Here is a 56629-nt window from a genome sequence, read left to right as displayed (position 1 = left end):
TGGTGGATGTCCTTCAGCCGCATTGCCTCGTCATAAGCATGGCCATCCCAAGGCAACATGCGATGGCTGAAGCCCTGAAAAGCGGGATGGTTCAGCAGGTCGCCGAGGCGATCTTCCGTGCGCAGATGAGGGAGTTGGTGCTGAGTACTGCCTCCCTGGGAGGCATGATCCGCTGTCGCTTCGACTGCCGCGGAATTCACTTCACTGGCGTCGCCGCATGACGATGCGAGGAGCACGGGAAAAACTCCTCCGGCCAGTTTCCGTGCATGAGAAAGCCAATGTACTGTATTCATGGAGCTACGTTGGCGGTGCGTCTGCTTTCCATCGCTTGAGATTATCCGCTTTAAAGGTCGAGCTGACGCTCGCTCATCCACTTGACCATGGCCGGGTCTCGATGCGAGAAAAAGCTGCTTTGGCCGGTTTGCAGGGTCGCGATCCGCTCCATATCGGATGGGTCAAGATCGAAGTCGAAGATGTGCAGGTTCTCTTCCATCCGCTCCTTGCGGACCGACTTGGCGAGGGCGACGATGCCGCGATGCACCAGCCAGCGAAGTACGATCTGACCAACGGAGCGGCCGTGCTTGCGGCCGATGTCAACCAGTACCTCGTTCTGGAAAAGATTGTTGCGTCCCTCCGCAAAGGGGGCCCAGGCCTCCGCCTGCACGCCGTTGTCGCGCATGAAGGTGACGCTCTCGTGCTGCTGATGGAATGGATTGACTTCCACCTGATTGACTGCCGGGACGACTTCATTGAAGGCGATGATGTCCATTAGCCGGTCCGGGAAGAAGTTGCTGACGCCAATCGCACGCACCTTGCCCGCCTTCAGCGCGTCCTCCATCGCGCGCCATGACCCATGCACGTCACTGAAGGGTTGATGGATCAAGTACAGGTCCACATAGTCCAGTTGCATACGGCGCAGCGATTTTTCGATGGCTTGCTGAGTACGCTCGTAGCCGGCATCTTGCACCCACAGTTTCGTTGTCACGAAGAGCTCGGAACGCGGTACGCCGGCGTTCTTGATTCCCCTGCCAACTGCGTCCTCGTTAAGGTAAGAGGCCGCTGTGTCGATCAGCCGGTAGCCGGAGCCAATGGCCTCAACAACGCAGCGTTCGCATTCCTGTGCATCGGGAATCTGGAAAACGCCGTAGCCGAGGATCGGCATCACGACGCCGTTGTTCAGGGTGACGTGTTGCATAGTAAGTTCCTGCTTGGGGTAGTAAATGGATTCGGAGAAACCGGTCATGGGCGAATGAAAAGAACGCACCCAATTACCGTGCGCCGAGTCGAAGCATGAACAGAAGCCATTGAGATATCCCTGGGTTATCGTCCTACGCGCGCCTGCAACGCGGCGGGATAGCGGTCACCTTTAATTCTGACTTCCGCCAAGGCCTGCGCGATTTCGCCCAGATCTGTCGGGGAAAGCTCCACCGAGACCGCGCCAAGGTTCTCTTCCAGCCTGTGCAGTTTGGTCGTTCCGGGGATCGGCACGATCCACGGCTTTTGCGCCAGCAGCCATGCGAGTGCGATCTGCGCGGAAGTCGCACTCTTGCCCTTGGCGATTTCGCTTAGCAGATCTACCAAGGCTTGATTGGCTTGCAGGGCTTCCGGTGAAAAGCGCGGCACGATGCTGCGGAAGTCATCGCTGCCGAACGTGGCTTCCGTACCGATGGTTCCGGTGAGGAAGCCTTTTCCGAGGGGGCTGAAGGGGACAAAGCCAATGCCGAGTTCTTCGAGCGTCGGCAAGACCTCCTTCTCTGGTTCACGCCACCACAGCGAATATTCGCTCTGCAAAGCAGTGACAGGCTGCACCGCATGCGCACGGCGGATAGTCTGAACACCTGCCTCGGATAGACCGAAGTGCTTGACCTTGCCTTCGGCGATCAAGTCCTTGACTGTTCCTGCGACGTCCTCGATCGGCACCTCGGGATCGACCCGGTGCTGGTAAAGCAAGTCGATCACGTCCGTCTTCAAGCGTTTGAGTGAGCCTTCGACCGCCCAGCGGATGTGCGCCGGCCGGCTGTTGAGGATCTGCTGCTTGTTGTCGTTGCCGAAAGTGAAGCCGAATTTGGTGGCGATCACCACTTGGTCGCGCACCGGAGCAAGCGCCTCGCCGACGATTTCCTCGTTGAGATTGGGGCCATATACCTCTGCCGTATCGAAGAAGGTTACGCCGCTGTCCACAGCAGCCCGGATCAGCGAGATCGCCTGCCTGGTGCCCGTGGCCGGGCCGTAGCCGTGGCTCAAGCCCATGCAGCCGAGACCTATGGCCGAGACCTCCAGATGGCTATTTCCAAGTTTGCGCTTTTGCATTTTTCGTTTCTCCTGTGAAGCCGATCCCCTGCATCGCCAGCGAGGGCGTGCAGCAAGTGCTCGATGACGGCCGGGTCGAATGCCCGGCCGGACCGCCTGGCATATTGCCGCGACAGGCGATGTCCAAGCATCTGCAGGACCTTCCGGGCCTTGCGGAATCGTCGTGGGACCACTGCATTGAGCAATGTAGCGGTCCCACTTCTGAACAACTAGATAGTAAAATCGACATATTCTTGTGAGTTGAACTCATCAATGCCCAAAGACAGCTACAACGACTTGTTGGCGTTTATAGCGGTGGCGCGAGAGCAGAGCTTCACGCGTGCAGCCGCGCAGCTCGGCGTGTCTCAATCAGCGCTGAGTCACCTGATTCGTGCGCTTGAGACCAAGATGGGGGTTCGGCTGCTGACCCGGACCACCCGCAGTGTTTCGCCGACAGAGGCGGGCGAGCGCTTGATGCGGAACATCGCCCCTCGTTTCCAGGAGATCGAGGCGGAACTGACGGCGGTGGGAGAACTGCGTGATAAGCCTGCGGGCACCATCCGCATCAGCGCCACGGAGAATGCAGCGGAAACGGTGCTTTGGCCAAGGCTTGCAAAGTTGCTCCACAGGTATCCGCAGATCAAAGTCGAGGTCACTGCAGAGTCGCGTTTTACTGACATCGTGACGGAGCGATACGACTTTGGCGTGCGCCTCGGTGACGACCTGGCTCGGGACATGACTACGGTGCGCATCAGCCCCGACATGCGCATCGCGATCGTCGGCTCACCCGCCTATCTGGCGAAGCGCCCACCGCCCCTGAAGCCGCAGGATCTGGCCAATCACGATTGCATCAATCTGCGGCTGATGAGCCATGGGGATATCTACGCCTGGGAATTCAAGAAGGGAAGGCACCAAGTCAAAGTGCGGGTCCAAGGGCAGCTCGTCTTCAATGGCACAAGGCAAATCCTTCATGCGGCGCTAGATGGCTTTGGTCTTGGTTACGTTCCGGAGGAGATGGCACGGCCTTATGTCGCCAAGGGCCGGCTTCAGCAGGTCCTTCAGGATTGGTGCCCTGCATTGCCGGGGTATCACCTCTATTACCCCAGTCGCCGGCAGTTGTCTCGCGCGATGACCGTGCTGATTGATGCGCTGCGCTATCCTCCGAAGGAGAAGTGAGTCATGGCATTGGAGACTTTCAATGACGTCCTTGCCTTCGTCCATGTGGTGCGCGAAGGCAGCTTTACCAGGGCATCTGCGCTGCTTGGAGTCTCCCCTTCAGCGTTGAGCCACGCCGTTCGGGGTCTGGAGACCCGCCTGGGCGTCCGGCTGTTGGCGCGCACCACGCGCAGCATTGCGACCACGGAGGCGGGCGAACGCCTGTTCAACACTGTAGCGCCGCAGTTCGACGAGATCGATGCCGAAGTGGCCGCTGTAAAGGAGCTGCGCGCCAAGCCTGCCGGAACCATTCGCATTACATCGGCGGAGCACGCAGCAAACAGCGTGCTATGGCCCAAGCTGTCCAAGGTCATGCGGGACTACCCTGACATCAACGTCGAGATCAACATCGACTACACGATGTCGGACATCGTATCCCAGCGCTTTGACGCAGGCGTGCGCTTGGGCAATCGGGTGGACAAGGACATGATCGCCGTGCGTATCAGCCCGGACCTGCGTATCGCTGTCGTGGGCTCACCCGGATACTTCGCCTGCCGAGGCATGCCCAAGACGCCTCATGATTTGACGCAGCACAATTGCATCAACCTGCGACTTCCGACACATGGCGGATTGTTGCCGTGGGACTTCGACCAGGGCGGGCAAGAGGTCAAATTCCGCGTGAACGGACAATGGGTGTTCAACAACAGTTCGTCCATCGTCAGAACGGCGCTGGCCGACTATGGTCTTGCCTATGTCCCTGAAGACATGGTGCTAGAGCACATCGCCGAGGGGCGCTTGATCCGCATACTCGATGATTGGTGTACTCCTTATCAGGGCTACTACCTCTACTATCCCAGCCGTCGGCAATCGTCGCGCGCCTTGATGGTCGTTGCTGACGCCTTGCGGCATCGGGAGTAGTTCTCGCTGAAGGGCACGACCGGCGGGATCAATAGCCGCCTTCCCATTTGGCCCTTGGGTTGACCGCCATGTGGATCCGTCTACGCATAGATGGAGGCGGACCATTCATGAGATCAGCTCAGTAGTCTATGCGGAATATCGGCCTTAATCGAAACGGCCAACTTCCGTACGATGGCAATCGCCAGATATGGGATGGCGTAAGGTTACGCGGCATCTCGGTTGGATGCTCCGCAGTTCGACGAGATCCATGCGATCCCGCATCGAGGTTTTCCGCTGCGTTCTCTTCGCGATGAGTCAGTCCCAGGACGTGGACAGCAACGAGCCCTGTTTCGACCCACGAAGGAGGATATGTGCGCACGCCCGGCATCAAAGGATCAACTTTCATGAACAAGTCTCTCTTCTTTGGAGTCGCCATCTGTGCCGTCGCCTCCGTTGGCAGTGCAGTCAATGCGCAAAGTCAAGGTGGCACGCCTGCTGCAGCGCTTACCCAGCAGGTCATCAGGGCAGGCGAGCAAACCTCCACATTCGGCTCGGGCGAATACTTTACTGGACGCGCGCGCGTCGATCCTTTGTTTGCCCCCAACGAAAACATCAACGCATCGCTCGCCTACGTGACGTTCGACCCTGGCGCGCGCTCCGCCTGGCATACGCATCCTGCAGGGCAGCGGCTGGTTGTGACGTCAGGCGTGGGCATCACGCAGGAATGGGGAAAGCCCGTGCAGATCATCCGCCCTGGCGACGTGGTGTGGTGCCCGCCCGGCGTCAAGCACTGGCACGGCGCCGCGCCGAACACCGCAATGACCCATTTGGCCATGAGCGGCTACAGGGATGGCAAGAGCGTTATCTGGATGGAGAAAGTGACCGATGATCAATACAACGCTCGCTAAGTATCGCAAGGCGCGAACTGTCTCTGCCATCTTGGCTTTAGGCTTCGCTCTGACTGTTGAAGCCGGTCACGCCGCCCAGAACACTGTGGAGACGCATGCCATGCCTCAAGCCTCCTCCGAAACACTTTCCGCCAAGCAGCGGGCCATTCCGCTGATCGCCTCGTTCATGGCCGCCAGCGACATGCCCAAACTCAACGCTGCGTTAAACCAAGGGCTAGACGCGGGCCTGACCACCAGCGAGGCCAAGGAAATCCTGGTGCAGCTCTATGCCTACGCCGGTTTCCCCAGAAGCCTCAACGCGCTGGGGGAGTTGTTGAAGGTGTTGGAAGCGCGCAGAGAGCGCGGCATTCAGGACGCGCCGGGGCGAGAACCCAGTCGAGCCATTGCTACCGGAGGTGAACTGGTTGCGGTGGGTAAAGCGAATCAGACCAAGATTTCCGGCGGGCCAGTTCAAGGCCCGGTGTTCGACTTCGCGCCCGTCATCAACCAGTTCCTCCAGGCGCATTTGTTCGGCGACATCTTCGAGCGCGACAACCTCGACTGGCAGAGCCGCGAACTGGCCACCGTCGGAGCGCTGGCCGCGACGCCGGGCGTGGAGGCGCAATTGCGCTCGCACATGCGGGCCAGCATGCGGGTGGGGCTGACGGCTGGGCAGTTGCGGCAGTTGGCAACGGTGCTGGCCGAGAGCGGCGATGCCGAGTCCGCCAAGCGTGCGAACGAAGCGCTGAACCGGGCGCTTGCGGCTGCATCTGGAGGCTAAGCATGAAAGTTACCAAAACCCTGCTGACTCTCGCCATGGTGGCTCTGCTCACTGGGTGCGCAACCCGCCCCGGTGGCTCCAGCAATTCCACAGGCCCGCTGCAGGTCCAAGAGCAAGGGAGCTTCGCCGCAGGTGGTTCGATAACCACAGCGCCAGGCACATTCAATCCGCGAAAGCCGCTGGAGCCTGCGGGCCAGACCTACCGTGGCGACCACGCCTACACCTTTTACCAGATCCCGGTCCATGCCCGAAAGTTGCCCATTGTCATGTGGCACGGCGCGGGCCAGTTCTCCAAGACCTGGGAAACGACGGCCGATGGCCGCGAGGGGTTCCAGACCATCTTCCTACGGCGCGGGTTCGGCGTGTACTTGATCGACCAACCGCGACGTGGCGATGCGGGGCGCAGCATGGCCGAGGCTAGCCTCAAGCCGACCCCGGATGAGCAACTCTGGTTCAACCAGTTTCGGGTTGGCCTGTGGCCGAACTACTTCCAGGGCGTGCAGTTCGACCGCAAGCCGGAGACGCTCAACCAGTTCTTCCGCGCAATGACGCCGAACACCGGCCCATTTGACATGAACGTCGTATCGGACGGGGTATCGGCCATTTTCGATCGCACCGGCCCTGGCATCCTGTTCACCCATTCTCAAGGTGGCGGGCCAGGCTGGCTGACCGCGATCAAAAACGGCAAGGTCAAGGCCATTGTCTCGTTCGAGCCGGGGAGCAGTTTCATTTTCCCGCAGGGCGAAGTGCCCGCGCCCATCCCGAGCGCGTTCGACACCGTGAAAGGCGAGGCCGTGGCTTTGCCGCAGTTCACGGCACTGACGCGGATACCGATCCTGATCCTCTATGGCGACAACATTCCCGAGCAGCGCATGGACCTGCCGGCCCAGGACAGTTGGCGTGCTCGGTTGCAAATGGCCCGCCTGTGGCGTGATGCGGTCAACCGCCATGGCGGCGACGTGACGGTGGTGCATCTGCCCGAGATCGGCATCAAGGGCAACACACACTTCCCGATGTCGGACTTGAACAATGTCCAGATTGCCGACGTGGTATCGAAGTTTCTCGCAGAAAAGAACCTGGACTGACGGAGTGCGGGCGCCAACCTCAGCGAAGACGCGAAGGTTACGCATCAATCGCTGATAGTCATGACGGCCTGTGAGCATCCTTCTATGGTGCGCTTTGTTTTGGCTTTAAGGAGTATTTTCATGAAAAGAACAGTTTTGAAGGCCACGCTCTTGGCCGCAACCGTCGGCATCGTGGGCGGCGAAGCGTGGTCGGCCGACTACAGGAAGAATCCATTCACATTGGCCTACGAAGGGGCGATTTCGAAGAATGAGCCAAAGAAGGTCAATATCCATCCGGTCAAATACAAGCTCAATGGCTTGGATATTGCCGCCAACGTCTACACTCCGGCAAACTACGATCCCAAGAAGACCTATCCGACTGTGGTGGTCGCTCACCCGAATGGCGGGGTGAAGGAACAGGTAGCAGGTTTGTATGCGCAGCGCTTAGCGGAACAGGGCTACATTACAATTGCCGCGGATGCCGCGTATCAGGGTGCGAGCGGCGGGAAGCCCCGAAACGTGGACAAACCTGAATACCGTATCGAAGACATCCATGGCATGGCCGACTTCATCAGTCGGTATGCTGGAGTCGATGTCGCGCGTCTCGGCCTGCTCGGCATCTGCGGCGGCGGTGGCTATTCGTTGGCGGCAGCGCAAACCGACAAGCGATTCAAGTCGATTGCGACGGTGAGCATGTTCAACTCCGGACGGGTTCGTCGCAATGGCTACCAGGATTCGCAACTGGACTCCATCCAGGAGCGCCTGCAGCAGGCTTCGGCTGCTCGCGCCAAAGAAGTGGCCGGCGGGGAAGTCCTCTATTCGGGGGACGCCAATCTGACGGATGCGCAGATCGCAAAATTGCCGTTTGATCTGTATCGGCAGGGTTACGAATATTACTGGAAGACGCACGCGCACCCCGGCTCGACCTTCAAATACACCACGAGCAGTTTGCTGGACCTGATGCGCTTTGACGCCACCAACCAGATCGAACTGATCAACCAGCCGCTGTTGATGATCGCCGGCAGCAAGGCCGATAGCCTGTATATGAGCGAGGATGCGTTCGCCAAGGCTAAGGGCACGAAGGATAAGGAGTTGTTCAAGATCGATGGCGCCACGCATATCGAAACCTACTGGGTTCCCAAATATGTGGACGCCGCAATCGGCAAGCTGACAGCGTTCTTCGCGAAAACCCTGTGATGCAAGGACGTCCGTTGCTTCAGTCCACTCGACCGATGACAACCGGGGGATGCTGATGGCTGCACAACATTTCGACCAAGGCGCGGCAGTGGACTCACCGGCCGCCAAGATGGTGCTGGTCGTCGGCGCTACCGGCAGTATCGGGCGATTGGTGGTCGCCGAGGCCCTTAGGCAAGGATATGCGGTTCGGGCGTTGGTCCGAGACGCTGCAAAGGCTCGGCGCGTCTTACCGCCGGAGGCAGAACTGGTCGTAGGCGAAGTTACCCGCCCTGATGGTTTGGCCAAGATAGTGGAGGGCCCCAATGCCATCGTCTTTACACTGGGGGCGGGAAGCGTGCGCGGCGAGCGTGCAGAGGAGGTCGACTATGGTGGTGTACGTAATGTATTGATGGCCCTAGGCCATCTCAAACCGCGGATCGCGCTCATGACTGCCATTGGTGTGACCAAGCGAGAGGATGCCCGTTTGGGCCTCCTCGGCGGCCACGATTGGAAGCGGCGCTCGGAACGGCTGGTGCGCGCCAGCGGGTGCCCCTACACGACTGTGCGGCCCGGTTGGTTCGACTACAACGAACCCGATCAGCAACGGTTGGTGTCGCTTCAAGGCGATACCCGCCGGGCCAGCGACCCCAGAGATGGTGTTGTTTCGCGCCAGCAGATCGCCGAAGTACTCGTAAGCAGCCTGTCAATTCTTACTGCGGCCTTCAAGACTTTCGAACTGGTTGCGGAGCATTGGCCGGCGACTCGGGATTTCGACGCGCTGTTCGCGCCGCTCGCCGCCGACCCGCTAGGTGCAGTGGACGCTGTGCAGGAAATTCGCAACATGCCACTCGAGAAAGAGCCACTCCGAGTTCGTGACCATCTGGCCGCGCTACGCGCCGCCGGCCATTGCCACTTCTACAATCGCCGTCCGCATTCCTACTTGCCAGAGAATGGCCGAGGATGCGGCGTGATGGGGAAAGTGTTAGATAGAGAATAATAGGCAATGAAGACGTGGCTGCGTGGAACAGTACTCGCTTTATGTAGGCCGGTTCAGTATTGCCGCTCATGACTGGGACGAGCCACTCAAGCAGATTACCCAGGCGAGCCAGGGCAAAGGCGTACCGTCTGCCCACCCCGAAGCCGGGTGCGTTGGTACGGCTCGATAAACAACAAACGCACCAATTCAACCGCTGGTGGGAAAGTGTTCGCTAGGAAGCCTTGCTTAGCGTTGTGGCATGACCCAGGGCGAAAGCCAAGATTAATGCCGCAGCCTTACTATTCCTAGCGGCCGTTGGTTTGCTCACCGGTGACCTTCTTCATCCATTTGACGTTCTTGCGGTCTGCCGTGCCGCTGACGACCAGATGAGTTTTCACAGTAGTAGCTATCTGCCGAGTGTCGCGAGTATCCCCGATCGTGCAGCTCCGATTCGAGACAGCGCTGGCCGGCGAAGCTGGGTCCGTCGCCGAGTGAGACTGCTGCAGCCATTGTTAATGGTACATCGCTGGTTTCCCCAATACTATCGTTGATAGTGAGGGTGAGGTGTCGGTCATGATGGCGAGGAAGCCCGCCATCGTGAACGCCAGCAGTTTCCAGACGGGTAGCCCCTCGGCGGTTGCCGCAGGCGCTGCTGCGGGTTTTTCATGATCTTGAATGTTCATGCTGTGGTTGCTCCCATGCAGATCAGGCGAGGTAGGACGCCGCCATGTCCTTGTCGCCATGTCCGGCTTGCCGCGCACGTTCGAAGCGGGTGAGGCCGGCCTGCGCCGCATCCACTTGCACTCCGGCCTGGGCGGCAGCATCGACCACCAGGCGGGCGTCCTTCACCGCATTGACAATGGAAAAGCTGGCGGTGTAGTTTCCGGCCAGGATGGCAGCGGCCTTGGCTTGGAAATAGCGCTGTCCATCGGGCCGCCCGTGATCACATCCACCACCAGCGCTGGATCGACGTCCAGCCCTTTGGCCAGTGCGAGGCTTTCAGCAAGCCCGTGGGTCAGCGCGAAGGCCCAGTTGTTGAGCGCGAGCTTCAGGCGGCTGCTGGCGCCCGTTTGCTTCGACACCCACAAGGTGCGCTTGCCGATGGCATCGAAGACCGGCTGAACGACTGCGCGCTGATCGACCGGGCCGGAGGCGAGGATGACCAGTTGCGCCAGTTTGGCCGGCTGACGGGTGCCTTGCACCGGCGCGTCATAGAAGACCAGCCCATGCTGATCGGCCAGCGCGGCAAGGGTTTCAATGCCCTGGATGCCGACCGTGCTCAGTTGCAGCCAGATGGCTCCCTTGTGCAAGGCCGGTGCGGCAGCCTGCAGGGCCTCTTGGACACTGGGGCCGTCCTTGAGCACGGTCACGATGATGTCGGCGCCTCGTACCGCATCGGCGGGGCTGTCGAATGCCTGGATTCCATCAGCCGCTAAAGCCTGTACCTTGGCAGTCTTTCGATTCCAGGCCTGTACCGTGAACCCCCGCTTGCGGAGATTGCGCGCAACCGGTGCGCCGATCAGGCCGGTTCCGAGGACGGCGATGGTCGGATGCTTGTCAGTGGTCATGAAGAACTCCTTTCAGGTTGAAGAGGTCGGTGGTGAAATTTCTAACTGGAACGATCGTTCCAGTTTAGATCAAATAAAAACCCGAATCCCCAGCACGCTGGCGTGCGAAGGAGACGGGCTGTGGCTAAAGCGTATCGAGTGCCACGTCGATTACGTCCAACAAGCATTGCCGGCGCTGCTGTGCGGTGCTGCCTTTGCTCAGTACCCGCATCCCCTGCATGGTATTGACGAAAAAGCGTGCCAGCGCGCGCGGGTTCTTCGCGGCGGCGACTTCGCCCGACTGCTGTCCTCGGACGATCAGCTTCTCCAATGCCTTTTGCAAACGCTGGAAGTTGTGCGCCACCAGTTCGGCGACCGCTTCGTCACGGCCTGCCAGCTCCAGCGTCGCGTTGGCAACCAGACAGCCGCGCCGCTGCGGATCGCCCAGCTCATCCTGCACGATGTGTATCAGCAGTTGCCGGATCAGATCCTTGACGGAACCAGGCCCCGCCAGCAACTCCACGTTGGCCCTGGTCACCGCCTCGTAGCGGCGTAGTGCTTTCCGATAAAGCCCCTCCTTGTTTTCGAAGGTGCTGTAGAGGCTGCTGCGCGACAAGCCAGTGCCTTCGACCAGATCCTGCACCGACGTCGCGGCATAGCCGCGCTCCCAGAACACGCGCATGGCGGCATCGGCGATTTCGTCGGGTTCGAATTCCTTGGTACGCATGGAAATCCATAACTGGAATGATCGTTCCAGATAATGTACGGTGTGACTTCTCGAGCGTCAAGGACAACTGATGGGATCTGGACTGTTTGCATATTCCCGTGCACACCAAGATCGAGACCCGTGGAGGAAGCCGATGTTGGGGCCATCACCAACGCGATTCTTCAGGCAGGACAATCCAAGGTACCGGGCGCGGGGGTAGTGGTGATAGTACCTTGCACCCTGACCGGTCCCTGTGCCCTGCCGGGGATCGCGCGTTGCTGCTTGCCGCTGGGCTAGGGAACGTATTTGCGGAGGCCGGTGTATCGCGCGCGTAGCGCGTGAAGGCCGTTTCTGTCAGAGCACGTATCGTTGCTGCAGCCTGAGAGATACGCATGCAAAAAAGCCAAGCGAAAACGGGCTCGGGAAATTGGGGCGACACATCGGCCGCCGATTCTCGCCACCGGAATCATTCCGAAGAGAGAAATGCGACCGCTATGGCCGACTTTCGTACCCATTCGGGCTTTCGACGAGGATTTCCTCCTCCCGAGTCGCCTTCATGCTTCAATCGCGGACCTCTTCCAAACGACACTACGACGACCCGAATGCTCATTCGCCTAGAGGCCCGCGACGACCGAACGCGTAGTGGAATTGCCGCGACTGGCTTTGGACGAGGTTGCCTTGGCTCACTTGCTGAGCGAAGGTCGGCTGCCCACGACGGCGATGCGCTTGCCACGGCCCACTGGGTCCTTCGCTGCGAAATCTTGCCATAATTCTAATATTCACTAGAATGATTGCATGAGAGAGTTGAAGAATCACCTTTACGAGCAGGTCGCCCGGATCGGGAAAGCTGTAGCCAGCCCGAAGCGGCTGGAGCTCATCGAACTCCTGTGCCAGGGCGAGAAGACGGTCGAGGTACTAGCTGCCCAAGCGGGAATCAGCGTGAAGCTGGCTAGCGCCCATCTCAAGGAACTCCGCGGGGCCCGCCTTGCCGAGACTCGCAAGGATGGAAAGTATGTCGTGTACCGGCTGGCCAGCACCGGTGTGGCCGACCTCTGGGTGACCTTGCGTTCCGAAGCCGAAGAGCGGCTGGTCGAATTGCAGGTGGCACTGGCGACCATCGTCGAGCATGACGATGACCTTCAAGGATTTGACCGGGTCGCCATCCTGAGGAAGGCCAGGGCAGGGGAGGTGCTGGTGCTGGATGTACGCCCTGCCGATGAGTTCACCGCGGCCCACCTACCGCATGCTCGCTCCTTGCCGCTGGGCGAGCTTAAGAAGCGGCTTGCCGAGATCCCCAAAGACATGCCTGTGGTTGCCTACTGCCGAGGACCCTTCTGCCTGATGGCCAAGGACGCTGTCGAGTTCCTGCGCAGCAAGGGCTACCATGCCTTCCATCTGACCGATGGCGTGGCCGAGTGGCGGGCCCACGGGTTGCCCATCGAGCTTCAGGGCAACCCATGAAGGCGCTTGGACACAGGAGACAGTTATGTTCTTCCGGCAACGCCCCGCAGAAAACGCCACGCTGTCCTATTTCTTTGGATGCACCGGTGTCGGCAAGGCAGTTGCCGTCGACGTCGTCGCCGGTGACGAAGCCTGGTTCATTGCCGAGGCCAAGAAGGGGGGCGTGGTGATTACCCATGTGATCGACACCCATGTACACGCCGATCACTACTCCGGGGGTCCCGCGCTGGCGCGTCAGGTCTATGCGCCCTACTACCTGCACGAAAGCAACAAGGGACGGGTGGCATTCGACTTCGCGCCGCTGGTCGATGGCCAGCGACTGGAGGCCGGCAATGTGCTGGTCGACGTCCTGCACACTCCCGGGCACACACCCGACAGCGTCTGTCTGCTGGTGCGCGACCTGCGCCGAGGCGACGAGCCATGGTTTGTGATGACTGGAGACACGCTGTTTGTGGGGGCCGTCGGACGCCCCGACCTCGCTGGCATGGAACGCGAGATGGCCGCCCAGCTTTACGACAGCCTGCATCAGAAGTTGCTGACGCTGCCTGCAGATCTCGAGATTTACCCAGGGCACCAGGCTGGCAGCGCGTGCGGCGTCGGCTTGTCTGGCAAGCCTGCGTCGACCATTGGCTTCGAGAAGCGCTGGAACGCAGCGCTCACCTTGGAGAAATCCGCTTTCGTCGAATACCTGATCAGGGAGATCCCCCCTCAACCTGCCAACATGGAAGCGATGGTGCGGGAAAATCTGGGTTGGGGGCGCTAAGGCATGAACACGGCGCCGATCCGCCTCGGGCTGCGTGAGAACCTCGGCCAGTTTTCGCTGCTGGTCCTCGTCAACGCATTTGTTGGTGCCATGGTGGGCCTAGAGCGCAGTATCCTGCCGGCCATTGCCGAGCAGGAATTCCACATCGCGGCGCGCACGTCGGTTCTATCCTTCATCGTGGTGTTTGGACTCACCAAGGCACTGACGAACTACTTTGCCGGGCGTTTTTCCGATCGCTTCGGCCGGAAGCGAGTCTTGGTGGCCGGATGGCTGGTCGCCATACCGGTCCCATTCATTCTGATGTGGGCACCCAACTGGAATTGGGTGGTCGGAGCCAATGTCCTGTTGGGCGTGAGCCAGGGGCTGACGTGGTCCACCACAGTCATCATGAAGATCGACCTGGTCGGCCCGAAGCAGCGTGGCCTGGCCATGGGGCTCAACGAATTTGCCGGATACTTCGCGGTGGCAGCCAGCGCACTGGCCACTGGTTGGACCGCCGCCCACTTCGGTCTCAGGCCCGAACCCTTCTACCTGGGCGTCGTCTACGTTGCTGCCGGGCTGCTGCTTTCCGCGCTTGCGGTTCGCGAAACTCGGGACCACGTCGTGCACGAGTTGCGTGAGCACCATCCTCAAGCAGTTGCGGACAAGCTCAGCCAAGCCGAGATTTTCCGCCGCACATCGCTGACCGATCGCAATCTCTCCAGCGTCAGCCAGGCTGGGCTGGTCAACAACCTTAACGACGGCATGGCCTGGGGCCTGTTCCCGCTGGTCTTTGCCGCAGCAGGGATGACACTGGCGCAAATCGGCGTGCTAGCTGCGATCTATCCAGCAATCTGGGGCGCTTTGCAGATTCTCACCGGCGCTCTTTCGGACAAGATTGGCCGCAAGTGGCTGATCGTGTCGGGGATGTGGTTGCAGGCAGGGGGGATTGCCGTCACCGCAGTAGCAGCAGATTTCCACGTGTTTGGTCTGGGTGCCGCTTTGCTTGGAATCGGCACGGCGATGGTCTATCCAACCTTGCTCGCCACGATCGGCGACGTGGCCCACCCTCCCTGGCGCGCTTCCGCAGTGGGCGTCTACCGGCTTTGGCGTGACCTTGGCTACGCAGTGGGAGCTCTCTTGGCCGGTATTACTGCGGATATGTTCGGCGTGCCGACGGCGATCTGGCTGGTCGCGGCGCTGACCTTGCTGTCGGGTGTGGTTGCAGCGGTGCGGATGAGCGAAACCCATGCAACAGGTGAGGCACGAGCGAGAGCGGCCCCATAGCCACAGTCTTGTCCATCGCCGTCCTATTGCCCTGGGGGGCGATGGCAGGCGCTCGCGATTGATGTGCGGTCAGACAGGCCCGTTTGGATAGCTGGCCCGGCGAGCGATACCTGACCCACATCGCCGAGATGCAGGTCGGCCTACGCGAACGGTTCTGCCAGACATCCAAACACCTCCTCCGTGTTAGAACATGTTTTCCTTCTAGGTGAAGGAGGGCGATTCCGGTGTCGGGCAATTTCCGATTTTTGTGGCTGACGCTGGCAGCTTTGCCCCCTGGGTACTGCAGATTTCGGCCGGTCTCCCGATTAGGTCTTCGTTGTGATCTCCTCTCCGTTCCATATGAGGCCCTCTTCGATGCCACCGTAGACCTTCGGTCCGGTATCGAAATTATGCCTGGCAGGTCACAATCGGCTCGCCGGATACGGCTCGCCTGCCTGCGCGGTTGTTGCTATGTAATGGGCTGAATACAGGGGCCGCAGCACGATTACCTATGTTGGCATCTCCGTCGCCTGGAGCTTTCCGGTTTGATGCGTCACCGCCTCGCCGTGCTGCTGGGTGGCCTCTCCCGTGATGTGCAAGGTGAGTCAAAACTGGAGTTTCCCTGTCAGCCGTAGAGCCCGCCCTGATCGGACGCATCGTCCGTGACGACATACCCGCCATGGGCGCCTACCATGTGCCGGATTCGCACGGTCTGGTCAAGCTCGACGCCACGGAGAACCCGTACCGGCGCTCTTCCTTTTTGCCGTACGTTTCACCCCGCCTACGCTGCAATGTCGGCGGGGTCAGATTCACCACCGTACATGTCGTTCCGCAAGGTGGTTCACGAACGAACTGCTAGCGTTACCGCATTCTAGTGCGGGCCGAGACTAAGCGACCCGGGGGTGGTGATGGGGTGGCGACTTTGCTTTGTACAAGCTGGCGGTATAGCCGGTTCGTTCAGCAATTGGCAAAGCAGCGGCGAGGGTACCGAATGCTAAAGTTTCGTACTAGCGCGCAGGCTTTCGTTCACTGCGGGACGATGCCTCCATCCTTGGCACTGCAGCAATACCTGCCCGACCTATAGTGAAACTCTGGTCCAGCCCGGCGCATCAGCGGAGGCGCCGGCCGCCACAAACGCGAACCGTGGCAAGTCCGCCTAGACAGCGGCTCCCATCGTTCTGGAAATCGGATCGTGATCGCCGACTAGCCCGGTGTACTTCCTGGAGGTTTCCATGCTGTACCAGTTCATGGAGTATCAATGCGCGCTGCTCGCGCCATTCGCTGCGTGGGCGGCGAGCGCAGCCAACGCGTTTGCCGATCATAACAGCCCCCTATCGCAGGTACCGGGCGCCCCCGCCTTGGCCGCGGGTTACGAAATGCTGTACCGCCTCGGCAAAACTTACGACAAGCCGACGTTTGGCATCGCTGCCGTCCAGCACAACGGCCGCGTCATCCCTGTGGTCGAACAAGTTGTGCTGGACAGGGCATTCTGCCGTCTGCTGCGCTTTGCAGCTGATCCGCTCGCACTTGGCGCCGACACTTGCCAGCCAAGACCCGCTGTGCTGGTCTGTGCGCCCCTTGCAGGGCATCACGCCGTCATGCTTCGCGAGGTCGTCCAAGCCCTTTTGCCGGAGCATATCGTCTATGTGACGGACTGGACGGATGCGCGCCGCGTTCCCCTTGCGGAAGGGCCGTTCCACCTGGATGACTATGTGATCGAACTGCAGGCGTTTATCCGTCAGATCGGCTCGTCGGAACAACTGCACGTGCTTGCCATCTGCCAGGCTACCGTGCCAGCCCTGGCCGCAGTTTCTTTGTTGGCCAGCGCCGATGAGCCGACCCCAAGGAGTCTGATCCTAATCGGCGGGCCGATCGATGCGCGCTGCAGCCCCACTGCGGTCGGAAGGCTGGCCGCAGACCACACGCTCGCATGGTTTCAACGGAACTTGATCTACACGGTGCCCGGTCGCTACGCCGGCGCCGGTCGCAAGGTGTACCCGAGCTTCCTGCAACTTGCCGGCCTGGCGGCAGCCCAGCCGGGGCTGTTGGTGGCGTCGCATCAGGACTACTATTTGGAGCTCGCAAGGGGTGACTACGAGCGTGCCGAAGCACACCGGCGCGTTTGCGATACGTACAACGCGGTACTCGACATGGCGGCCGAGTTCTACCTGGATACCATCCGGATCGTGTTCCAGGAGTTTCGTCCGGCGCGCGGCAATTGGTTCGTGCGAGGCCAACCCGTGCGCCCGCAAGACATCCGCACTACTGCACTACTGACCATTGAAGGCGAACACGACACCATTTCCGGCAGCGGGCAGACCCACGCAGCGCACGGTCTGTGCCGGGGCCTTGCCGCCCGCGACAAGCGGCACGTGACGGCGCGCCGGTGCGGCCATTATGACCTCTTCTGTGGCCCCCGATGGCACTCCGAGATATACCCCGGCATCCGTGCTCTGATGCGACAGGCTACTGCCTCCGCGCTTGGCTGGGGAAGCTAGTTTCTTATCAATCACAAGACTCCGAAGCCCGAAACGGTCACGCGGCATACCCATAGATGAGAGCGCGAATGCGTGGATAGATCCGGGTGCACCACCGAGCGCCGGAGAAGATCCCGTAGTGGCCACAGCCGCGAGCGGTCAGATGATGCTTGCGCGAGTCGTCGATACCTGTGCAAAGATCGTGTGCTGCTCGGGTCTGGCCGCGGCCACAAATGTCGTCGTGCTCGCCTTCAACGGTGATTAGGGCACTGGACCGGATATCGCCCGGGCGTACGTGCTCGCCATGCACGCGCCAAATGCCGCGTGCCAGGCGACATTCCTGGAAGACCACCCGCACGGACTCCAGATAGTATTCAGCATCCATGTCGAGCACGGCGTTGAAATCGTCGTAGAAGCATTGATGCATACTGGCCGACTCGGTTTTGCCTGCCGCTACATCGAAGTAATAGTTCAGGTGCGATTTCAGGTGGCGATCGGGATTCATTGCGATGAAGGCCAAATGCTGAAGAAAGCCCGGGCAGACTCTGCGGCCGGCTCCAGGGTACATAGAAGGCACGGTATCGATCATTTGGCGTTCGAACCAATCGAGCGATTTATTGAATGCCAGCGTATTGACCACTGTGGGGTCACGCCGCACATCAACCGGACCGCCGATCAATGTGAGGCTTTTCGGTGTGGGCTCACCATGGCTTGCCATCAGGGATACCGCGGCGAGCACCGGCACGGTCGATTGGCATACGGAGACGATATGAATGTCCGGTCCCAAGTAGCCGATGAACTCGCGCACATAGTCGACATACTCATCAAGATGGAAGACACCCTCGGCGAGCGGAACTTGGCGAGCGTCGCGCCAATCGGTGAGATAGACGTCGAAGTCTGGCAACATCGCCCGCACCGTCTCGCGCAGCAGCGTGGCGTGGTGGCCCGAAAGCGGCGCGACGAGCAGGACGACCGGATGGCGATGAGGAGTTGCGCGCTCAAAGTGCAGCAGGCGGCAAAACGCCTTGTCCAATACCACCGCTTCGCTGACCGCAACCTGGTGACCGTCGATCGATATTTGGGTCAGGCCAAATGGCCTCTTAGGATAGCGCTTGCAAAGTCGCACCAGCAATTGACACCCGGCAGCGAGGTGGGTGGCTGGGGCGGCCATCGGTGCGTTTTCAAGAGCGCTCAAGAAGGTCGCGCTTGCATGAAGCCAGGGAAGAAACGGCGCCCACGCAGCATTGCAAAGTTCATATAGCTGATACAAGGCTGTACTCTCGTCAACCACCACGATTTCAGCGTAGTGCTGGGAGGCTCGTCTGTTGAGCAGGCAGCCACGAAACGTGTTCTCGGAGATTGGATTTTTTCGCTGTAGGAACAAACTTACATTGAAAAGAGCTCTGGGCGTATGGGGCCGCTGCTCGGGCGTTGGGCCGGCTGCAGTGCCCGAAACGACGCGATGCGGCTACGGACGGCAGTTGATCGAGAAGGCGCTGACCTTCACGCTCAAGGCCCGCACGCAGCTTCGCTTTGAAGCGGCGTACGCTGCCGGATCGAGGTGCCGCTGGAACCGCCGCAGACCGTTGGGCAGCAGCGGAAGGAAGCTTAACGGGAGGCGCCCACGGATCATGTGCCAACTCTGCAAGGCCGTCGTATCCTGGTCATCGAGGACGACTACGGGGGTTAGTCAGGCAATCACGCTCTTGCTCGAAGGCGAGGGCGCCGAGGTGATTGGACCGGTGGGCTGGGCTGAAGGGGCTCTCGCCTTGATCGATAGCCAAGGCACGACGCTGGACGCCGCGCTCCTCGACATCGACCTGCACGGGGAGCGGTCCTATGCCATTGCCGACGCGCTGGCAAGCCGGGGAATCCGCTTTGCCTTCGCGACGGGGCTATGGCGCCGAAGCCATTGCGCCGGCCTATCGCGATGTCCCGCGTTGCCAAAAGCCGTTCAAGGTCGAAGACTTGGTCAAAGCCCTGTCGACGATGCGGGCATGAAATCCGAAGGGGAGGGCGGCTTCGCAGGAAACAAGTGGTTCACGACTGTCGTGAAGACGTTTCAAATTCCGCAGCTGGGGGACGACATTTAGTGGGGGGGCAAAATGCAAGCGCTATTTTTGCACGACGCTACACACAACAGCCGGTTATTGTCGTCGCCCGGGAATACGTGGTTGACGAAACCCCGGTTGAATTCATTTCCTTATACATACATGGACGCCCCCGGGACTGCCAGGTTTTCAAGGTGTGATGGGGTTCGAGGGTGGAGATTGCGGCCATACATCCGGCCTCATATGTGGGAATTGACCGCCGGCCCTGATGGAATTCGCTGGTTGGCTCCCCAATCAGAAGGGTGCACTCGGAGTGCGCTGTATAACGCGGGTTCTGCCAACCATGGTCTGACCTGTCTTGCCATCACTTCATTGTTGCCAGTGCAATCGGTGGTGGGCTCCTTCGCAATATCCTTGGTGGAACTTGGCCAGGCGGATTACGCGCTTGCCGTGGCAGGCGTGCAATCCGCCTGGTACTTACGCCTGTGGACTAACAGTGCCCAAACGATCCGAGCATTCCTGTTGGCCAATGCTACCGCAGCGATATTGAGGTTCCGATGTTGTACTTTCATGACCCACTCAGAAGAAGGCTTCGGCTTGGTGACAGCGTAACGGCATACCGCTCGTGCGCCGTGACAAGCCACCAGTGCATTCGCTGTGATGGGCCCGATTCCCGGGATTTTCGCCAATCTGCGGCTGACTTCGCTGTCGCGGTGGGGCTTTGATCTGCTTCTCACTGCCGCTGCTGCGCCGTGAGTGGGCGCGCACACGCTTCAAAGGTTGCCGCGCGGCGGCCCCGTGCGTCTTGGTAGCGGAGACTGTGGCGCTGGCGCGCCGCAGGCCGCCTTTGTGTGATACCGACCCTACCGTGTGCGCGTCAGGCGAGGCGAGCGGCGCGATCTCGTCTGCATTCTTTTCCAGCAAGACTTGCTCGGTAGTGATTTCGTACACCATGGCGCTGCGGGAGTGCAGCGGTGACGTGGTCGCCTCCGCTAGCATCGACGTGATCGCCCGAAGGAAGCAGCCTGGGGCAGAAAATGCAGCGCAGCAGGCGGTATGGCAGCCACTGTCACCAGCCCGCGTTGAAGCGTGGCCTCGTCACCGAGCCGGAATACCGCATTTCAGAGTTGCGCGTGCATCCTCCAGGAATTGCCTACCGATGTTTGTCATTTCCGCGCGTCGTTGTCGTGCGGTCCAGCAAGCGAAGCGACTTTTCCAGTTTCTCGATCCGCCGGCTGAGCCCGGGCTGCGAAATGTGAAGTGCTTCGGCGGCCCTATGGAACCTTCCTTTTTCGACGATAGCGACAAACGCTTGCAGATTTTCCAGGACGAAATTAATGCGTGAAATGCATCAGATCATCGGAAAATTGCAATTCACAGATTAGCCGTCTCCGAATATTCTTGCAATGCCTGAACGGGACGTGGTGACGTGCCGCAAAGCGCACATAAACAGATTGATCTCGGAGACTTACGTTGAAAATCGCCGTTCGCCATCTCGCGCTCACCCTTACCCTGACTGCATGCACCTTGACCGCCTGGGCTGAAACCTGGCCCGCAAAGCCTGTAAAGTTCGTTGTACCGTTTGGTCCTGGCGGCGCCAACGACTTGGTTGCGCGCGCCGTGGCAGATGCGGCGTCCAAGCAACTGGGCCAGCCTATCATCGTAGAGAACAAGCCTGGCGCCGGTTCGGTACTGGGTGCCGACTATGTGGCCAAGTCCGCGCCGGACGGCTATACCTTCCTGGCACCGGCAGCCGGCGTGATCACCAACGGCATGATCAAGGCCCACCTGCCGTACAAGGAGCAAGACCTGGTGCCCGTCGCCATGCTGGCCGTCAGTCCGTCGGTCATCGTGGTGCCCGCCGACTCTCCGATCAAGGACCTCAAGGGTCTGGTTGCCAGCGGCAAGGGCGGCAGGAGCCTAAATTTCGCTACGGCGGGCACCGGAAGCACGCCGCACTTCGTCGCGGAAATGCTGAAGCTGGCGACCGGCGCAAAACTTGAGATCATTCCCTACAAGAGTGGCTCAGAAGGTATGGTCGCCGTTGTCGGCAAACAAGTAGACGCCACCTCCGAAGCCAGTGTTGTGGTTCTTCCGCAGGTCAAGGGCGGTAAGCTGCGACCGATCGCTTCCACCTGGAATACCCGCATTGCCGCGATGCCGGATGTGCCCACCACCGCAGAACTCGGCTATCCCAGCGTATTCATCGGTCACTGGTCCGGCGTATTCGCACCGCGTGGTACCCCTGATGCGATCCTCGATAAGATGAACAAGGCTATCGACGTCGCCATCAAGTCACCTGAACTGCGGGCCAGGCTGATCCCGCAAGGTATCCAGCCGATGGGCGGGACGCGGGCAGACTTCACCACGTTCCTGGCTGGCGAAAAGGCTCGCCTCGGCCCGATCGCGCGCGCAGCCAATATGAAAGAAGACTGATTGTCAGCGCGGTCCGTAGCTGTGAATAATTGGAGTCGACATGAAGCTGACAATCTTTGCCGCCAGGCATACCTTGATGGTTCCCATGCTCTGGCTGGCTGCTCCAGCCTGGGCAGACGAGATCCGCGTGATTACCTCGGGTGGCTTTACCGCGGCCTACCAGCAACTCGTGTGCCGCTCACCATGTCCTTTCCCTCGTTGAGCGTGGACTTCCCAGGCCAGTAATTCTCGCTGCGCGGCGAGCAATCAGTTGGGTGGCACCGACAACTGCGATGCCTTCCAAGCTGCGAGCTCCGAGGGTCGCAAGCCGTATCGGGCCAGTACGCCCTCATGCAGGCGCCGGAGTTCTTCAACAATCAGCCCTTGCACGTTGTCACGATCAGCCTCTTGCACTCTTGCCATGACGGCCTGCCGAATCACGGATAGCGCATCCTGATCGGGTTGCAGCACGACGTCACGGATCGTTCGTTTGATCACATCACGCCAGGCAAGGCGTAGCGGATCGGGTTCCGCCAGGTCCTGCTTGATGGCCAGGTACTCTTGCGTTGAGCGCCCGTAAGCCCAAACGTAGAGATCGCGCAGCAATTCGACGCGGGTCATCTCATACATGCCGAGGATGGCGCGACTATACGCTTGCTCCGGTACATCCAGGAATGTGAGCGGACAGAGGTTTTCGCGGAATAGCGGCAGATTGGCCGCCAGGCGCGAGGTTCGTTTGTTCACGTCCGCGAATGGCTGCAGATATGGTAGGTGCACCAGCGCGAAGAATGATTGTTCGAAGGGATCGGCAATCTGATTCACTTTCCCGAGCAGGGCATCTAGTGCTTCCTCAGTTTGCTGTGGTGCTGACAGGGCTCATCCAGGTATAGCGGTCGAGACCTACCGTACCGATGTTCTCCACCAGCAGTTCGATGGCAGTCTTTTGGTTGAGAATCATCTGTGTTTCGATGGCCGCCTTGCCTTGCGCCGCCTTCCCGTGCTCGATCAGCTCCCGGGTGTCGAGGCGGGAATAGGTGTTGCCCTCCAAATGACTCGATGCCAGTCGATCAGGAGCCGGTTCAGGATGGCCCTGCTGTAGGTTCCAGCGGGCGCATCAGCCTGCGCCGTCTTGCCCATATCGGGTAACTGACGCCGAAGTGATTCCGACAGGTACCGTGTGACATTGGGCTGATAGGCGTCAAGGAAGTCGCGTTGGTACCCTACAGGCTTGCGCGCCTCCGGAGGCTGATCGATATACGCCACGATGTCCCGGCTATCGGCGGAAAGCGGAATGTAACCCGGGAAGCGGTCTTCCTCCGGGGAGGCAGCGGCAAACTCGGTCGCTTTCGCAGCGAAATAACGACGGGCGCGACCTTCGCCGATCGCCATGATCTGTCGATCATCGATCCATTGGCTCATCCAGCGTTGTGCTGTCCGCCGTGCAACGTCGGGATGCTGTGCCAGCAACTCGGTAAGCATTAATCCCGCGGAGGCTTTCCGGATACTTCTAGCAGAGCGTGGGCAGGGAACATGTCGGACGTGGCGCAGTTCGCTTAAAAGAATGGCGCAATTGTGGCGCGGTTCTTTAAACTGCCATCAATTGCGGCGCCATCGCAGTCAGTGTCGTGACAAAGGGCCCAGCAGATGGCTCGGTGTTCTTCCTGACCAGCGCTGGAGCGATTGTTATCAATCCTTCGCTGTATAAAAACCTGTCCTACCGTCCGGAGGGAACCTGGTGCCGGTATCCATGGTGGTCACGACGCCTCAGGTCCCGGCGGTGCCCCCGCAGTCCAAGGTGAACTCCGCCAAGGATCTCGTGGCCCAGAGCCGTACGGGCCGTTCGGTGTCGCTGGCATCGTCAGGGACTGGCAGTATGCAGCACGTGGAGATCCAACTGTTCAAGGCCTCGACCTCGGCGGAGTTCTTGCATGTGGCGTACAAGGGAGCGGCGCCGGCCATCACCGATACGATCAGCGGGCAGGTCGATGCATTCTTTGGCGATGCGTCAGGGCTTGTGCCGTTCATCGAGGGCAAAAAACTGAAGCCTGTCGCAGTGACCACCGCCAAGCGGCTACCTTACCTGCCGGACGTCCCGACGCTGGACGAAAGCAGCATCAAGGGCGTGTATGCCGAAAAATGGTACGGTCTGATGTTCCCCGCTGGCAGACCTCCCAAGATTGTGCAGGAGCTGAATGGCGCCGTCTGAAGAACACTAGAAAACAAGGACGGGCCAATCTCGCGAAGATGGGATTGGCGCCGGCGCCGTCCACCGCCGCGGAGTTCTCCGATCGGATCCGCGCGGACGGGGAAAGTGGTCCAGGTTTGATTGCGGAGCGGAACGTCAAGCCCGAGTAAGGTGCTCGCCGGATTCCCTCCGGCGTCTGCTTAGAGTCCTCAATCTGCGGGCTGGCATTCTGGGACCGGTCCGGAGAGGGCGTCGGCCCGGCAAAGTTTGTGTGCTCTGCCGGGCTTTTTTTCGTTCGCGCGGTTTGTTGATACATGCAAATTCCATACAGTGGAATTGCGGGGGTGAATGTCAACGTGACAAAGCCTAAGCTGTCTCCAACAAATAAGACGCACGCGGCGTAGTTTGGTGAACAAGTCCGCAGCGTTTCAAATCCTTCCAGGAGACACTCCATGCATTCGATCCGTACCGGATTCGTCCGCCAGCTTGCCAAGGCTGCCATCCCCTTCACGATGGTCACCGCCGTGCCGCTCCCTGCAATGGCAGCTTTCCCCGACAAGCCGATTCGCCTGGTCGTGCCATTTGCCCCCGGTGGCGGCACCGACTTGGTGGCGCGGGCAATGGGCATCACCATGGGCGAGGATCTGGGCCAGCCCGTCATCGTCGACAACAAGCCTGGCGGTAGCACCATCATCGGGACCGATGCGGTGGCCAAAAGCGCGCCCGATGGCTACACGCTGGTCATGGCGACCATGGCCCACGCCGTTAATCCGAGCCTGCACAAGAAGCTGCCGTTCGATACCGACAAGGCCTTTTCGCCGGTCATACTCGTGGGGCGCTCACCCAATGTTCTGGTAGTCAAGCCGGACAGCCCGATCAAGACCGTGCAGGACCTGATCGTCGCCGCAAAGGCCAAGCCGGGCAAGCTGAACTATGCATCGCAGGGCGCGGGTACCTCCGCGCACCTGGCAGGCGAACTGTTCAAGAAGATGGCGAAGGTCGAGATCAACCACATTCCGTACCGTGGCGCTGGTCCGGCCATTACGGATCTGCTCGGCGGACAGGTCGACGTGATGTTCGCCACGGCGGCAGCGGTCGCGTCGCACTTGGAGAGCGGCAAGCTGCGCGCGGTGGCGGTCACTACCGCGCAGCGTTCACAGGCGCTGGCGCTGAGCAAGGTGCCGACGATCGCCGAAAGCGGCGTGCCCAACTACGTGGCCGATAGCTGGTATGGCCTGTTTGTGCCGGCGGGTACGCCGCCGGCGGTGATCACGCGCCTGAACGCGGCAGCGAAGAAAGCCGTGCATACCGAAGCATTTCGCAAGCGCGCCGAGCAAGAGGGCCTCGCCGTGAGTGGCGGCACGCCGGACGAATTTGGCCGCTACGTCAAGGCCGAGAGCCAGCGCTGGAGCGAGATTATCAAGGAAGCAAACATCACCGCCGACTGAGCGCGGCGCCAACGACAGAACACATCAGATAGACAGGACCGGATCAATTCATGGACAACTATTCCCTGATCGAACTGAAGATCGAATCGGGCATCGCGCTGCTCGCCTTCAACCGCCCCGACAAGCGCAATGCCATGAGTGATGACATGCGTACGGAATTCATCGATGCGCTGGAGCGCATCGCGGCCGACAAGGCAATCCGCGCACTGGTGCTCACCGGCAACGGCAAGGGCTTCTGCGCCGGCGGCGACGTGGCCGGGATGCAGCGCCGTATGGAAGCGCCGCAGGGTGAAGTTGGCTTTAACGGGTGGAGCCGCCAACAGCGGGTGCACCACACTGTAAAGTTGCTGCATACCATGCCGAAGCCCACGATTGCGGCGGTCAATGGCGCCGCGGCGGGCCTGGGTGCCGATACGGCGCTATGCTGCGATTTCGTCGTGGCCTCCGAATCGGCGTCGTTCTCGTGGTCGTATATCAACCGCGGGCTGATCCCGGATGGCGGCGGCATGTATTTCCTGCCGCGCCGCGTAGGCTTGTCGACTGCCAAGGAGCTGGTCTTCACGGGTCGAAAAGTCGAGGCGGAGGAAGCCAAGGCGTTGGGCATTGCAGACCGCCTGAGCAAGCCCGAAACGCTGATCGGCGATGCGCTGGCGTGGGCGGCAGAGCTGAGCCAGGGCTCGGCCACCGCCATCGCGCTGGGCAAGAGCATCATGAATCAGTCCTTCGAACTTCCCGCCGACCAGGTATTTGCGCAAGGCAGCCAGGCGCAGGGCATCTGCTACACCAGCACCGAGCATCGCGAGTCCGTGCTGGCTTTCCTTAATAAAGCCGCCAGCAAGATCTGACACCATGAACGCCATCCAACGACTTGTCACGCCGCGCAGTGTCGCCGTGATCGGGGCTTCCGCTGATCCCACCAAAACCGCCGGCCGTCCGGTGTCATACTTGCGCAAGCACGGTTTCAGCGGGGCGATCTACCCGGTCAACCCCAAGGTCGAATCGATCGACGGCCTGCGTTGCTATCCCGACATCGCCTCGTTGCCGGAAGTGCCAGATGTCGGCATCGTGCTGCTGGGCGCCGAGCGCGCCCATCTGGCGGTGCGCGACCTGGCTGCTCGCGGTGCAGGAGCCGCCATCGTGCTGGCCAGCGGCTATACCGAGACCGGCGCCGAGGGCGCTCGGCGCCAGGCCGAGCTGATTGAAGCAGCCGGCAGCATGCGCCTGCTGGGGCCAAACACCATCGGGCTGGTCAACCTGACCGACAATATTCCGTTGTCGGCCAGCGGCGCGCTGGAGATGGACCAGTTCCCGTCTGGCAGCATTGGCGTGGTATCGCAGAGCGGCGGTATCCTCGGCGCCCTACTGTCACGCGCCGCGGCGCGGGGTATCGGCCTGAGCAAGCTGATTTCCACCAGCAATGAAGTCGACCTGGACCTGGCCGATTTTATCGACTACCTGGCCGACGACGAGGCTACCCGCGTGATCGCGCTCTATGTCGAGAGCGTGCGCAACCCTGACACGTTCCGCCGCGCCGCGATGAAGGCGGCGCGCGCCGGCAAGCCGGTGGTGGCGTTCAAAATTGGCCGCTCCGAAAGCGGGGCACGCGCCGCGGTCTCCCACACAGGTGCACTGGCCGGCGCCGACCGTATGTACGACGCTCTGTTCGAGCAAGTCGGCGTGATCCGCGCGCAAACCTTCTCCGACTTGCTCGACATGCCTGCGGCACTGGCTACGGGCCGCAAGCTGCGCGGAAAGCGCATCGCCATCCTGACCTCGACCGGCGGCGCGGGGACGCTGGTCTCTGACAGCCTGGGTGTGGCCGGCTTCGAGACGCCGGCACCGGACGAAGAGACCGCGGCGAAGCTGCGGGCATTGCAGAAGGGGGACCATGCAGCGCTCGACCGCAATCCGATCGATGTGACCCTGGCTGGGCTGCAGCCCGATCTGCTGCGTGCCGCAATCCGGATCCTGCTGGAAAGCCCGAGCTATGACGCGGTATCGGTGATCGTGGGTTCGTCAAGCCTGGCAATGCCGGACCTGATGGCCAATGCGATCCGTGACTGTCTGCCAGACAGCGACAAACCGGTGATTGCATATGTCAGCCCGCATGCGCCGGAAGTCGCATCGCTGCTCAGTCGGCGTGGCGTGCCGGCATTCTCAGCGCCAGAGGCATGCACGGTAGCATTCGATGCGATGCTCCGCGCGAGCGACATTGGGGTGGACGAAGAAGTGGGGACTTCCTCGCTGCCGCTGCCGGATCTGCACACCTTCGGTACCGGCCCGCTTGACGAAGCTGCGGCAAAGACGCTGTTCGCCGGCTTTGATGTGCCGGTTGCGAAGGAGGTTGTCGTCACCAACGGCGATCAGGCGCGGGCGGCCGCGGAGGGCTTCTGCGGCAATGTCGTGCTAAAGGTGTTATCGGCCGAAATCACGCACAAGAGCGATGTCGGCGGCGTGGCCGTCAATGTTTCGCCCGCCGAAGTGGCAGGACGGCTCGCAACGATGGCTTCGGACGTACAGTCCGCCACGGGAATCGTACCTCAGCGTTACCTGGTGCAGGAAATGGTCAAGGGCGGAGTAGAGGTGATTCTCGGCATGCACCGGGATGCGCTTGGTACCGCCATCCTCCTTGGCATGGGTGGGGTTACCGCGGAACTGTTCAGTGATACCACGCTGCGGCTGTTGCCTACCGGCCACGGTCTGACGCGCCGGGCGGCACTGGAAATGATCCAGCGGCTGAAGACGGCTCCCCTGCTGCAGGGCTACCGCGGCCGGCCCAAGTCAGACGTGGATGCGCTGGCCGACGCCATTGTCGCCTTCTCGCGGATGGTCGCAACGCTTGGCGACAGGCTGATTGAGGCCGAGATCAATCCTGTGTTCGTGCTACCGGAAGGGCAGGGCGTTGTGGCCGCCGACGGCGTGGCGATACTGACCGACGGCGGCAATCGCTAATGAGGCAACAGCATGCGCGGTGAGCGGGAGAGTGCGCTGGTGACTTCAGTGGACGGCTGCGAGGTCGTCTGGCGAAGCTTTGGGGCCGGACCGACTACCGTCATGCTCCACGGCGGTCACGGAAACTGGCAGCATTGGGCGCGCAATATCGAACCGCTTTCCCGGACACGCCGACTACTCGTGCCCGACATGCCGGGTTTTGGCGAGGCTGGGCCCGCACCATGCTCGGATTTGTCTGGCTTCGTCGATGTCCTGGCCCGCTCGCTGGCTCAGTTGCAGCTAGACTGCGTCGACCTGGTGGGCTTCTCGTTTGGGGCGCTGGTGGCGGCCCACCTAGCAACCCATGCGGGCCTGGTTCAGGTGACCGTCGATCGTCTGGCGCTGATCGGGCCGGCTGGCCATGGCGGGCCACGACGCATGACACAGGCGCTCGTCGACTGGCGCCGTTGTGAAAGCCCTGCGGCACTGGCCAATGCAATGCGCCACAACTTGGCGGCATTCATGATTGCCGAACCAGCGGGGATTGATGGCGAAGCCGTGACTATCCATACCGAGGCTTGCCGTGCGACGCGCTTCCACAGCAAGCCGATTTCGCGTGCCGGTGGGTTGCAGGACGCCCTTGCCCGCTTTGCCGGACCAATACTGATGATCTGGGGCGAGAAGGACGTGACCATGTCACCTGAATCGCTCGCGGAAGTCGCCCGTAACGCTCGCGAAGAGGCGCCAGCAGGAGCTCACCCAGTCAGCGTCCACCTAGTTCCGCACGCCGGGCATTGGGCGCAATACGAGGCCCACCAACAAGTCAACACGATGCTGAACGCGTGGCTGCGGCAGCGCGCTCAGGCATTGACATAAGCCGGCCAGGGCCGGCAGAGAGGAGAATCCATGTACGCAACAGAGGCTTTTGGGCAATTCTTCAGCACCGTCAAAGCTGGATCGCTACCCGTCGAGGTACTTCACCATGCGAAGCGCGCGCTGATCGACTGGCATGCAGCACTGTTCCCGGGCCTTGACGCGGAGGCGGTACAGCGACTTCGAGGTGCGCTGGAAGAGGAGTTCGGCCGGGGCAACGCCACGCTGCCTGGGGGGCAACATGTCACGGCGCGCGTTGCGGCGTTGCTCAATGGCGCCGCCGCTCACGCTGCCGAAATCGACGACAGCTTTCGCGACGCGATGTATCACCCCGGTGCTCCGACCATTGCCGCCGCGATCGCTGCCGCGCAGGATGTAGGCGCCACCGGGGAGTTGCTGCTGAAGGGTATCGTTGTTGGCTATGAAGTGTCGACCCGCATTGGCGTGGTACTGGGCCGCGCGCATTATCGCTACTGGCATAGCACCGCCACCGTTGGCACCTTCGGCGCGGCGGCAGCGGCCGCGTTTATCTATGGCGCGACCGAGGAGCAGCTTGCGCACGCGCTGGCAACCGCGGCAACTTTCGCCGCCGGACTGCAGCAGGCATTCCGCATGGACTCGATGTCCAAGCCTCTGCACGTGGGCCGAGCGGCAGAGGGAGGCGTGCTGGCTGCCCGTGCTGCCGTTGCCGGTATCACGGGTTCGCTCGATGTGCTTGACGGCGAGACGGGAATTGGCCGTGCTATGTCTGACGGCCCGGAATGGGGCGCGTTGGCCGCGACACTGGGCACGGATTTCCATATCTGCCGACTAACCTTCAAGAACCATATCGGCTGTGGCCACACCTTTGCGGCAATTGACGGCGCACTCGCCCTGAAAGCGAAGCTTGGCATTGACACCTCGCAGATCCGGCACATTCACGTTGCTACCTACCGTCCTGCATTGGAGATTGCCTGTTACCTCGATCCCCAGACGGAGAACGAGGCCAAGTTCAGCCTCAAGTACATCGTCGCTACCGCACTGGTACATGGCAGCGTACGCCTGCCGGCCTACACACCGGAGCGGCTGCGGGACGATGAGACGCGCCGGCTAATGGATTGCATGACAATCGTGGTCGATCCGGAAATCGATGAATGGTTTCCTGGCAAGCGCGCAGCCAGGGTGGAGATCGAAACCTTGGACGGCGCCAAAGCCGACTACCTTCAGCCAAATCGGAAGGGCGATCCCGAGGATCCGTTGTCGGACGCGGATCTCGACGGCAAGCTGATGGAACTGGCGTCCCCGATTGTGGGCGTTGAAGCCGCACGTCGGCTGGCAGGGCGGATTTGGCATATTGAATCCGAAAGTATCCGCGAACTTTTTGCGTGAAGGGCCCGGCATTCGTCTCGACTACATCAGTATCATGCAAAGGATCAACCCATTAGGCAGCTTGCTACACGTCGTACTAGTCGCCGCATTGTCTGTTTTGTCCATAGGAGCGCGTGCGGAATCGTATCCAGCGCGACCGATTCGCGTGATTGTTCCGTTTCCGGCCGGCGGTGGCACTGATGTGATAGCACGCTCGCTGGGCGATGAACTTTCGCGTAGCCTCGGCAAGCCCTTTTTTATCGTTGAGAACAAGCCGGGAGCCGGTTCGATCAAGGGCGGCGACGTGGTGAGTAAGAGTCCGCCGGATGGCCATACGCTTTTGCTCACCACCAGTGCGTTTTCCATCGTTGCCAGCATCGGCATCAAGCTGCCGTACGGTGGCATCCAGGCCTTCGAACCGGTCGCGCTCTCGGCCGCGCGCCGAACGTGGTGCTGGTGCGCAACGACAGAAGATCCGATCGGCAGCGGACTTGTTGCGTGAAGCCAAAGCGAATCCGGGGAAGCTGACCTATGGCTCGGCGGGCAACGGCACGTCCGTCCACTTGGCAGCCGAGTATTTCCCATCCATGGCAGGAATCCGGCTTGTGCACGTGCCATACGGTGGCTCTGCGCCCCATTTTCCGATCTGTTGGCCGGCCATATTGATGTTGCGTTCGCGACGATGGCTAGCGCTGCAACATTGATCCGCGACGGTCGAGTGCGAGCACTCGCAGTAACTTCGTCCACGCGTTCCCCAACTTTTCCCGATGTTCCTGCGGTGGCGGAGGCAGCTGTCAAAGGCTACAGTGCCGAGGTTTGGTACGGTGTCTTCTCGCCAAAGGGGACGCCGCCCGATGTCGTCACTGCGCTGCATCGGGCTATCGTGCAAGCGTCAGCCTCCGGTGCATTTCGTGACCGGCTGGCGCTCGAAGGCGTGGTGGGAGGCATCGGCTCACCTCAGGACCTACGCGCGGTCGCCGAGCAAGAGGTCGGCCGGTGAAAGCAGGTGGTGAAGGACAAGGAGATCCGCATCGAGTAGCATTCCCTGGAGTCATGCCAGCTACCGTCCGGACGGTCTGACAAGCCTTGGAAAGCTTTCATGTCAAACAGCATTCTCAGCATTGAACGGATAAAACCAGGTCAGGGCAAGGCAACGCCGAATCGCTCGCTCGAACGCGGCATTGCCGTACTGCGCGCCTTCCGCGCCGGTTCCTCAATGCTAGGCAACAGTGAGATTGCGGAGCGCACCGGTTTGTCCCGGTCGACCGTCAGCCGGCTGACGCAGTCGTTGATTGAGACAGGTATGCTCGAATACATTCCGCAGTTTCGAGCATATCGCCTTGCTGTGCCGGTGCTCAGCATGGCACACGCCATGCGAGACAGCTCGCAGGTCCTCAAAGTCGCGGCGCCAATGATGGTTGAGGTCGCAATGCGCCACAAGATTAACGTCGGCCTGGCGGCGCCCGACGGGGATGAGATGGTCTATCTCGAGTCGTTTCGCTACAACCGGCGACAGTCGTTACGAACGGTGGTGAGCGGGCAGCGTATCCCGATGGCATTGACTTCGCTGGGCCGTGCCTACCTTGCGACGCTTGCACCTGAGGCGTTCAGCGCGATGTTGTTGGCTCTCGCTGAAAAACACCAGGGCCGCGGCTGGCGGAGCTTGCGTCGGGAAATCGAGGTCGCAGTCCTCTCGGTGCGAGAAAAGGGCTACTGTATTGCTTCATGGCAGCCTCAGGTCATTGCGATGGCGACGCCATTACACATCGGCGGCTATGAAGTCCATGCCTTAAATGTGAGTGCATCGACCCAAGAGGATGCCGAGGCTGTCGAGGCTGCCTTGGCAGAGCCACTGATGGAACTTGCGGCGGCGATACAGGCGCGGATGCGACGGCTGGAAAGTGAGATATCCGGGGGCTCTTGAGCAAGCCGCCTACGGAATGGACGACGTTTTTTTTGGTCACTTGCCGTATTCATGTGCGGGGCCACTGAATGGCGGGAATCGGAACGAACCCGGACATCTTCTGGCTGACTTTCGGTTGACCGTTGTTGCCAGGGAAGCGACTTCCGTCAGCCGCAAGGCGGTCGGCCCTTGCCGGACTGGGCCAAGGCGCGGCGATAAGGTTCGATAACGGGGCCTTTACTGCGAGTTGCGGGGCGCCGGGGCGACACCTACGCCGCCTAACGGATAGCTCCGACTAGGCGTCGCCATCGGGAACCACATGCCTTGGTCCCGCAAGGCCTTCGTCCAGCGCTTGATGCGTGCGCGCAGTCGTCCCTGTGCAGCTTTTTCTATCGGCATGTCCAACGACAACGAACTCGTATTCATTCGTGACGTCGGCCGCAGCCCGAATGATGTGTTCCAGATCTTCCCGGTTCATTCCTGATCCCCGATCACAATGCCTTTCTTCAACGCCTGGATCTGTGCAAGCACGTCCTGCCGAAGGGCGTCGGGTAGAACCGCCGGCAGGGGAGAGGCCTGGCGAAGCTCTTGAGCACGTCGAGTTCGGCCAAGCGCTTTGCGCCACGACCGGTTCGCAAGAATCGTTTCCCACTCGGACCAAAGTGAATCAGACCGTGAGTCTCCCTGCGAGCGCCATCGCCTGAGCATCTCTTGGGCCCGGCCCAGTAGCGCAGGATCCTCATGAATCATGCGGATCGCCTCCTTGTGGAGCGCCATGCTCTGCAAATCCTGAGCTTGATGGCGGCTGGGATCCGTCGTCACCATAACCTGCACCTGCGGTCTGGTACGCTTGGACGAGGCGGCTGCTGAATTTGCCGGCGGCGGCTGGAAGGTGTCGCTGACCAACAGGGCGAGGTCACCGGCCACGCCGAGGACCGACATGACGCGAAGGTAAGTGCCCATCGTCGGCGCGGGGTCGCCTGCCTCAACGGAAGCGAGGGTCGTCCGGGAGATGCCAACGCGCTTGGCCATCTCGACCGTGCTGAAGTTCTGGGCCTTCCGCAGACGCTTGATGCGGTCGCCGAGTTGCAGCAGCAAGTGACGTTCTAGGACGGAAGTAGTATCAGTGAAGGCTGGAATATGTTCAGTATACTAGTCAAAATATTGAAATTTGACTAGATTACTGAACATCATCGCCTTCATCGTCAGTTTGCGTTGTGGGTGGGTCGGCGACCGACGCCAGACGCGAGCGGGGCCGCCGCGCCAGCACGTGCTGAGCAACGAGGACCGGGAGCGCATTCTGGCCCGTTCCCAATGAGCCCGCGCTTTGCCGATATGCCGCCGGCGTCCATGCTGGCCGAAGAGGGTGAGTACCAGCGAATCGTGCTTGGGCCGGGTGCTCGCGCCTATGGACAGACGCGGTCTCGGGCACGTCAAGGAGACCGCGCCAAAACGGGGGCGAACGACCATGACGGGTCCGTGTGTGGCGGGTGCCAGGTGCAACCCATTTGCCGGCATCCCCTCGAAACCGGTACAGTTGATGTGGCGGCTTGCAGGCGGCGGATCAGCTTTAGGAGCGAAATGCCATGACGGCCAGGGATGAGGAGCGCAAGGTGTTGGACCGGTGTGAGGCAGCGTCTCGCGGCGACGTCTCCGTAGCGGTCGACCAGCGCGAGGCCAATGTCTTCCGAGTTGCAGCGATGGTGCTGCAGTCACGATTTCCCATGGAGGCTGCCCGCATGATGGCTGCGAGTGACCGGTATTTTCGTACGCATCCCGCCGATCTGGTTCCCAGCGCGGAAGTGGTTCGCAATGGGTGGGTCTGGGGCTTGCCGCGATTGCGTGACATGCTGACCATGCAACTGCGACACCACTGATATGTCCGACAGCGTCTCCTTTCACACCCGCACGGCGCTTGCCGAAGGCCTTCGGGAGCTAAGCAACTGGAGCATCGGCTCTCCCTCCTTCGTCCGCTGACCGTGTACCTCGCCGGTGGCATGGCGGTCCACCTCTACACGGCAAACCGTGTCACAACCGACGTTGACGCCGAGTTCGCGGGGCGTGTCATGCTGCCCCAGGACGTCCTCGTGGATGTGGTACTGGAGGATGGCACCCCGCGTGTCATCTACCTCGATACCAACTACAACTCGACCTTTGCGCTGATGCATGAGGACTATCAGGAGGACTCGATTCCTGTGGACCTTGGACTCGAGCAAATTCAGGTGCGTGTACTCTCGCCGACCGATCTGGCCGTTAGCAAGATAGCCAGGCTCGCCGACAATGACCGGGAAGACATTCGCGCCCTGGTGGCGGCTGGCCTGACCTCTGCGGATGAGATTGAGGCGCGCGCCATGCACGCCCTTGGTAGCTATGTCGGTGGCATGGCCATGCTGCAGGTGAACCTTCGCGACGCGGTCGAGATCGCGCGTGAAGCGGAAGGCCATCCGACCGCGGAGCCAGTCCACAGGCAGCAGCGCCCCCGAGATTGAAGCTCAGCGTACCAAGGACGCTGCCAAGCCTGCGCGCCAGTCCGGAAAATAACGAACTTCCAACACGAAGCGAATGCGTCTGTCGTTTGCCAGCATGGCTGAGAGTCAAAATCTTTCGCGTCAAGGATTTATATATAAAATCAGTCGATCTAGCTTACAACCGATTGCATAACGCAATCAGAACCGCACGGATGTGCCGCGTGAGGAGAGGAAGTGGTATGGCTAAGCTCGTGTTCGGAATGAACCAGTCCCTGGACGGCTACGTCGACCATATGGCGTTTGCGCCAAGCCCCATGCTCTTCCGCCACTTCATCGAGGAGGCTCAGGGGCAGGCGGGCAGTGTGTACGGTCGCCGAATGTATGAGGTCATGCGTTACTGGGACGACGATCATCCTGAATGGGATGCAGAGCAGCACGCCTTCGCGGCGGCGTGGCGGAACCAGCCGAAATGGGTCGTCTCGCGCTCGTTGAAGTCGGTCGGCCCCAACGCCAGGCTTGTTGAGGATGATCTTGAGGGCGCGATCCGCGAGCTGAAGGCCGAGCGTGACGGGGAGATCGAAGTTGCTGGCCCGGACTTAGCGCAAAGCCTCACCGAACTTGGCCTGATCGATGAGTATCGAATCTACCTGCACCCCGTCGTGCTTGGTCACGGCAAGCCATATTTCGCCGGACCCCGGCCGCCGCTCCGCCTTATGACTATTGATCGGATTGGCGAGGATGTGATCAGGTTGACCTACGTTCCTGCTTAATCTCGTGACTCGCCGGACGGAAATCGCCGCTGAAGTCGCCAATACCATCCGCGAAGTCCGAAACTCGTTACAGTGCTCCTACCCGGTTGCTCACTGGCTCTTGCCGACCCACTGCGGTCATTGGACCGTGCGTTTCTCCAACGGCAGTTTCCTGGGCGAAGCGGTCGTCTGAATGGCAGATCGAGGCGACATCGCACGGGTGGTCGCTGGAAGAACTTAGGTCCGCGGGAGACTTCGATCCTCTGCCGGCTGCCCCTCATCGCCGGTTTTCTGCCATTGCAATGGGGAAAGGCCGGCTGGGGCCCGGCATGTCGTGGCGCCGCCCTGGCTTAAGCGGGAAGTCGATGCGGGGCGGTCCGGCGAGCTTTCCGGGTACGATAAGGGCCTTCAGGTTGTGCTCTACCCCCTGTAATGTTGGGGTGATTCGACAGAACGAAGCTCAACGCTTTGATCGAGGAGGGAAAGCAGCTTGATCAGGCCAGATGAGACGAACGCGCCGGAAGCGGACGACGAGCTTGTCTATCCGCCTGCGTTGACGTTGCATGGCGGTGCCGAAGCGATGTTGACGTTCGCCCTGGACGGTAGCGGCGCGTTGCGCCACGTCGATGCGGTCCCCAACGGCAAGCAATGTGGTTGCATCTGCCCCGCCTGCAAAGAGCCACTGATCGCCCGCCAAGGAATCGTGCGCGCTCACTCGTTTGCGCACGACTCCGGTGCGGAATGTCGGTGGGCGCACGAGACTGTGCTTCATCACTTGGCCAAGGCACTGATTGCAAAACGAGGGGAGTTTGCCGTGCCGGGCGTTGACGTAGTCGTTGAGCGCCAGGGCCCGGTGATTCCAATCCGAGCCAGGGGATCACTGCCGGGTCGGACAATCTATCCGCAATCGGTCACCCTGGAGTGCTTGCTCTTTGACGTGCGGCCCGACGTGGTGATCACCTATGGTGACCGGCTGTTGCTCGTCGAGATTGCCGTGACCCATAAGGTTGGGCCTTCGAAGCTCGCCCGTCTGCGAGAACTCGGTCATGCGGCGATTGAGATCGATCTGAGTCGCGAGCGACCGGCGACAGTTGGGGAGCTAGCGGCGGTGCTATTCGGGGGTGATCCTCGCAAAAAGTGGCTGGTGAATCGAAAGCAAGACGAGCTGCTCGCACGTCTGGAAGCCCAATGCGAGGCGGAGTACCAAAGGCAACGGGAGGAGACACGAGCCTTCGAGGCAAGAGTCGCTGCACAGCGGTCCACGGAAGTCAGTGTTGTCCATCGTTTCCAAGCGCAGTCTGCCGAGACGCTGCGCGAAGCCGAACCATCATTGGCCGCACGTCCCTCATTGCCGGGCGTGCGGTACGCGGTTAGCGGAGGCGCGCTCGTCCTGTACAACGGTGCTGACAATTATCTCCGCATCGCCATCGAGGGAAAGCCTGAAGCATTACGCGAAGTCGTTGAACGGCTGAGTTCCAGGACCGACGCAATCGGCTATGTCATGACGAAATCGGCATGGGCTCGACTGGTGAGCGAACAAAGTCATCGTTTTGGCACCATTACCAACAACTACGAGCTACCCAGTGACGGCCAGACGTGATTGGGATGCCAGGGGCATAAGGCTTCGTCTGCGACCTCTCGTGCACAAGGGAGCGTTGCACGTGCGAGACGGTAGATACTCAGTGGAAGCTGTAGTCGATGAGCGTCTTACCCGCCATGAAACGCCCGTCGTTCGACGGCGCGCCAAGAACGATCGCGAACACCCTACGTGTCTTCCGACCGCCCACAGTGCGTTTTGCGGTGGCAGCAAGGCAATAGCCGGCCTTGGCGGTGTGCCCTGTTTTGAGTCCGTCCACAGTTGGGTCGTCTAGCATACGGTTCTTGTTGTGCTTCCTGAAGCTTCCATAACTGAAGTCGCGCTGCGCAGAGAAGGCCAGATATACCGGGAAGTCCTCCGTCAAGCGCATCGAGAGCTGGGCGATGTCACGGGCAGTGGAGTAATGACCCTGCGTCGTGACACCCGAAGGTGTGGCGAAGTGGCTCGAATTCAGCCAAAGTCTCTGGGCATGGTCATTCATCATCGTCAGAAAGGCCTCGTGCGATCCGGCGACAGTACGGGCAAGAACCAATGCCGCATCGTTTGCGGAGACGACGATGAGACCAGATAGTAAGTCCTGAATGCTGATCACTTGGCCGGCTTGGAGACGCATGCTCGCCTCGTCGCCTGCTACATGAGCAACATCGCCGGCCTCAACTCTGACTAACTGCTCCCACTTGATTGTCCCTCTTTTCAAGGCATCGAGTACGACATACGCCGTCATCATTTTGGTGAGAGAGGCGGGCTGTAGTCGTTCGTCGGCATTTTTCTCGAGCAACACTCGATGCGAATTGCCGTCTACCAAGATGTACGAGCGTGCGGTGATTTGTGGGGCCTGTGCAGCTTCTGCGCCGTGGACAAGGGCGCAGAGCGCAAAAATCCACGTGACGAGGAGCCTTGATTTGCGGATGGTTGGCATTAATGGACTGCTTTGCTTTCAGGAAAGGACGCAGGGCTTCGATGAAACTGCTTGGAGGAGGCTAACGGTCAGTCGAGGACTGAGCAAGTTGAACACACCTCTTGGCGAGCACGTCCGTCGGGTCGACCAGAGCCACTGCCCCCTCTCCGACCTGGAAGCTCTCGGTATGGGCAAAAATGAGGGGGAGCTCGGTACAACCAAGAATCTGAATTTTTGCATTTCGACTTTCTAAGTGTGAGATGGCTGTGCGCAGCAAATCCGCACAGCGCCCCTGTGTGCGGCCGGCCTTCACGCCGTCAGCGCCGTAGATGGCCTCCATGACCATCGCCTGAAATTCAGGGTCAGGTGTAATCAGTTCCAGTTGTCCAACCGCGGCCTCATGATAGACGCGGCTCTCCACGGTGCCGGAGGTGGCCAGGAGGCCAACCTTTGCTCCCTTTCCGTACTTGTCCACGATTTGCCTGACTGTTTCGGTCAGCATGTTCACAATCGGGACGGACAGATGCGGCTGGATGCGTTCAACATACGCATGCGCGGTATTGCAGGGTATCGCAATGGCATTCGCCCCTTCTGACTCCAGGCGCTTGCAGGTCGCATAGAGAGCAACGGTCGGGTCAGCCTCATGCCGAAGCAGATTGGCAGTTCGGTCCGGTATCTGGGGGTTCTGCTCGACGACCATCTTGATGTGGTCTTGGTCCTTAGCGGCGGTCGTGTTCTTCACGACCTTACCCATGAAGTCCACGGTTGCGGCCGGACCTACGCCACCGACGATGCCGAGCTTGAACGCGAGATTGACCTGCCCATCTGCCAGCGACGTTGCATAGTCGGCATAGACCTGGTTCACATCGACGATGGCGATGCCACGCCTCTGGAGTGCCGGGGTGACCAGGGAAAGTTCCGTCATTCCCGGAACAATCAAAAGGGCTCCGGAATCGACCAACTCCTGGCATGCCTGATGGATGTGCTCCAGACCGAGGCCTTCGGTGTTACCAGCCTTGATGCCGTCGACGCCGTACACTGCTTGCATGAGGGTGGCCTGTGTTGCTACGGTCGGATAGACGATCTCATAGCGCGGCCCGAACTGCTCCTCGAAGAGATTAGCGTGCCGAACATAATCCGAGGCCAAGACACCAATTCGCCCCCCATCGGGAAGCGCGTCGCTTAGCGCTTGCCCCAGTGCATCCATCATGTTCACGATGCGTACGGATAACTCCGCTTGAAGCTCTTCGCGAAACGTGTGCGAGGCGAAGCAAGGCATCAGCACAGCATCCACCTTCCTGCTTTCGAAGGACTGGCAGGTCTTGAAGACATAGAGCTTCCGCCCGGTCATACTGGCGTCGCGTGTGAGCGGCACTGCTACATCGCGAAACGGATGCTGCTCGAACAGGAAGTGGTAACGACCCTGGTCGGCCATAACCGCACGGCTCTTTACGAGTTTGAGGAACAGATCAGCCCCGGCAAGCGTCCCGAGGCCGCCGATGATTCCGAAGGTAAGGTCTTGCATAGTTGCTTCAATGGGTTCGTTACCGAGGCTGAATTCCGTATGGCCTCTTCAAGATTAGCTGATGGATGCCCGGTTGGTCGCTTGAATCGAGAGGGCGCCATCTGCTGCGACAACATCGTCTGCCTCGTCTGTCGCAGGTGACGCTTCGTTCTCAAGTTTGGCGACTACGGCCGTGGCGACACTGTTGCCCACGACGTTGGTGGCCGTTCTGCCCATGTCAAAGAACTGGTCGATGCCAATAATGAGTAGCAGACCTGCTTCCGGAAGATGGAACATGGGCAGGGTCGCCGCAACAACCACGAGCGACGCACGAGCAACGCCGGCCATTCCTTTGCTCGTCACCATCAGGACCAGAAGAATGGTCAGTTGTTGCATTAGCGTCAGTTCGATGTTGTACGCTTGGGCGATGAACATCACCGCGAACGCCTGGTACATCATCGAGCCGTCTAGGTTGAACGAGTATCCCAGAGGCAGGACAAAGCTCGAGACGCGCTTGGATACGCCGAAGCGTTCGAGAGCCGTGATGGTCTTGGGATATGCGGATTCACTGCTCGCGGTGGAAAAGGCCAGAAGGATGGGCTCACGAATGAGTTTGGCGAGTTGTCCCGTGCTGCGGCCAAGGAACAGAAAGCCTACGCCGAAGAGGATGGCCCACAGAATGGCGAGCCCAAGGTAGAACTCGCCAATCAGCTTGCCGTAGCTGACCAGGACACCGATGCCTTCCACTGTGATGGATGCCGCCATCGCCGCAAAGACGCCGACCGGAGCAAAGCGCATTACGTAATCCGTGATGCGAAACATGACCTTGGTCAGTTCCTCAATCGCATTGACGATAGTCGACTTGCCGCTACCCCTTACAAATGCCAGAGCCGAGCCAAAGAACAGGGAGAACACGAGAATCTGCAGGATCTCGTTGTTCGCCATGGCTTCAAAGATGCTCTTTGGGAACACATGGGTGATGAAACCCTTCAGGCTAAAGTCTCCGACCTTGAGGTTGGTTGCTGCGGCACCGGCTTCGGGCAGGGCAAGATTGAGATGCGCTCCTGGTTGGAACAGATTGACCAGAAGCATGCCGAGCGCCAGCGAGATGGCCGATGCAGAGACGAACCAGATCATGGCCCTTAGACCGATTCGGCCAACGGCACCACCGTCCGACATGCTCGCCAGCCCGCCTACCAGGGTGGCGAAAACCAGCGGCGCGATGATCATCTTGATCATACGCAGAAAAATATCGGTGACGATGCCAAAGTAGCCGGCCATGTCTTTGGCGGCCTGAGCGTCCTTCGCCAAGGTGTGGCACAGCCATCCAACGGCAATGCCAGCGACCATTGCGACCACGATATGGGTGGTCAGTCGTTTCGTGTTCATTGTGTCCTCCACCTACAAATGGTGTGCTCGGAATCTCGTTGATGCCGGCGTTTTATTTATTGAAAGCAATCGGCGCGCGAGGCGACGTCAGGACTTCCGGCCGTAGAATCTCGCTTAGGGTGTCCGGGGAGAGCAAACCTCGCTCCAGGACGATGTCAGCTACTTTCCGCCCGGTTTCCAGCGCTTCTCTCGCGACCTCGGTGGAGTTGGCGTATCCAATGTAGGGGTTTAACGCGGTTACCAGCACGATGGAGCGGTCCAGCATGTCGCGCATGTGTTCGCGGTTCGCCGTAATGCCGCGCACGCATTTCTCTTCGAGCGTGGCGCAGGCTTGCGTCAGGTGGCTGATGCTTCGGAACAGCGAATAGGCTATGACCGGCTCAAACGCATTGAGCTGCAGTTGGCCTGCTTCGGCAGCCATGGTGATCGTCATGTCGTTGCCGATGACCTCAAAGGCCACTTGGTTCACGACTTCTGGGATCACAGGATTCACCTTCCCAGGCATGATGCTCGAGCCAGCCTGCACCGGAGGCAGGTTGATTTCACCCAGGCCTGAACGCGGTCCACTGGATAGAAGTCGCAGGTCGTTGCATACCTTGGAAAGCTTGACGGCAATACGCTTGAGTACGCCCGAGAGCTGCACGAAGGACCCGCAGTCCTGTGTTGCTTCAATGAGGTAGGGCGCAGTATGAAGAGGCAAGCCGCTCACGGTGCACAGGTGCTTGCGCACGAGGACGGCATAGTCCGGATGGGCGTTGATGCCGGTCCCGATAGCGGTGGCCCCGAGGTTCATCTCGCTGATCAAAGGTAGTGCTTCTCCCAAGCGCTGACGGTCCTCGTTGAGCATGACAGCGTACGTGCCGAACTCTTGCCCAAGGGTCATTGGGACGGCATCCTGTAGCTGCGTACGTCCTACCTTGAGCATGTCGCGGAACTCGACCGACTTGCGCTCGAAAGCGGACTCGAGGAGTGCCATCTGGTCCAGCAGGCGCAGCACGCTGCGATAGGTGGCAATCTTCAACGCCGTCGGGTACACGTCGTTGGTCGATTGACTCATATTGACGTGTTCGTTCGGGTGAAGCACGTCGTATTCGCCGCGCTTCTGCCCCAAGACTTCCAGCGCCTTGTTACACACGACCTCATTGGCATTCATGTTGGTCGACGTACCGGCGCCGCCCTGGATAAGGTCTACGGCGAACTGGTCTGCGTGCTGGCCGGCGCGAATGGCTCTGCATGCCTCGACGATTGCGCTGCAGCGCTTCTCATCCAGCAGATCCAGTTCGCAGTTTGCCAGCGCTGCCGCCTCCTTGATATCGACCAGGGCGACAATCAGCTCTGGGTACTTCGAAATTGGGTCGCCAGAAATCGGAAAGTTTTCCAGCGCTCTCAGCGTGTGAATGCCGTAGTACGCGTCCGCCGGCACCTCGCGGTAGCCAAGCAAGTCATGCTCGCGCCGGGTTCCGTTGAAATTTTCTTGAATAGCCATCGCATCCCTCATCAATGCGCCGTGATTGCGCAATCGGATTCTAGGAGCGCAAGGGAATCCACTTGATGAGGATGTATGATCAAACTATTCCGTATCAGAATAGTTATTAAATATGCGCCATACGCCATCAATTTCGTGAGTTTTTGTGGCGTATAAGACACTCATAGTGAAATTTGTGAAATTTATCAGGGTTTACCACGAGGCAAATTTGTCTTCCTGGAGCGGTGACCTGCGGAATTGCGGAGACGTCATATGCAATTAAAGTGGATAGAAGACCTCTTGGCGATTGAGCAAACTCGAAGCTTCTCCAGGGCTTCAGAGCTCCGATTTGTTACGCAGTCGGCCCTATCCCGTCGGGTGAAGTCACTTGAAGATTGGGTCGGCGTTGAACTGGTGGACCGTGGCACCTACCCGATCGAGCTGACACCTGCCGGCCGTCGGTTCTGTGAGCAAAGCAAGGAATCAGTTGGCGCGTTGACGGACCTGCGGTCCGAATTGCGTCTGGAGGCCCGGATGCCAGGCCGGTCTATCCAGATTACCGCTGGCCATACGCTGTCGCTGACATTCTTGCCAAAATGGCTGAAGCAGTTTCACCAGCAAACAGGCGACTTCAACGCGCGGGTCGTGGCGGCCAACGTTCATGATGCGGTCGTGGCGCTCGCAGAGGGCAGTTGCGACTTGATGATCGGCTACCACCATCCGCTAGCGCCAATCCAGCTCGACCGGGACAAGTTTGTGAGCCTCACACTGGGCCATGAGGACTTCATTCCCGTATCCGCACCCGATGATCGAGGGGGACCGCTATTTCCGCTGCCTGGCTCGCCAGATGCTCCGCTTCCATATCTCGCGTACACGGCCACGACCTTTATGGGCCGTGTGGTGGATATGATTTTGAGCAGTGCCGGCGCTCCATACCATCTGCGTAGTTGCTACGAGGCGGACATGGCGATGTTGTTGATGAAGATGGTAGTCGAGCGATATGGAATCGCGTGGCTACCAGTAAGCGCGGTTGCTGAGGAGATGAACGCGGGGCGTCTGGTTCCAGCGGGCGACGACGACTGGACGGCCCAGTTGGAGATCAGGTGTTACCGTGCGATTTCCAACGCCAACTCAACACTGCAGGACCTATGGCAGTCACTAGACGACACTGCTCCGGATGCGTTAATCGGAAATGAGTAATCTATGGCTGGCGCGAATCTACATAGTTCTATCGCTTTAGCGAGTTGCTGGAGCCGCTCCAGGATTGAGGTCAGGCTGCCTTCGCTCAGCAAAGTTAATCCTTCAGGACTTGGTCTCTGAGCATCGAGACAAACTTAAGCAGTATCTGATCCGGGCCCCCGCGACGCCAAACTGCGCCGACGGGGTCGAAGGGACTAACGTCGGCAATGGGTAGTCGCCCGCCGATTTCGAAGTCCAGTGACCGTTCGTGGAGCGGATGAGACGTTCTGAACGTCTGGTTGGAGGTATGGGCGGATGACGCTTCCTGGCCGGCAAGCGCCGTCCGCTAGCGAAGCGCAGCCGGCGGTGACAATGGCGCGTATGCGGCTTCTGCCAGGGAACGCTTAGTCCGGTGCAGGCCGGTTGGCAGAAAGCAGGAGGTCAGTCCGCCATGGCCTACCGATACCATCGGCTCGCTTAATTGAGGGCGAACATAAGGTCCGATAACAGGGCCTTAGCCTCGGTCTTCCGAAGACAGGTGTCTATCGCGCCACAATCTCTCTAGATTTAGTCGCGAGCTACACACGATGGGTATACCCACCCCACCTGGGCGCACCTACACTGGCGCCATCAGCCAGCAGTGCAAGAGAGTCCGCGCGCGCACGTTATCCCTTTACGCGATGCTGAGGGGCTTGTATCATAACTTCTCAATAATTTTGAGAACTCTCGTAACTCATGAGAACTCATGAGAAAGCATTGCCTGATCCCTGGCACTTTGGCCGCCCTGAGCTGGCGAACGCGTATCTGCATGCTTTTGACTTGAAACTATCCGCAGCCCGCGGACTGTTCGCTCGCCGTCGCATGGGCAAGACCGAGTTTCTGCGCCGTGATCTGATGCCGTCCGCCGTTGAGCATGGTTACCTCACAGCGTACACAAACCTTTGGGATAACCGTACCTCGCCTGAAACTGCCCTTGTGGCTGCGCTTAGCGACGCACTCGAACCCAAGGGAGCTGCCGCAATGTTGTCCAGACTTCGCACACCGGTCAAAAAGATGAAAGCCAGCGCGAAGATTCCGGGTGGGTTCGAAGGCTCATTGGAAGCCGAACTGGAAAAAGCTGGCCTGGACAGGACTGCGGCGCTGCACGAAGTACTAAAGCAGCTTGACCGCACCAAAAAACCACTGCTCCTCGTTATTGATGAAGCCCAGGTTCTGGCTGGTGCGGACCACAGCGATTTTGCTCACGCCCTGCGCGCGGCGCTCGATATCCGGAAGGACCGCGTCAAAGTTATTTTCGCCGGCAGTTCCGAGACGACCCTTCGCGCCATGTTTGCGAGAGCTTCGGAGCCGTTCTTCAACTGGGCCCCTCTCGAGCCGTTTCCCTTGCTTGGCGACGAGTTCGTTGCCTTCACAGTTAAGCTCCTGAACACCATGGCGCGCCAGAAGCTAACGCTGGGGCAGGGTATGCGCGCGTTCGACGAACTGCATCGTACCCCGGAGTTCTTCAAGCGGTTTATCGAAAGGTACATGCTTTATCAACCGCAGGGAGACGTCGCAGCGCTTGCCTACACAAAGGCTTCAGTGTTCTCAGACGAACACTCGCTCGCTCACTGGCGCAAGCTTAAGCCTGCCGACCGAGCGATTCTATATCTGCTGGCACGCGGTGAGTCTGACTTGCACTCCAGCGCCACACTGGAAAAGCTCGGTACCATGCTTGGCAAGCCCGCCACCAGGAACACCACGGCCCATGCACTGCGCCGTTTGCTGGCCGATAACGTCGTGACCCGTCTTGCCATGGGCGACTACCGAATCGAAGACGAGGCGTTTGCCGAGTGGATTCGTAAGCGTCAGGAGCCTGCGGCGGAGACCTGATTCCGGTGAGCTTCGTACGAAGGGCGCAGGCCTAGAGGGCTGAGGCTTAGACGCGTACTTTTGCACGTAACGCCCGTAGAGCGAAATTTTGCTGGTTGCTGGGGTGTTGTTTGATTGGGAGAGAAGGGCAGGGTGCGCGCCGCCGGCACCTCAGTCGGCCGTCGACGCGCAAGCGTTCGACTCGGTAGAAAAGTCGAAATGCGCAGCGGCATGCACGGCATTGCACGCCCAGACTTCTTCCCCGTCCTTGTTGAAAGTGACCCATTTTCCGTCGCTGACGCAGTGGGCGCCAGGGAAGACTTCGGCGTGGCCGTCGGACCGTCCAGCGGAAAGGGCGTGTGCGGCGTGGCCCAGTAATGGCCGCGAGGTAGGGGCGCAATCGTCTTTGGCATCTCCTCAGGCCCGGTGTGGTGTCACAGGCGGCGGCCGCGCCTCGCTATGGCGAAATGGAGGCGCTGTCAATCCTGCAACGGCGTAGCATCACGCCGCGACATCCTGGTGTAGTCTCGCCATCAAATTACTCCTGCTATCTGGCAATTTCCATGGCGCGACACCTTCAATTCTTGGCCCGGGCCTTCTGCGTCGGCGCCATCATTGTGGTCGTCGCCATTGCCTCCCGGCGAGTATATCTGCGCAGCGCCGCAGAGGCGGACGTAGCCGATGCGGATGAGGAACCCGCGACAATAATGTTGATTCGCTGCGAGACGATGCACGATTGTCTGCAGAATGAACACAGTTTGGCTGTAGAGGCTGACACGCGGCCGCGTGCGCGTTGTCGGGAATCCTGAGTTCGGCGAACCTCGATACTGCCGGCCGTTCACTCTCTGCTGGTGTGGCGCCGGCGGCCGTTTGCTTCCGGAAGGGACGCAGGATTTTGGGCTAGCATCATTCCCACCTGGTTACTTTCCGCTAGCGTCCCTACAGGCAATGCCAGCAGATTCCCTGCGCCCGTCCAGACGCCACCACGTGCCGGTGGTTGGGCGAAGACCTAGACCAAGCGAAAAAGAAAAGCCCGCTGCAAGGGCGGGCACGAATCTCTTAAGGAGAAAGGGAGGAGACGGACGTAGTATAAACCCTTACGAAAACTCTTGCAGACCCTGCTTGTGGTGGCGTCGAGGCGGTCTGCATCCATTTTTCTCCGAGACGAAGCGACCGCGTTGAGACGTGTCACCAGAAGCCCGGTTCCAAGGTGACCGGACTGGGAAACCTGATCCACCGCCCGGTTTGGCATGCGACAGAGGCTGATGAGCGGTACTCAATCCATAATTTCACGTTCACGGAATTATCTCGTCACGTGGCATCGCCGCCTCCGATAGGCTTTTCGCGACCCGTATCGGCCAGTCGTGTCGGCCCTGTATCCGACCAAAACTGGATGGGAAGGAGACACCTAGGAGTAATCGAGGCAGTCAGCGTTCGCTCGTGCCACGCGCGCCCTTAAGCCGTTTGAGAAACCATCGACCCGCAGGGCCGGGCGGTGTGTCTTGCCGATAATCCGCAAACATGGCAATCGGCGGCGTATGCGGTTGAAAAACCTCGATCCGCAAGGGAACAAGGGTGCGGGCATCCAGGTCGGCCTGGACCATTGCCACCTGCATATGACCCCATCCGAAGCCGGCACGCAAAAACGCATGCTTGGCGCCCAGATCGGCAAGCCGCCAGATCTGCGGAGAGAAGACGCCGAACGTCGTACCTTCGGTTAGCGTCGTGCGGTCGGTGAGCGCCAATTGCACATGGTCCTTCAAATCGCGTGGCCGGATGAGTCCCTTGTGGGACACCAATGGGTGTGACGGGGCAGCGACCGTGATCATGGGTACATCCAACAGCTTCTCCGCCTCCAGAACCTCCGGAACCGCCGGCATCGAGCCGCTCATTCCGAGCCGGCAAGCCAGCCCAAGTACAGGTTGCATGACGGCACCAAGTGCCTCGACGTAGAGCCGCTGAGGTGTGTGGGGAAATTCCTTTCGGAATGCGCCGACGGCATCGGTCAACGAGGCCATTGGATACATGACGTCCACGACGACCGACAGCTCGGGCTCCAATCCGTCGGCAATCGCTCGCGCTCTCGATTTGAATGCGTCCATGCCGCTCACCACTAGGCGAGCCTGCGCCAGCAGCGCAGTGCCTTCCTCGGTCAGCCGGGGGTAGCGGCCGTTGCGATCGAAGAGCTGAACGCCGATCTGCCCCTCCAGATTGGCCAGCGTATGGCTGACGACCGACTGCGCTCGCCTGAGTTTGCGGCCCGCAGCGGAAAAGCTGCCTTCGTCGGCGGCGGCGATAAATGTGCGGAGCTGGTCCAACGAGACGGCGTCGAGAATGTATCTAACAGATAGATGGATGTCATCTAGAAATATAGGCTTCATGGATAGGTGTCAAGTCTCTAATCTTCGGACATCCACTCTTTGAAAAGGATGACGAACATGAACTCGAACCTCACCCACCCCGCAATTCCCGCCATCGGCCGCACTCTCATCGCTGCCATCTTCCTCATCAGCGGCATCGGCAAGCTGATGGCGCCTGGCGCCACGATGGCGTACATCGGGTCGCTGGGCCTGCCCGCACCTGCGCTCGGCTTGCTGGGCGCACTGGTACTGGAACTGGCTGGCGCCGTGCTACTGGTGGTCGGCTATCGGACTCGCCTGGTTGCGCTGCTGTTGGCGGCCTACGCCGTGGTGACCGCGCTGATCTTCCACCATGCGCTGGCGGACCAGAACCAGATGTTCCATTTCCTGAAGAACGTCGCCATGGCCGGAGGCCTGCTGCAGGTCGTGGCGTTCGGCGCCGGCGCGTTCAGCCTGGACAACCGTCGCGCGCCGGCCGAGCGGGTCATTGCCTGACGCCTGACACCAAAAATGGGAAAACGCATCATGACCATCGCAACAGAGCTTTTGCAGCGACACCTCCAGTGGCTGGTTGACGACAACCAGCATTGGCAGGAATTGATTGATGACGACATCGTGTGGGATCTGCCCTATGCAACGAGCCTTGGCCATCCGTTGCAGCTTGACGGCCGGGAGTCCGTGCTACGGCATGTGAGCTGGTTCGTGGGCGCGGTCAAGAATTTCCGCTTCTCCGTGCGGTGGTCACCGCCACCGACGACCCCCAACATGCCATCGCGCGCGTGCGGGCCGAAGGGCTGATTTCTGCAACTGGGCGGACCTACCGGCAAGAGTACGTCGTATTCCTGACCGCGCGTGACGGACGGATCGCCCATTTGCGGGAGTATTTCGATCCGGTACAGGCCGCGCTTGCCCTTGACGCCCCGATTGTGGGCGTCCCTTCGAGGAGCATCTGATGAAAGCCATACGTGTTGCTGCCTATGGCAGCCCGGACGCCATGACCCTGGCCGAACTGGATGATCCCGTTCCCGGCGATGACGAGGTCCTGATCGATGTCGCCGCTGCCGGGGTGAATCCGATCGACTGGAAAATCGTCAGTGGCGCCATGAAGGCGTTCATCCCGCTTCCCTTGCCTTTCACGCCCGGCGTGGATGCCGCCGGCACCGTTGTCGCCGTAGGGCGCAACGTCACCACGCTGGCACCGGGGGATGAGGTCATGGGATTCATCGGCATCGTCGGCGCCTATGCCACCCGGATTGTGGTGGATGCCAACCGCCTGGCGCGCAAGCCAGGGCGGCTGAGCTTCGCCGAGGCGGCCGCGCTGCCCGCAGCGACGCTGACGGCCTGGCAGGCGCTGCACGAACACGGTGCGTTGCAGTCGGGTCAAAAGGTCCTAATCCATGCCGCGGCGGGCAGCGTGGGGAGTGCGGCAGTGCAACTGGCGAAACTGGCCGGCGCGCACGTCATCGGCACCGCTTCGGCTGGCAATCGGGAGTACGTGCAAAGCCTCGGTGCGGCGGAGTTCATCGACTACCGCGCGCAGGATTTTGCGGAGCAAGTCTCCCAAGTCGACCTGGTGCTCGACCTCATCGGCGGCAAAACACAGGCGAGATCGTGGTCGGTGCTGAAGCGCGGCGGCATTCTGGTCTCCACCGTCAGCAAGCCGGATGCCGAGCGTGCCGGCAACCAGGCACAGGCAACCGGCAGACATTTCGCGACCCGCGCCGATGGGCCGCTGCTTGCCGCGCTGGGCGTGCTCCATGCCTCTGGCGAGCTGCGCACACACGTCGATTCGGTCTTTTCCCTTCCAGAGGCAAGCAAAGCCCTTGCAAGGAGCATGGGCGGCCACGTACGGGGGAAGGTGGTTCTGGACGTGGCCGCTTAGCGAGCGCCTAGGTACCGAAGCGGACCGCCGGCGAGAGCGTGAACGATTCGCGCATGTCGCGCACTTCCTCGACCGGCGTCCGGCCAAACAGACGCTTGAACTCCCGGCTGAACTGGGACGCGCTTTCGTAGCCGACGCGTCCCGCTGCCGCCGCCGCGGTCACGCCGTCGCGGATCATCATGAGGCGCGCCTGATGAAGGCGGGTGGACTTGATGTACTGAATCGGCGATGTCTGCGTCACGGTGCGAAAGTTGGCGTGAAACGCCGGCACGCTCATGCCCGCTTCCTCGGCAAGACGCGCGACGTTGAGCGGCGTTGCATATTCGGTGTGAATGCGCTTGAGTGCCCGCGCCACGCGTCCGAAGCGGCCGTGATGCGCCAGTGCGGCGCGCATCGCCGCGCCCTGCTCGCCTGTGAGCACGCGATAGCAGATCTCGCGCACGATCGCCGGACCCAGTACCTGCGCATCGAGCGGCACCGTCAATGCTTCCAGCAACCGTATCGTCGCGCCCGCTAGGTCGCCGTCCAGCGGTGTGGAGACGATGCCGGCGGGCGGCGCTTCGGAATGCTGCCCGGCCGCACCGATCTGCGTGATCAGGTCGCTCAGTTCGATCAGGTCCAGCCGGATCGATACCGCAAGCATCGGCTCCTCTGGCGAGGCCTGCGTTTCCGTCGAGAACGGTAGGGGGACGGACAGCACGAGGTAATGCTGCGCGTCGTAGACATAGACCTCGTTGCCCAGAAATCCGAGCTTGCGCCCCTGGCAAACAATCACGATGCTCGGCTCGTACAGCACCGGCGTGCGCCCGAGCGGGCGATCCGAACGCATCAGCCGCACGCTGTCGAGTGCCGACTGCGTGTAACCCTCGTTGGGCGCCAGTCTTTCCAGCAGCCGGACCATCCGGACGGAAGCGGAATTGCGGTTGATCGACACCGCACTCTCCTGTAGTCGCGATAGACGACATTGTAGCCATCCCCCGCCGCACGCGCCACCCCGATCAATAGGAATAGGCAATAACGGCATCGCTCCGTGTATTCGCCTCCGGGGTCGTCTTCCCTACCATTCATTCACCGGCCGACGAACACGTACCGCTTCATTTCAGGCCGAAACCGGCACGGCATGTTCTGCGGGCAATCAGCGGACAGACGCGGCCAAATCCCAACCGACAATAGGAGTATGCAAGATGGCAATCCCATCTACCGAATCGAAGGTCATCCTGATCACCGGCGCCAGCAGCGGCATTGGCGAGGGCGCCGCCCGTTTGCTCGCTGCGCAGGGCCATCGGCTTGTGATCGGCGCGCGGCGCACCGACAGGCTCGTCGAACTGACGGAATCGCTGCAGGCAGCCGGCGGCATCGTGCGCTATCGCGAACTCGACGTCACTTCGGCCGATGACGTCGCGGCCTTTGCACGCTTTGCGCTCGATGCCTTCGGCCGTATCGACGTGCTCATCAACAATGCGGGCGTGATGCCGCTGTCGCCGCTGAACGCGCTGAAGGTCACCGAGTGGAACCGCATGATCGACGTGAACATCCGTGGCGTCCTGCACGGCATCGCCGCCGTCCTGCCGACCATGGAGCAGCAAGGCCAGGGCCAGATCATCAATATCTCCTCGATCGGCGGCCTGTCCGTATCGCCGACTGCAGCCGTCTACTGCGCCACCAAGTATGCGGTGCGCGCCATTTCCGACGGGCTGCGCCAGGAGACCGACAAGATCCGCGTGACGGTGATCTGCCCGGGCGTGGTGGAGTCCGAACTGGCCGATTCGATTTCCGACGGCACCGCACGCTCGGCAATGCAGGAATTCCGCCGCATTGCCATCACGCCCGACGCCATCGCCCGCGCCATCGCCTACGCCGTGGAGCAGCCGGCCGATGTCGACGTCAGCGAAATCGTCGTACGGCCCACCGCCAGCCCGTTCTGAACGCCGGGCACCTGTCACGCAACCCGATCCAGGAAACCATCATGACATCACGCAATCGAGAAGCCGGCGCCTTCGCAGGCAAGGTCGCCATCGTTACCGGCGCGGCCAGCGGCATTGGCCTGGCCACTACGGAACTGCTGCATGCCGAGGGCGCAAATGTGATCGCCGTTGGACGCAGCGCCAACGTCGAAGCCCTGGCCCGCCCCGGCATCGTCCCCCTCGTCGCAGACGTGGCACGCGAGGAAAGCGCCGTGCAAGCCGTGGCGACTGCGATCGACCGGTTCGGCAAGGTCGACATTCTCGTCAACAACGCCGCGATCATCATCAACAAGCCCGTCGTGGACATGTCGCTCGAAGACTGGAACAGCATCCAGGCCGTCAACGCCACGGGTGCGTTCCTGTTCTCGCGAGAAGCCATGCGCGCGATGGAGCCGGCAAAGACTGGCGCCATAGTCAATGTGGGTTCATACGCCTGCTATCAGGCATTCCCGCTGATTGCGGCCTACGCGGCCTCAAAGGGCGCGCTGGCGCAGTTGACACGCGCGTTGTCGCTCGAAGCCATCGAACATGGCATCCGCGTCAATGCGGTGGGCTCCGGTGACGTCATCACCAATATCACCAACCACATCCACGCCGACGGTCAGGCGTTCCTGGCCGAGCATGGCAAGAAGGCGCCGATCCGCCGCGCGGCCCAGCCGAACGAAATCGCCGAGGTGATTGCCTTCCTGGCATCGGAAAAGGCCAGTTTCATCGTCGGTGCCGTCGTGATGGCCGATGGCGGCATGAGCGTCGCGCTGCCCTGAAGACAAGAATCTATCCAAAGCCCAACTTACAGTAACTCAAGGATGTTCAACATGAAATCAGTATCCCGTACCTGGTTTATCACTGGCGCGTCGAAAGGCGTTGGCCAGAAGCTCGTCACCCATCTGCTTGAGCAAGGCCACCGGGTGGCTGCAACCTCGCGCACCGCAGCATCGCTGACGGAGTTGTTCGGCCAGGCGTCCGATCGATTTCTTCCGCTGGAGGTAGATCTAACCAACGATCGAAGCGTCCGGGAGGCAATCGAGAAGACCGCGCAATGCTTCGGCGCTATCGACGTGGTCGTGAACAATGCTGGCTACGCTCAGCAAGGCACTGTCGAGGCATTGTCGGATGACGAGCTTCGCCGGAATTTCGAGGTCAACTTCTTCGCGCCGATGGCCGTCCTGCGGCATGCGCTGCCGCATCTTCGCCGCCAGCGCAGCGGGCACATCATCAATATCTCGTCCATCGTTGGCTACCACGGCGGATATGCGGGTTGGGGCAGCTACGTCTCAAGCAAGTTCGCGCTGTCGGGTCTGACGGAATCCCTCGCGGTGGAAGTCGCCGAACTGGGTATTCGCGCGACGGTGGTGTATCCCGGCCCGGTGCGCACCGACTTCCTGTCGAGCGGTGCGCTGGCAGTGGCGAAGCGGCAGATCGACGATTACTCGGAGGCCAAGGCTTCGCTTGACTTGCATCTCGACACCCTGCACGGCCACCAAGCTGGCGATCCTGACAAGCTCGCACTCCTGATCATTCAGGCTGCCAGCGTTGAATCGGCGCCGCTGCATCTGTTCGCAGGTAAAATCGCCAACGAACTCGCGGCGGCGAAGGCGAGCGCTGTCGCAAAGGATCTCGACGCTTGGAGGGGCTCGTCCGAAGCCACCGATTTCGCAGATTAATTGAAGTGTGCAAATGTCCCGGCTTTGCCGGGACATCTTTTTGAGACCCGGCAATGCAACGCGCGTGCATGATAGGTCGCAATACCTTCTCTGAGCCAGCACTTAACGCCGGTCTCGCTCTGCCAGCTATCACCTATATGCGACATTCAATCGGTGCGCCGCCATGTCTCAAACTGGCCGGCTACTGCCGTTGCGCTCCCGCCAGACTCGCAAACAAGGGGGGGCCGCTGCGCGCGTGGTCAGGATGCTCGTGACGCTGGCGTCCCCCCGCGGCAGAGTAGATGTCGCCCCAATAGAATTTGAACCCTTGGGGGCGATAAGGGATAGAAGTGGCTCGCTAGGACGGAGCGGTAGCACGGTTGTTACCGCCGGAGAGTGCGGCCGTGGAAGCGGTTTCAAGGGAATTGGGTGTGGCAGTGGCCACGCTGGAGCGCTGGCGTGCGGACGCTATGTCCATGCCCGCTCGCGAGAGGGATGAACAGCGGCGGCCAGGTTTGAGGCGGTGCTGGCGACGGCTGCGATGGACGAGGCCAGCAAGAACGCCTGGTGCCGTGAGAACAGTGTGTATCCGCAGGAGTTGGAGCAGTGGCGCACTGCCGCCACGCAGGCACTGGCTGAGCCCGAGGATGCGCGCGCCACCCATCGTGAGACAAAGGCCGATCGGCGCCGCATCAAGGAACTCGAGCGCGAGCTGCGCCGCAAGGAGAAGGCCCTGGCCGAAGCCGCCGCCTTGTTGATACTCTCAAAGAAGCTAGAGGGGATCTTCCCGAAGGACAAGGACGAGGACGCATGATCGGCCTGGAAGATCGCCACACGATGGTCCGCCATATCGAAACCGCTCACGCAGGCGGCGCTCGCCTGCGCCAGGCGTGCGAGGTCGCTGGCATAACCGTGCGCACTCTGCAATGCTGGAAGGCCCACGATGGCTTGGTGGTCGGAGACCGCCGCCCCGGGGCAGAGCGTCCCACGCCCGCGCATGCGCTGACCATCGAGGAGCGCGAACGCATTCTGGCGGTTGCCAATGAGCCGCGCTTCGCGGACATGCCGCCGGCGCGCATCGTGCCCATGCTGGCCGATTAGGGTGTCTACCTGGCCAGCGAATCGAGCTTTGGTCGGGTGCTGCGCGCCCATGGGCAGACCCGGCATCGAGGACGCGCCAAGGCACCGCGCCAAAGCCGCCCACCCACCACGCACGTGGCCACGGGGCCGCGCCAACTGTGGTGCTGGGACATGACCTACCGTACGCCCAGCCAGCGTAGCCCGCCCGTTTGGGGGTGACGCTGCTTGAGCATGTTTGGAATGCAGAACCCGGTGGAATTGATATTGCAGTACCGGGGCATGCCCTTCTTCTGCTGCGAGGGGAAGTGAGCCGAAGCGGCGGTGACCTGCTGACACTGGCAGGGTGACGTAGTCCGTGGGAAATGGGGCTTGCGGCGAAGCGGTTACGCCAAGATGAGTCACTAGGCTGAGCATGGGACGGTTGAGGAACACGAACCTGTTGAAACGCATCTGAGGGTTGAAATGTCACCCTTGCCCACACCGCTTTATGGGCAGGACGCGGGCTGTTACCGGGCACATATATGGCCCGGGGGCACGAGTACTGACCGGATAGGTATGCCGGACAGATGGAACCACGGGGAGCGCGCAGCTAGATCGTGGTGCTCGCGACGACTTGCGGCAAGCAAGGATAAAGACTGCGACAGGCAACCTCGCCCATGCGCTGAGTCCAGCATGTGAACTGGGGAAGGTTTGCACAGATGCCAAGGGAGTGTGCCCCCGATGATGTGCAGACTGGCGGAGCCTCCATAGTAGTCCGAGGTCGGGAAAGCCGGCCACATGGCGAAGGGAGGCAGTTGAAGTGGTTTGTTTGGTTGACTAGCTGACCCTAGTGAGGTGAAGACCTTTGATAATCAGTGAAACGCAAAGCAAACTGGCGACATGGTCGACGGAGAACAAAGAGCGCAAGTTCGATCGACTCCTGAGACTGATTGCCAATAGGGATTGGCTGAGCGAAGCGGCTCGCATTACACTGGCCTCCAGTGGAGCCCGCACACCGGGTGTAGACGGTGTCGACAAGGGCATGATGGAAGCGAATCTCCAGCATGAACTGGCGACGATACGCGACGAACTGCTGGCGGGCTCATATAGTCCGCTGCCTGCGCGACGCGTGTACATACCGAAAGCAAACGGAAAGCTCAGACCTCTCGGCATACCGAGCCTGCGGGATCGGATCGTGCAAAGGGCAATGTTGATGGCGATGGAGCCGATATGGGAGAGCGATTTCCACCCGGCTTCATATGGCTTCAGGCCTGCCCGTAGCGTACACCACGCGATCCGCGCGGTGAAGCTCCAGCTACAAGACAGCGGTGAACAGAGTACTTCGGGACGTTGGGTTATCGAGGGCGACCTCGCAAGCTACTTTGATACGGTTCATCATCGGCTGCTCATGAAGGGGATTCGCAAGCGGATTGCCGATCAGCGCTTTCTTGCCCTGCTCTGGAAGTTCATCAAGGCGGGTTGTGTTGATCGCGAACTGTTTCGTGCTGCAAGCGAAGGCGTTCCTCAGGGCGGTGTCATCTCGCCTCTCTTATCCAACATCATGCTGCATGAATTCGATGCGTGGATGGAACGGAACTACCTGAACAAGAAAGTGCGGAAGGATCGGTGGGCGTGGAACTTCGCAATCCTCAAACAGCGACCCATTGCTGTTCGAGAAAGCCGGCAGTGGAAGCCAGCAGTGTCCTACTGTCGGTACGCGGATGACTTTGTGATCGTGGTCAAGGGAACCCGTGAACATGCTGAGGCAGTACGCGAAGCATGCCGTGGGTTCCTTGAAGGCGAGCTGAAGCTCACGCTGAATATGGAGAAAACCCATATCACGCATGTGAACGACGGCTTTGTCTTCCTCGGTCACCGGATCATTCGCAAGCGTGGGCCACGCGGCCGCATGCGGCCTGTGACGACCATACCGTGGGAGAAGTATCGAGGCTTTGCCGGGAGGCTCATAAAGCAATTGTCGGGCAACTACGGCATGAACCGGATGGACCTGATGGAAAGCCTGAATCGGCAGATCGCTGGCTGG

The 56629-nt window shown here is 60.5% G+C and carries 55 protein-coding genes and 4 pseudogenes (1 of these 59 cut by a window edge); 40 read left to right on the top strand and 19 right to left on the bottom strand.

Annotated elements, in window-relative coordinates:
• The 3 genes from AC3WL8_RS28130 to AC3WL8_RS28120 all read right to left on the bottom strand — a co-directional run.
• Nucleotides 1-236 carry the start of an alpha/beta hydrolase gene (locus tag AC3WL8_RS28130; protein WP_492379282.1) on the bottom strand. The gene continues 763 nt to the left of window position 1, outside the view, so only the first 236 of its 999 coding nucleotides appear in the window; its start codon is at nt 234-236; the stop codon falls past the left edge of the window.
• A 107-nt stretch (nt 237-343) separates the two neighbouring features.
• The gene (locus AC3WL8_RS28125) at nt 344-1195 is read right to left on the bottom strand and encodes an aldo/keto reductase (protein WP_492379281.1); all 852 of its coding nucleotides are present in this window, start codon (nt 1193-1195) and stop codon (nt 344-346) included.
• Between the two features lie 125 nt (nt 1196-1320).
• The gene (locus tag AC3WL8_RS28120) at nt 1321-2310 is read right to left on the bottom strand and encodes an aldo/keto reductase (protein ID WP_492379280.1); all 990 of its coding nucleotides are present in this window, start codon (nt 2308-2310) and stop codon (nt 1321-1323) included.
• A gap of 252 nt (nt 2311-2562) precedes the next feature.
• On the opposite strand from AC3WL8_RS28120, the gene AC3WL8_RS28115 reads away from it, so the two are divergent.
• The 7 genes from AC3WL8_RS28115 to AC3WL8_RS28085 all read left to right on the top strand — a co-directional run bounded on the left by AC3WL8_RS28115 (nt 2563) and on the right by AC3WL8_RS28085 (nt 9246).
• Nucleotides 2563-3465, top strand: coding sequence for a LysR family transcriptional regulator (locus tag AC3WL8_RS28115; protein WP_492379279.1), 903 nt, complete (start codon nt 2563-2565; stop codon nt 3463-3465).
• Nucleotides 3466-3468: 3 nt separating this feature from the next.
• A complete protein-coding gene (locus AC3WL8_RS28110; protein WP_492379278.1) occupies nt 3469-4362 on the top strand; it encodes a LysR family transcriptional regulator in 894 nt (297 codons plus the stop codon).
• A 383-nt stretch (nt 4363-4745) separates the two neighbouring features.
• Nucleotides 4746-5249, top strand: coding sequence for a (R)-mandelonitrile lyase (locus AC3WL8_RS28105; protein WP_492379277.1), 504 nt, complete (start codon nt 4746-4748; stop codon nt 5247-5249).
• Nucleotides 5227-6009 carry a carboxymuconolactone decarboxylase family protein gene (locus tag AC3WL8_RS28100; protein WP_492379276.1) on the top strand — a complete coding sequence of 261 codons (783 nt, stop codon included), beginning with the start codon at nt 5227-5229 and terminating at the stop codon, nt 6007-6009. The genes AC3WL8_RS28105 and AC3WL8_RS28100 overlap by 23 nt, the downstream gene beginning before the upstream one ends.
• Before the next feature lie 2 nt (nt 6010-6011).
• Complete coding sequence (locus AC3WL8_RS28095; protein ID WP_492379275.1) at nt 6012-7094, top strand: alpha/beta hydrolase; 1083 nt, start codon at nt 6012-6014, stop codon at nt 7092-7094.
• A gap of 120 nt (nt 7095-7214) precedes the next feature.
• Entirely contained in the window at nt 7215-8270 is a 1056-nt protein-coding gene (locus AC3WL8_RS28090) for an alpha/beta hydrolase (protein WP_492379274.1), read from the top strand.
• Nucleotides 8271-8319: 49 nt separating this feature from the next.
• Nucleotides 8320-9246, top strand: coding sequence for an SDR family oxidoreductase (locus tag AC3WL8_RS28085; protein WP_492379273.1), 927 nt, complete (start codon nt 8320-8322; stop codon nt 9244-9246).
• A gap of 491 nt (nt 9247-9737) precedes the next feature.
• On the opposite strand, the gene AC3WL8_RS28080 is transcribed toward AC3WL8_RS28085, so the two are convergent.
• The 4 genes from AC3WL8_RS28080 to AC3WL8_RS28065 all read right to left on the bottom strand — a co-directional run bounded on the left by AC3WL8_RS28080 (nt 9738) and on the right by AC3WL8_RS28065 (nt 11499).
• A complete protein-coding gene (locus tag AC3WL8_RS28080; protein WP_492379272.1) occupies nt 9738-9908 on the bottom strand; it encodes a hypothetical protein in 171 nt (56 codons plus the stop codon).
• A 22-nt stretch (nt 9909-9930) separates the two neighbouring features.
• Complete coding sequence (locus tag AC3WL8_RS28075; protein WP_492379271.1) at nt 9931-10074, bottom strand: hypothetical protein; 144 nt, start codon at nt 10072-10074, stop codon at nt 9931-9933.
• Entirely contained in the window at nt 10071-10793 is a 723-nt protein-coding gene (locus AC3WL8_RS28070; RefSeq protein WP_492379270.1) for an NAD(P)-dependent oxidoreductase, read from the bottom strand. Before AC3WL8_RS28070 ends, AC3WL8_RS28075 begins: the two co-directional genes overlap by 4 nt.
• Before the next feature lie 124 nt (nt 10794-10917).
• Nucleotides 10918-11499 (bottom strand): TetR/AcrR family transcriptional regulator, encoded by a 582-nt coding sequence (locus tag AC3WL8_RS28065; protein ID WP_492379269.1) that lies wholly within the window; start codon nt 11497-11499, stop codon nt 10918-10920.
• 774 nt (nt 11500-12273) lie between these two features.
• On the opposite strand from AC3WL8_RS28065, the gene AC3WL8_RS28060 reads away from it, so the two are divergent.
• The 5 genes and pseudogenes from AC3WL8_RS28060 to AC3WL8_RS28040 all read left to right on the top strand — a co-directional run bounded on the left by AC3WL8_RS28060 (nt 12274) and on the right by AC3WL8_RS28040 (nt 17445).
• On the top strand, nt 12274-12939 hold the full coding sequence (locus tag AC3WL8_RS28060) for an ArsR/SmtB family transcription factor (protein ID WP_013959588.1): 666 nt from the start codon (nt 12274-12276) through the stop codon (nt 12937-12939).
• 25 nt (nt 12940-12964) lie between these two features.
• On the top strand, nt 12965-13702 hold the full coding sequence (locus AC3WL8_RS28055; RefSeq protein ID WP_492379268.1) for an MBL fold metallo-hydrolase: 738 nt from the start codon (nt 12965-12967) through the stop codon (nt 13700-13702).
• 3 nt (nt 13703-13705) lie between these two features.
• Nucleotides 13706-14968, top strand: a complete 1263-nt coding sequence (locus AC3WL8_RS28050) for an MFS transporter (RefSeq protein ID WP_492379267.1) — start codon at nt 13706-13708, stop codon at nt 14966-14968.
• A gap of 601 nt (nt 14969-15569) precedes the next feature.
• Nucleotides 15570-15695: pseudogene (locus AC3WL8_RS28045) on the top strand (histidinol-phosphate aminotransferase); the annotation flags it as partial.
• Nucleotides 15696-16179: 484 nt separating this feature from the next.
• Nucleotides 16180-17445: a polyhydroxyalkanoate depolymerase gene (locus AC3WL8_RS28040; RefSeq protein ID WP_492379266.1), complete on the top strand. Its 1266-nt coding sequence runs from the start codon at nt 16180-16182 to the stop codon at nt 17443-17445.
• A gap of 37 nt (nt 17446-17482) precedes the next feature.
• Here AC3WL8_RS28040 and AC3WL8_RS28035 read toward each other — a convergent pair whose 3' ends face one another.
• On the bottom strand, nt 17483-18694 hold the full coding sequence (locus AC3WL8_RS28035; RefSeq protein ID WP_492379265.1) for a polyhydroxyalkanoate depolymerase: 1212 nt from the start codon (nt 18692-18694) through the stop codon (nt 17483-17485).
• A 436-nt stretch (nt 18695-19130) separates the two neighbouring features.
• Here AC3WL8_RS28035 and AC3WL8_RS28030 point away from each other — a divergent pair, with 436 nt between their 5' ends.
• Complete coding sequence (locus AC3WL8_RS28030; RefSeq protein ID WP_492379264.1) at nt 19131-19517, top strand: response regulator; 387 nt, start codon at nt 19131-19133, stop codon at nt 19515-19517.
• A 395-nt stretch (nt 19518-19912) separates the two neighbouring features.
• Here the strand turns inward: AC3WL8_RS28030 and AC3WL8_RS28025 are convergent.
• Both AC3WL8_RS28025 and AC3WL8_RS28020 read right to left on the bottom strand, forming a co-directional pair.
• A pseudogene (locus tag AC3WL8_RS28025) lies at nt 19913-20191 on the bottom strand (IS110 family transposase); the annotation flags it as partial.
• A gap of 437 nt (nt 20192-20628) precedes the next feature.
• On the bottom strand, nt 20629-20775 hold the full coding sequence (locus AC3WL8_RS28020) for a helix-turn-helix domain-containing protein (protein ID WP_492379318.1): 147 nt from the start codon (nt 20773-20775) through the stop codon (nt 20629-20631).
• 173 nt (nt 20776-20948) lie between these two features.
• Between AC3WL8_RS28020 and AC3WL8_RS28015 the strand changes: the two genes are divergently transcribed.
• Together AC3WL8_RS28015 and AC3WL8_RS28010 are read left to right on the top strand one after the other, a co-directional pair.
• Nucleotides 20949-21911 carry a tripartite tricarboxylate transporter substrate binding protein gene (locus AC3WL8_RS28015; protein ID WP_492379263.1) on the top strand — a complete coding sequence of 321 codons (963 nt, stop codon included), beginning with the start codon at nt 20949-20951 and terminating at the stop codon, nt 21909-21911.
• A 40-nt stretch (nt 21912-21951) separates the two neighbouring features.
• Nucleotides 21952-22083: pseudogene (locus AC3WL8_RS28010) on the top strand (substrate-binding domain-containing protein); the annotation flags it as partial.
• Between the two features lie 74 nt (nt 22084-22157).
• On the opposite strand, the gene AC3WL8_RS28005 reads toward AC3WL8_RS28010, so the two are convergent.
• Both AC3WL8_RS28005 and AC3WL8_RS28000 read right to left on the bottom strand, forming a co-directional pair.
• Complete coding sequence (locus AC3WL8_RS28005) at nt 22158-22712, bottom strand: hypothetical protein (protein ID WP_492379262.1); 555 nt, start codon at nt 22710-22712, stop codon at nt 22158-22160.
• A 183-nt stretch (nt 22713-22895) separates the two neighbouring features.
• On the bottom strand, nt 22896-23309 hold the full coding sequence (locus AC3WL8_RS28000) for a hypothetical protein (RefSeq protein ID WP_492379261.1): 414 nt from the start codon (nt 23307-23309) through the stop codon (nt 22896-22898).
• Between the two features lie 328 nt (nt 23310-23637).
• Here AC3WL8_RS28000 and AC3WL8_RS27995 point away from each other — a divergent pair, with 328 nt between their 5' ends.
• From AC3WL8_RS27995 to AC3WL8_RS27945, 11 genes are all read left to right on the top strand, one after another.
• Nucleotides 23638-24096 (top strand): tripartite tricarboxylate transporter substrate binding protein, encoded by a 459-nt coding sequence (locus AC3WL8_RS27995; protein WP_492379260.1) that lies wholly within the window; start codon nt 23638-23640, stop codon nt 24094-24096.
• A 431-nt stretch (nt 24097-24527) separates the two neighbouring features.
• Nucleotides 24528-25523: a tripartite tricarboxylate transporter substrate binding protein gene (locus tag AC3WL8_RS27990; protein ID WP_492379259.1), complete on the top strand. Its 996-nt coding sequence runs from the start codon at nt 24528-24530 to the stop codon at nt 25521-25523.
• Between the two features lie 50 nt (nt 25524-25573).
• Nucleotides 25574-26368 (top strand): enoyl-CoA hydratase/isomerase family protein, encoded by a 795-nt coding sequence (locus AC3WL8_RS27985; protein WP_492379258.1) that lies wholly within the window; start codon nt 25574-25576, stop codon nt 26366-26368.
• Nucleotides 26369-26372: 4 nt separating this feature from the next.
• Nucleotides 26373-28475, top strand: a complete 2103-nt coding sequence (locus tag AC3WL8_RS27980; protein ID WP_492379317.1) for an acetate--CoA ligase family protein — start codon at nt 26373-26375, stop codon at nt 28473-28475.
• Nucleotides 28476-28514: 39 nt separating this feature from the next.
• Complete coding sequence (locus tag AC3WL8_RS27975; RefSeq protein ID WP_492379257.1) at nt 28515-29330, top strand: alpha/beta fold hydrolase; 816 nt, start codon at nt 28515-28517, stop codon at nt 29328-29330.
• A gap of 30 nt (nt 29331-29360) precedes the next feature.
• Nucleotides 29361-30695: an MmgE/PrpD family protein gene (locus AC3WL8_RS27970; protein ID WP_492379256.1), complete on the top strand. Its 1335-nt coding sequence runs from the start codon at nt 29361-29363 to the stop codon at nt 30693-30695.
• Nucleotides 30661-31176: a Bug family tripartite tricarboxylate transporter substrate binding protein gene (locus AC3WL8_RS27965; RefSeq protein ID WP_492379255.1), complete on the top strand. Its 516-nt coding sequence runs from the start codon at nt 30661-30663 to the stop codon at nt 31174-31176. Before AC3WL8_RS27970 ends, AC3WL8_RS27965 begins: the two co-directional genes overlap by 35 nt.
• Entirely contained in the window at nt 31073-31378 is a 306-nt protein-coding gene (locus tag AC3WL8_RS27960; protein WP_492379254.1) for a tripartite tricarboxylate transporter substrate-binding protein, read from the top strand. The genes AC3WL8_RS27965 and AC3WL8_RS27960 overlap by 104 nt, the downstream gene beginning before the upstream one ends.
• Nucleotides 31324-31674: a tripartite tricarboxylate transporter substrate-binding protein gene (locus tag AC3WL8_RS27955; RefSeq protein ID WP_492379253.1), complete on the top strand. Its 351-nt coding sequence runs from the start codon at nt 31324-31326 to the stop codon at nt 31672-31674. The genes AC3WL8_RS27960 and AC3WL8_RS27955 overlap by 55 nt, the downstream gene beginning before the upstream one ends.
• A 99-nt stretch (nt 31675-31773) precedes the next feature.
• Nucleotides 31774-32598, top strand: a complete 825-nt coding sequence (locus AC3WL8_RS27950; RefSeq protein WP_492379252.1) for an IclR family transcriptional regulator — start codon at nt 31774-31776, stop codon at nt 32596-32598.
• 298 nt (nt 32599-32896) lie between these two features.
• The gene (locus AC3WL8_RS27945) at nt 32897-33061 is read left to right on the top strand and encodes a hypothetical protein (RefSeq protein WP_492379251.1); all 165 of its coding nucleotides are present in this window, start codon (nt 32897-32899) and stop codon (nt 33059-33061) included.
• Here the strand turns inward: AC3WL8_RS27945 and AC3WL8_RS27940 are convergent.
• Nucleotides 33052-33717 carry a helix-turn-helix transcriptional regulator gene (locus AC3WL8_RS27940; protein ID WP_492379316.1) on the bottom strand — a complete coding sequence of 222 codons (666 nt, stop codon included), beginning with the start codon at nt 33715-33717 and terminating at the stop codon, nt 33052-33054. The genes AC3WL8_RS27945 and AC3WL8_RS27940 overlap by 10 nt on opposite strands.
• 446 nt (nt 33718-34163) lie before the next feature.
• Between AC3WL8_RS27940 and AC3WL8_RS27935 the strand changes: the two genes are divergently transcribed.
• From AC3WL8_RS27935 to AC3WL8_RS27920, 4 genes are all read left to right on the top strand, one after another.
• Nucleotides 34164-34454, top strand: a complete 291-nt coding sequence (locus AC3WL8_RS27935; RefSeq protein ID WP_492379250.1) for a hypothetical protein — start codon at nt 34164-34166, stop codon at nt 34452-34454.
• A gap of 120 nt (nt 34455-34574) precedes the next feature.
• Nucleotides 34575-35066 carry a DUF6036 family nucleotidyltransferase gene (locus AC3WL8_RS27930; RefSeq protein WP_492379249.1) on the top strand — a complete coding sequence of 164 codons (492 nt, stop codon included), beginning with the start codon at nt 34575-34577 and terminating at the stop codon, nt 35064-35066.
• 218 nt (nt 35067-35284) lie between these two features.
• Nucleotides 35285-35815: a dihydrofolate reductase family protein gene (locus tag AC3WL8_RS27925; protein ID WP_492379248.1), complete on the top strand. Its 531-nt coding sequence runs from the start codon at nt 35285-35287 to the stop codon at nt 35813-35815.
• 469 nt (nt 35816-36284) lie between these two features.
• Nucleotides 36285-37394 carry a competence protein CoiA family protein gene (locus AC3WL8_RS27920; protein WP_492379247.1) on the top strand — a complete coding sequence of 370 codons (1110 nt, stop codon included), beginning with the start codon at nt 36285-36287 and terminating at the stop codon, nt 37392-37394.
• 79 nt (nt 37395-37473) lie between these two features.
• Here the strand turns inward: AC3WL8_RS27920 and AC3WL8_RS27915 are convergent, their stop codons facing one another.
• From AC3WL8_RS27915 to aspA, 4 genes are all read right to left on the bottom strand, one after another.
• On the bottom strand, nt 37474-38310 hold the full coding sequence (locus AC3WL8_RS27915; protein ID WP_492379246.1) for a D-alanyl-D-alanine carboxypeptidase family protein: 837 nt from the start codon (nt 38308-38310) through the stop codon (nt 37474-37476).
• Between the two features lie 61 nt (nt 38311-38371).
• Nucleotides 38372-39814 carry a cysteate racemase gene (gene cuyB / locus AC3WL8_RS27910; RefSeq protein WP_492379245.1) on the bottom strand — a complete coding sequence of 481 codons (1443 nt, stop codon included), beginning with the start codon at nt 39812-39814 and terminating at the stop codon, nt 38372-38374.
• Between the two features lie 54 nt (nt 39815-39868).
• Nucleotides 39869-41182 carry a dicarboxylate/amino acid:cation symporter gene (locus AC3WL8_RS27905; RefSeq protein WP_492379244.1) on the bottom strand — a complete coding sequence of 438 codons (1314 nt, stop codon included), beginning with the start codon at nt 41180-41182 and terminating at the stop codon, nt 39869-39871.
• Nucleotides 41183-41234: 52 nt separating this feature from the next.
• Nucleotides 41235-42668 (bottom strand): aspartate ammonia-lyase, encoded by a 1434-nt coding sequence (gene aspA / locus AC3WL8_RS27900; protein ID WP_492379243.1) that lies wholly within the window; start codon nt 42666-42668, stop codon nt 41235-41237.
• A gap of 252 nt (nt 42669-42920) precedes the next feature.
• Between aspA and AC3WL8_RS27895 the strand changes: the two genes are divergently transcribed.
• Both AC3WL8_RS27895 and AC3WL8_RS27890 read left to right on the top strand, forming a co-directional pair.
• Nucleotides 42921-43847 carry a LysR substrate-binding domain-containing protein gene (locus tag AC3WL8_RS27895; RefSeq protein ID WP_492379242.1) on the top strand — a complete coding sequence of 309 codons (927 nt, stop codon included), beginning with the start codon at nt 42921-42923 and terminating at the stop codon, nt 43845-43847.
• Nucleotides 43848-44582: 735 nt separating this feature from the next.
• The gene (locus AC3WL8_RS27890; protein WP_492379241.1) at nt 44583-45698 is read left to right on the top strand and encodes an ATP-binding protein; all 1116 of its coding nucleotides are present in this window, start codon (nt 44583-44585) and stop codon (nt 45696-45698) included.
• Nucleotides 45699-47104: 1406 nt separating this feature from the next.
• Here AC3WL8_RS27890 and AC3WL8_RS27885 read toward each other — a convergent pair.
• The gene (locus tag AC3WL8_RS27885; RefSeq protein ID WP_492379315.1) at nt 47105-48013 is read right to left on the bottom strand and encodes a LysR family transcriptional regulator; all 909 of its coding nucleotides are present in this window, start codon (nt 48011-48013) and stop codon (nt 47105-47107) included.
• Nucleotides 48014-48106: 93 nt separating this feature from the next.
• On the opposite strand from AC3WL8_RS27885, the gene AC3WL8_RS27880 reads away from it, so the two are divergent.
• The 3 genes from AC3WL8_RS27880 (at nt 48107) to AC3WL8_RS27870 (ending at nt 49919) form a co-directional block, all read left to right on the top strand.
• Entirely contained in the window at nt 48107-48532 is a 426-nt protein-coding gene (locus AC3WL8_RS27880) for a DoxX family protein (protein WP_492379240.1), read from the top strand.
• Nucleotides 48533-48562: 30 nt separating this feature from the next.
• A complete protein-coding gene (locus tag AC3WL8_RS27875) occupies nt 48563-48835 on the top strand; it encodes a nuclear transport factor 2 family protein (protein ID WP_492379239.1) in 273 nt (90 codons plus the stop codon).
• A 154-nt stretch (nt 48836-48989) separates the two neighbouring features.
• Nucleotides 48990-49919, top strand: coding sequence for an NADP-dependent oxidoreductase (locus tag AC3WL8_RS27870; protein ID WP_492379238.1), 930 nt, complete (start codon nt 48990-48992; stop codon nt 49917-49919).
• A 7-nt stretch (nt 49920-49926) separates the two neighbouring features.
• Here the strand turns inward: AC3WL8_RS27870 and AC3WL8_RS27865 are convergent, their stop codons facing one another.
• Nucleotides 49927-50820, bottom strand: coding sequence for an AraC family transcriptional regulator (locus AC3WL8_RS27865; RefSeq protein WP_492379314.1), 894 nt, complete (start codon nt 50818-50820; stop codon nt 49927-49929).
• A gap of 283 nt (nt 50821-51103) precedes the next feature.
• Between AC3WL8_RS27865 and AC3WL8_RS27860 the strand changes: the two genes are divergently transcribed.
• From AC3WL8_RS27860 to ltrA, 5 genes and pseudogenes are all read left to right on the top strand, one after another.
• Nucleotides 51104-51844, top strand: coding sequence for an SDR family oxidoreductase (locus AC3WL8_RS27860; RefSeq protein WP_492379237.1), 741 nt, complete (start codon nt 51104-51106; stop codon nt 51842-51844).
• Nucleotides 51845-51885: 41 nt separating this feature from the next.
• A complete protein-coding gene (locus tag AC3WL8_RS27855) occupies nt 51886-52647 on the top strand; it encodes an SDR family NAD(P)-dependent oxidoreductase (RefSeq protein WP_492379236.1) in 762 nt (253 codons plus the stop codon).
• A gap of 51 nt (nt 52648-52698) precedes the next feature.
• Nucleotides 52699-53547: an SDR family oxidoreductase gene (locus AC3WL8_RS27850; RefSeq protein ID WP_492379235.1), complete on the top strand. Its 849-nt coding sequence runs from the start codon at nt 52699-52701 to the stop codon at nt 53545-53547.
• A 359-nt stretch (nt 53548-53906) separates the two neighbouring features.
• Nucleotides 53907-54786 (top strand): annotated as a pseudogene (locus tag AC3WL8_RS27845) (transposase family protein); the annotation flags it as partial.
• 664 nt (nt 54787-55450) lie between these two features.
• Nucleotides 55451-56629: group II intron reverse transcriptase/maturase (gene ltrA, locus AC3WL8_RS27840; RefSeq protein ID WP_492379234.1), on the top strand; the 1179-nt coding region annotated here is incomplete at its 3' end.

This window comes from Cupriavidus sp. FW305-F7, assembly GCF_058782875.1.
Note: the sequence above shows the minus strand (reverse complement) of the source record. Positions and strands in the feature narration are given on the sequence as shown.

What these genes read in the sequence shown, in the direction of transcription:
- AC3WL8_RS27865 (WP_492379314.1), bottom strand. Translation starts at nt 50,820, where the DNA reads ATGGTCCGGCTGCTGGAAAGACTGGCGCCCAACGAGGGTTACACGCAG.
- AC3WL8_RS27925 (WP_492379248.1), top strand. Translation starts at nt 35,285, where the DNA reads ATGGCTAAGCTCGTGTTCGGAATGAACCAGTCCCTGGACGGCTACGTC.
- AC3WL8_RS28105 (WP_492379277.1), top strand. Translation starts at nt 4,746, where the DNA reads ATGAACAAGTCTCTCTTCTTTGGAGTCGCCATCTGTGCCGTCGCCTCC.
- AC3WL8_RS27875 (WP_492379239.1), top strand. Translation starts at nt 48,563, where the DNA reads ATGACCATCGCAACAGAGCTTTTGCAGCGACACCTCCAGTGGCTGGTT.
- aspA (WP_492379243.1), bottom strand. Translation starts at nt 42,668, where the DNA reads ATGGCTATTCAAGAAAATTTCAACGGAACCCGGCGCGAGCATGACTTG.
- AC3WL8_RS27980 (WP_492379317.1), top strand. Translation starts at nt 26,373, where the DNA reads ATGAACGCCATCCAACGACTTGTCACGCCGCGCAGTGTCGCCGTGATC.
- AC3WL8_RS28040 (WP_492379266.1), top strand. Translation starts at nt 16,180, where the DNA reads ATGCTGTACCAGTTCATGGAGTATCAATGCGCGCTGCTCGCGCCATTC.
- AC3WL8_RS28000 (WP_492379261.1), bottom strand. Translation starts at nt 23,309, where the DNA reads ATGAGCCAATGGATCGATGATCGACAGATCATGGCGATCGGCGAAGGT.
- AC3WL8_RS28050 (WP_492379267.1), top strand. Translation starts at nt 13,706, where the DNA reads ATGAACACGGCGCCGATCCGCCTCGGGCTGCGTGAGAACCTCGGCCAG.
- AC3WL8_RS27860 (WP_492379237.1), top strand. Translation starts at nt 51,104, where the DNA reads ATGGCAATCCCATCTACCGAATCGAAGGTCATCCTGATCACCGGCGCC.
- AC3WL8_RS27935 (WP_492379250.1), top strand. Translation starts at nt 34,164, where the DNA reads ATGACGGCCAGGGATGAGGAGCGCAAGGTGTTGGACCGGTGTGAGGCA.
- AC3WL8_RS28095 (WP_492379275.1), top strand. Translation starts at nt 6,012, where the DNA reads ATGAAAGTTACCAAAACCCTGCTGACTCTCGCCATGGTGGCTCTGCTC.
- AC3WL8_RS27950 (WP_492379252.1), top strand. Translation starts at nt 31,774, where the DNA reads ATGTCAAACAGCATTCTCAGCATTGAACGGATAAAACCAGGTCAGGGC.
- AC3WL8_RS28100 (WP_492379276.1), top strand. Translation starts at nt 5,227, where the DNA reads ATGATCAATACAACGCTCGCTAAGTATCGCAAGGCGCGAACTGTCTCT.
- AC3WL8_RS28070 (WP_492379270.1), bottom strand. Translation starts at nt 10,793, where the DNA reads ATGACCACTGACAAGCATCCGACCATCGCCGTCCTCGGAACCGGCCTG.
- AC3WL8_RS28115 (WP_492379279.1), top strand. Translation starts at nt 2,563, where the DNA reads ATGCCCAAAGACAGCTACAACGACTTGTTGGCGTTTATAGCGGTGGCG.
- AC3WL8_RS27995 (WP_492379260.1), top strand. Translation starts at nt 23,638, where the DNA reads ATGGTGGTCACGACGCCTCAGGTCCCGGCGGTGCCCCCGCAGTCCAAG.
- AC3WL8_RS27855 (WP_492379236.1), top strand. Translation starts at nt 51,886, where the DNA reads ATGACATCACGCAATCGAGAAGCCGGCGCCTTCGCAGGCAAGGTCGCC.
- AC3WL8_RS27870 (WP_492379238.1), top strand. Translation starts at nt 48,990, where the DNA reads ATGAAAGCCATACGTGTTGCTGCCTATGGCAGCCCGGACGCCATGACC.
- AC3WL8_RS28125 (WP_492379281.1), bottom strand. Translation starts at nt 1,195, where the DNA reads ATGCAACACGTCACCCTGAACAACGGCGTCGTGATGCCGATCCTCGGC.
- AC3WL8_RS27850 (WP_492379235.1), top strand. Translation starts at nt 52,699, where the DNA reads ATGAAATCAGTATCCCGTACCTGGTTTATCACTGGCGCGTCGAAAGGC.
- AC3WL8_RS28080 (WP_492379272.1), bottom strand. Translation starts at nt 9,908, where the DNA reads ATGAACATTCAAGATCATGAAAAACCCGCAGCAGCGCCTGCGGCAACC.
- AC3WL8_RS28055 (WP_492379268.1), top strand. Translation starts at nt 12,965, where the DNA reads ATGTTCTTCCGGCAACGCCCCGCAGAAAACGCCACGCTGTCCTATTTC.
- AC3WL8_RS28085 (WP_492379273.1), top strand. Translation starts at nt 8,320, where the DNA reads ATGCTGATGGCTGCACAACATTTCGACCAAGGCGCGGCAGTGGACTCA.
- AC3WL8_RS28120 (WP_492379280.1), bottom strand. Translation starts at nt 2,310, where the DNA reads ATGCAAAAGCGCAAACTTGGAAATAGCCATCTGGAGGTCTCGGCCATA.
- AC3WL8_RS28065 (WP_492379269.1), bottom strand. Translation starts at nt 11,499, where the DNA reads ATGCGTACCAAGGAATTCGAACCCGACGAAATCGCCGATGCCGCCATG.
- AC3WL8_RS27895 (WP_492379242.1), top strand. Translation starts at nt 42,921, where the DNA reads ATGCAATTAAAGTGGATAGAAGACCTCTTGGCGATTGAGCAAACTCGA.
- AC3WL8_RS27990 (WP_492379259.1), top strand. Translation starts at nt 24,528, where the DNA reads ATGCATTCGATCCGTACCGGATTCGTCCGCCAGCTTGCCAAGGCTGCC.
- AC3WL8_RS28090 (WP_492379274.1), top strand. Translation starts at nt 7,215, where the DNA reads ATGAAAAGAACAGTTTTGAAGGCCACGCTCTTGGCCGCAACCGTCGGC.
- AC3WL8_RS27970 (WP_492379256.1), top strand. Translation starts at nt 29,361, where the DNA reads ATGTACGCAACAGAGGCTTTTGGGCAATTCTTCAGCACCGTCAAAGCT.
- AC3WL8_RS27915 (WP_492379246.1), bottom strand. Translation starts at nt 38,310, where the DNA reads ATGCCAACCATCCGCAAATCAAGGCTCCTCGTCACGTGGATTTTTGCG.
- cuyB (WP_492379245.1), bottom strand. Translation starts at nt 39,814, where the DNA reads ATGCAAGACCTTACCTTCGGAATCATCGGCGGCCTCGGGACGCTTGCC.
- AC3WL8_RS27945 (WP_492379251.1), top strand. Translation starts at nt 32,897, where the DNA reads ATGCCTTGGTCCCGCAAGGCCTTCGTCCAGCGCTTGATGCGTGCGCGC.
- AC3WL8_RS27930 (WP_492379249.1), top strand. Translation starts at nt 34,575, where the DNA reads ATGGCGGTCCACCTCTACACGGCAAACCGTGTCACAACCGACGTTGAC.
- AC3WL8_RS27905 (WP_492379244.1), bottom strand. Translation starts at nt 41,182, where the DNA reads ATGAACACGAAACGACTGACCACCCATATCGTGGTCGCAATGGTCGCT.
- AC3WL8_RS28060 (WP_013959588.1), top strand. Translation starts at nt 12,274, where the DNA reads ATGAGAGAGTTGAAGAATCACCTTTACGAGCAGGTCGCCCGGATCGGG.
- AC3WL8_RS28110 (WP_492379278.1), top strand. Translation starts at nt 3,469, where the DNA reads ATGGCATTGGAGACTTTCAATGACGTCCTTGCCTTCGTCCATGTGGTG.
- AC3WL8_RS27985 (WP_492379258.1), top strand. Translation starts at nt 25,574, where the DNA reads ATGGACAACTATTCCCTGATCGAACTGAAGATCGAATCGGGCATCGCG.
- AC3WL8_RS27880 (WP_492379240.1), top strand. Translation starts at nt 48,107, where the DNA reads ATGACGAACATGAACTCGAACCTCACCCACCCCGCAATTCCCGCCATC.